This window comes from Candidatus Nitrosacidococcus tergens (assembly GCF_902810445.1).
GTDB classification, from domain to species: Bacteria; Pseudomonadota; Gammaproteobacteria; order Nitrosococcales; family Nitrosococcaceae; genus Nitrosacidococcus; species Nitrosacidococcus tergens.
The window spans coordinates 752,501-810,171 of sequence record NZ_LR778175.1 but is presented as its reverse complement, the minus strand read 5'-3'; the positions used below and the strand labels follow the sequence as shown (position 1 = coordinate 810,171).

Below are 57,671 nucleotides of genomic sequence, written 5' to 3'. Positions count from 1 at the left end.
TGATCATTTTCTAAATATCTATGAATAATCATCATCAGAACCATAATATTGAAGCAGAAGTTCGCCAAGCCTTAGCTGAGGATATAGGCAGTGGCGATATCACCACTTCCTTAATTAAAAATACTGCTACAGTAAAAGCAACTGTAATTAGTCGGGAACCTGGAATTCTTTGTGGCATTCCTTGGTTTTCAGAGGCTTTTCGCCAGCTAGATTCTAACATTATGATTAATTGGATGTTACAGGATGGTGATTCTATTACAGCTAATCAAATTATCTGCACCCTTTTTGGATCTGCTGTTCCTATCTTAACAGGAGAACGGACTGGCTTAAATTTTTTACAAACCCTATCAAGTACTGCAACGATTGCTCATGCCTATGCCACCGCAATTTTAGGATTACCTACTAAGATTTTAGATACCCGTAAAACGATTCCGGGGCTACGTAATGCCCAAAAATATGCGGTACGTTGTGGTGGTTGCCATAATCATCGCTATGGATTGTACGATGGGATTTTAATTAAAGAAAATCATATTTTAGCGGCAGGTTCTATTACCCAAGCTATTCAACAAGCAAAAAGAAATAACCCTAAGAATCTACCAATAGAAACGGAAGTAGAAAATCTTATTGAATTTCAAGAAGCATTAGATGCAGTAGCAGATATTATTTTACTTGATGATTTTCAAATTTCAGATCTTATTAAAGCAGTTGAGCTAAATCAGAAAAGAGCAAAGCTAGAAGCCTCTGGCGGTATTAATTTAGGCAATGTTCGCCAAGTTGCAGAAACTGGCGTGGATTATATCTCTATTGGTGCTTTAACTAAAGATATTAAGGCCATAGATTTATCCATGCGGTTTCAATATACCTAGGCTAGGTTCGATGGATTAAACCACGCAAACTGATCATGAAGTTTGACCACTTCACCAATAATAATTAAGGTAGGTGCCTGAATCTCTTTCTTGGCAATAAGACTAGGCAAGGTAGCTAAAGTACCTGTAAACACCTTTTGATTTGTTGTAGTACCCTGTTGAATGAGTGCAACTGGCATAGCACCTGTCATTCCATGACCTATTAGCTTTTGGCATAATAAAGGAAATCCTGCTAATCCCATGTACACCACAATGGTTTGTTGAGGCTGTACGAGTGCTTGCCAATTTAAATCTAGTTGACCATCTTTTAGTTGACCAGTAATAAAAATACAGCTATGGGCATAATTCCGATGGGTTAGAGGAATTCCACCATAGCAAGCACAACCTGAAGCTGCACTAATACCAGGAACAACTTGAAAAGGAATCTGTTCAATCACTAAATGAGCGATTTCCTCTCCGCCTCTGCCAAAAATAAAGGGATCGCCACCCTTTAACCGCAATACCCGCTTTCCCTCCTTTGCGTAGGTTACTAATAGACCATTAATTTCCTCTTGTCGCAAGCTATGCCAGTTTCTTTTTTTTCCCACGTAAATTCGCTCAGCTTCCCGCCTAACTAAGCCCAAAATTTCTGGGCTAACTAAGCGATCATAGAGTACAATATCGGCTTGTTGCATTAACCGCAAAGCACGAAAAGTAAGTAAATCTGGATCACCGGGTCCTGCCCCTACTAAATATACCTCTCCTTGGCAAAGATCTTGATGAGTAATTAATGCTTGATCTAGTGCATTACTCGCTTCCTGTTCTTGACCAGCTAATACTTTTTCTCCAATGCTTCCTTGGAGTATTTTTTCCCAAAATACTCTTCGTGCTTTAGGATCTGTAATATAGCGTTTTACCTTGCTGCGATAATAAGCTGCAAAATCAGCAAGGCGACTATAACTATGGGGAATTAAAGATTCCAGCTTAGCACGTAATAACCGAGCAAGGATTGGAGATCCTCCCCCGGTAGATAGAGCTATTATTAAAGGCGATCGATCTACAATCGCAGGAAAAATAAAAGTACAAAGTTGAGGACTATCCACTACATTTACCAATATATGACGTGCTTGTGCTAACTGGCTAATTTGCTTATTAAGTTCCTGATTACAAGTAGCGGCAATAACTACATGATAGTCCTTTTGAATATCAGTTTTTTGAAATGGTTTTTGCTGTATTTGGATAGATCCTACTTGTTGGATAAGTATTTGTAATTGCTCGCATATTTCTAAAGCAACAATCGTAACTATTGCTCCTGCCTGATAAAGCAATTCTACTTTTCGAGTAGCTACTGCCCCGCCCCCTACTACTAAGCATTTTTTTCCCTGCAGGCTTAAAAAAATAGGTAAATATTTCAAAAAAATAGAAATTTATAGTAATAAATTAAAATATAGAGCACTTCTTTAGTCTAAATTTTAGATAAAACAAACGAATTCAAAAATATTTTTAATTGAAATAGATATGCTTTTATGAGGTTAAAACATCAATTTATAAAAGTAAATGGTATTAACATACACTATGTTCGCCAAGGGCATGGCAAGAAATTAGTAGTATTATTGCATGGATGGCCTGAATTCTGGTACAGCTGGCGGTATCAATTACCAGAACTAGCTAAAAAATTTACTGTTATAGCCCCAGACTTAAGAGGGTTTAATCTTTCAGATAAGCCTAGTAGAGTAGCATGTTACCAAACTAAATATGTTATACAAGACATCTATGAACTTATAAAACAACTTGGGTTTCATCAAGCTTTTATTGTAGGTCACGATTGGGGGGGAGTAGTTGCTTGGCATTTTGCTACTTGCTTTCCAAAGCTAACTGAAAAGTTAGTTATTCTCAATTGCCCTCACCCTAAATTAATGATGAAAAATCTCCTTGCGAACCCCCGTCAGCTGATAAAAAGTTGGTATATGATTGCCTTTCAGATCCCAATGATTCCAGAGCTAATTCTGAGTAAGACTCTAAAAAAATTTTTTCAATCTAATATGCAAGGCTGGCTCTTTAATAAAGAGCATATTAATGGTAGGGATATTAACCTCTATGTTAATGCTTTTAAGGAAAGAGATTCATTAACCGCTTCTCTAAACTATTATCGTGCTGGGTTTCGCTATGGAGTCAATAGGGATTTACGTAATAAAAAAGTAGAGGTTCCCACAAGAATTATTTGGGGCAAAAACGATAAAGCTTTAACTACTGGCCTTAATAAAAAATTGGATAAAGTAATGAATACCAGGTATGAAGTAATATATTTAGATTCCTGTAGCCATTGGATTCAGGTGGACTGCCCTCAAGCAGTAAACGAGCTATTGTTCACCTTTTTTAATTAAATACCTTTACTCTTCCAATAAAACGACTGCATGGGCAGCAATACCCTCAACTCTACCAATATAACCCATCTTTTCTGTAGTCGTAGCTTTAATATTTAATCGATTAATAGCAATGCCGAGGCTAGGAGCTAATGTTTCTTTCATACTTGGAATATGGGCAGCAAGCTTTGGTTTTTGGGCAACAATGGTAATATCCCCATTACTTAGAGTTAAGTTCTGCTGACGTACTAAATCCATCACATGTTGAAGTAATTTCTGACTATCTGCATTTTCAAAGGCAGGATCTGTATCTGGAAAGTGCTGACCAATATCCCCTAAGGCAGCAGCGCCTAGTAAAGCATCACATAGGGCATGAATCACTACATCTCCATCTGAATGGGCAATGATACCCTGTTCAAAAGGAATTTTTACTCCACCAATAATTAGATCTTTTCCAATGCCAAAGCGATGGACATCAAAACCATGACCTACCCGCATTTTTTTGCTACTCCTATCTATTTAAAAAAAATTCTGCTTGGATAAGATCTTGAGGATGAGTAATTTTAATATTACTTCCATGCCCTTCTACTAAATAAGGAGTATACCCCGCCTGCTCCATAGCACTAGCTTCATCAGTAACGTAGTTACCATGATTAATTGCACTGACTAGTGCATCATAGAGCTTTTTGCATCGAAACATTTGGGGGGTGAGTGCTCGCCATAAATTTTCCCGACTCACAGTAGTTACTACTTCTCTTTGATTGCTACCTCGTTTTAAGGTATCACTTACTGGTAATGCGAGTAATCCACCTACGGAATGGCTATCTAGAGTTTCAATCAATAAATTTAAATCCATTTGTTGCAAGCAAGGTCGGGCTGCATCATGAACTAAAACCCAATCTTCTGGATTTGCTAATGTCTGCAAATACACCAAACTATTAAGTACGGAGTGACAGCGTTCTTTGCCTCCTGCAACCCTTGTAATTTTTGGGTGCTGCTCAGGGAAATACTGTGACCACCAAGAATCTTCATCAGAAGTAGCCACTATAATTCCTTGAATAGCCGGGTAATCCAAAAATACATTGATGGTATGCTCAATTACAGTTTTTCCTAAAAGAGGGAGGTATTGCTTAGGAATTTGGTTACCCATTCGCTTTCCTATTCCTGCAGCAGGAATAACCACCCAATAATTAGGAGAGATCATTTTTCAATAACTTGAAAAAACGTTTCATTTTTTTTAATCATCCCTAGCTCACTTCTTGCCCGTTCTTCTATAGCTTCTAGCCCATTTTTTAAATCTTGCACTTCAGCATTTAGAAATTGATTACGTTCCAAAAGCCCTTGGTTTTCTTCCTGTTGTTGTGCAATAATTCGATTTAGACGCTGCAATTCTTTAAGACCATTAGGCTTTATCCATATACTATATTGAAGTGATATTAATAATCCTAATAAAATAAGTAATACAATAAATCGCACAAGATAATAGAAGAATTCATATGAGCTATGATCTGGTAAATATTTTATGCCTAAGGAAAGTAGCTCTGTTTCCTAAAGCTTCTTCAATACGAATAAGTTGATTATATTTAGCTACCCGATCAGTGCGAGATAAAGAGCCAGTTTTAATTTGACCGCTACAGGTAGCCACAGCTAAGTCTGCGATAAAAGTATCTTCCGTTTCTCCAGAACGATGAGAAATCACTGTAGTATACTTGGCATCTTTTGCCATATGAATAGCGGCTAGAGTTTCAGTCAAAGTGCCAATTTGATTGACTTTAATTAAAATGGAGTTAGCAATATTTTTATCAATCCCTTCTTTTAAGATTTTGGTATTGGTAACAAATAAATCATCTCCCACCAACTGGATCTTCTGACCTAATGCTTGAGTAAGTAAAGCCCAGCCTTCCCAATCATTCTCAGCCATCCCATCTTCAATAGAAACAATAGGATAACGTCCTACCCAAGTTTCAAGTACATGGGTTAACTCCTCACTGGTATGTTCTTTACCATCAAAGATATAATGACCTTGTTTATAAAATTCGGTACTGGCTAAATCCATCGCTAGCCCTAAATCTTGACCAGGTGTATACCCTGCTTTAATAATAGCTTCTAATATTGCTTCAATGGCCGATTCGTTAGAAGGTAAATCAGGAGCAAATCCTCCTTCATCCCCAGCATTGGTATTTAATCCTCGGCTATGGAGTATACTTTTTAGACAGTGAAACACTTCAGCTCCATAACGGACTGCTTCGGTAATGTTTTTTGCCCCAAAGGGTACAATCATAAACTCCTGTATATCTACATTGTTATCTGCATGTACCCCCCCATTGAGGATATTCATCATAGGCACTGGCATTTGAAAAGCACCAGTTTTATTTAGATAATCATATAAAGGCTTTTTTGCTTCTTGAGCAGATGCTCGAACAGTAGCTAGTGAGACTGCTAAAATCGTATTAGCACCTAACCGAGCTTTATTAGGTGTGCCATCTAATTCGATCATCACTTGATCAATCGTCTCTTGTTGGCTAGCTTCTTGCCCTACAATCTTTTGAGCAATTTCTCCATTGATATGAGCAACTGCCTTTTGTACTCCTTTACCACCATAGCGCTTAGGGTCCTGATCCCGCAATTCTATGGCTTCTCGAGAACCAGTAGATGCACCAGAAGGTACTATTGCTTGACCTACCGCCCCTGTTTCAAGAAATACTTCAGCTTCTACTGTAGGATTACCTCGGGAATCGAGAACCTCTCTGCCAAGAACCTTGGTGATTTTACTCATTTAAGCCTATCTCCCTAATATAAAAAATATATAAATACTATTGATTAGTGTTTTTTATTGTTCTATCAATAGCCTGTAAAGTTGTTAATAACACTTCCATCTCTTTTAGAGGCACAGAATTAGGACCATCACTTAGCGCCTTACTGGGGTTTGGGTGAGTTTCCATAAAAATACCTGCAATCCCGACCGCAGCGGCTGCTCGAGCTAGTGGAGGCACAAACTCACTTTGTCCGCCAGAGCTTCCCCCTAATCCTCCTGGCTGCTGTACTGAATGGGTAGCATCAAATATTACTGGGCATCCAGTGTTACGCATAATTACTAAGCTGCGCATATCAGAAATTAAAGTATTATAGCCAAAAGAAACTCCCCGTTCACATACCATAATTTGCTGATTACCTACTGATTTTGCTTTTTCTACTACATATTCCATATCCCAAGGAGCTAAAAATTGACCTTTTTTGATATTAACCGGTAATCCTTGTCGAGCTACATTTTGAATGAAGTTTGTTTGCCTACAAAGAAAAGCTGGCGTTTGTAATACATCGACTACTGAAGCTACTTCCAATAGTGGAGTATCTTCGTGGACATCAGTGAGTACTGGTATTTGTAAATTTTTTTTTATCTTCTCTAAAATGGCTAAACCTTGCTCAAAACCTAATCCTCTAAAACTATTGACTCCAGTCCGATTTGCTTTATCAAAAGAGGATTTATAAATAAAAGAAATGCCCAGTCGAGTAGTTATTTCTTTAAGATTTCCTGCGGTTTCCAACGCAAGTTCTTCACTTTCAACCACACAAGGACCCGCAATAAGAAGTAGTGGATAATCTAATCCTACTTTAAACCCACAAAGATCCATAGTTAAGTAGTTTTCCTATTTTTGAAAGCTGCTGTAATAAAACTCATAAAAAGAGGATGACTATCCCTAGGAGTGGAGATAAATTCAGGATGAAATTGACAGGCGATAAACCAAGGATGATTGGGAATCTCAATGATTTCTACTAAATCTCCTTGAGAAGAAACCCCAGAAATAATCAATCCTGAAGACTCAAGTACCTCACGATAACTATTATTAAACTCATAGCGATGACGGTGTCGCTCTGTAATTACTTCTTTGCCGTACAAAGTAGCGGTTTTTGTATTAGGTAATAATTTACATTGATAGGCACCTAAACGCATGGTGCCCCCAAGATCGGTATTCGTGTTTCTCTGCTCTAAAGTACCATCATCTCTCTGCCATTCGGTTACTAATGCAATCACTGGATTTGAAGTATGCTGATCAAACTCTGTACTATGCGCTTGTGGTAATCCTGCCTTGTTACGAGCAAACTCAATAATGGCAACTTGCATTCCTAAACAAATGCCGAGATAGGGAATATTATGATCTCTAGCATATTTTGCAGTTGCAATTTTACCTTCAATCCCCCGTTTACCAAACCCACCAGGAACTAGAATAGCATCTAATTTAGAGAGACAAGTACCTTGAGCTTCAATATCCTCTGAATCAAAATAAGTAATATGGACACGAGTCTGTGTGTGAATCCCAGCATGGATCAGTGCCTCAGAAAGAGATTTATAGGCCTCTTTATGATCCACGTATTTGCCTATTAAACCAATAGTGACTTCTTTATCTGGATGATCCAAATTATAAAGTACCTGCTGCCACTCAGTAAGTATTGGAGGATTTGAGCTTAAGTGAAGATGATCAACAACAATACTATCTAATCCTTGCTCACATAACTCTATAGGTACTTTATAAATGCTATCTACGGTTGCAGCCGAAATGACTGCCTTATCAGGTACATTAGTAAATAAAGCAATTTTACGTCGCTCCTGAGATGGGAGCAAATGCTCTGATCGGCACACTAAAATATCTGGCTGGATGCCTATGGATCTAAGCTCTTTAACTGAATGCTGCGTAGGTTTTGTTTTTAGTTCTCCTGCAGAAGCAATAAAGGGAATTAAAGTTAAGTGAATATAAAGGGTATTGTGATACCCTAATTCAATACGCATTTGGCGAATTGCTTCTAAAAATGGTAGCGATTCTATATCTCCTACGGTACCACCAATTTCCACTAATGCAATTTCTGAATCTGCTGCACCTTTATGAATACAACGTTTAATTTCATCCGTAATGTGGGGGATTACTTGAACTGTGCTGCCTAAATAATCACCTTTGCGCTCTTTAGCAATCACTCGTTCATAAATTTGCCCGGTGGTATAATTATTATATCGAGTCATTTTAGTACGAACAAAGCGCTCATAATGTCCTAAATCAAGGTCAGTTTCTGTACCATCTTCAGTAACAAATACCTCTCCATGCTGGTAAGGACTCATCGTACCAGGATCTACATTAATGTAGGGATCAAGTTTAATGAGTGTGACCTTAAACCTTCTCGCCTCAAGTAATGCACCTAAGGAAGCTGAGGCAATTCCCTTACCTAAGGAAGAGACAACGCCACCGGTAATAAAAATAAATTTAGTCATAGATTACAAATAAAATTAGTGGGAAAGCCAACGAATAACTACTCCCCTCTCCTGAGGCTTAGGAAGAAAGGTTTGATCTATTCCTATACCAGCAACAAAAACGAGTTTTTCATTGAAAAATACCATAGGTATTCTTGCTCTTTGCCAAGGAGGAATACCCTGCTGTTGAAAGAGTTTTTTAATACTATGATGGTGGTTTTTTAAATATATCTTCTCTCCTCCTTGGCGAAAAGCAACTGTTATTTTATTTTCCTGTAGAAATTCGATTCCTAATCCTTCCCCATAGGTAAATTCCGGAGATAATTTTCCACCAACACTTGAAGGTAGTATAAGTGGGCTTATTCCATCCCAAGAAAGCGTTATTTCTGAATTATGATAAGGCATAGGAGGTTGGGCATAGATCCTATCCCGATAACGTCTCACTTCTACTCCAGTCCATGCTATCAAAGGTTGAGTATCTTCTGTGGCAGGTAGAATTTCATTTAAAATGCGTTGCAAATGAGTATAATCTGGTAGGGGTAAATTTAGTTGCTTTAACCAATATCGTAATACATTACGACAGATGGGTGGAGATAAGGCTTTTAATTTACGAACTGAAAGACCACATTGATTATCTTTAATTTTCTGTAAATGCTTGCTGGCATGATCCTCTAAAATAGTGCTAGCATCCCTTTGATTTAACGCTACCCGAGATAAGGTTTGACCTAATCCAGGCCAGCGTGCCTTTAAAGTTGGGATAATTTGATGGCGTAAATAGTTGCGATCGAAATCAGTGTTTTTGTTGCTAGGATCTTCAATCCAACTTAAATTTTTTTGGTAAGCATAATCTTTTAGATCCTGTTGCGTAAAGTTTAAAAGTGGGCGAATTAAATAGCCCTTACCAAATGATTGGCTGAATACCATTGCAGCTAAACCTGCAGTTCCAGTACCTCGAAATAATTGTAATAATACCGTTTCTACTTGATCGTCTTGGTGTTGTGCAGTAAGCAAACATTCACCTTCTTGTATTTCCTCTTTAAATGCTTGATAACGTGCTTCCCGAGCTACTGCTTCAAGACTTTGTCCTTTAGCAGGTTGCACATTAATTTTTATTATTTTGCAAGGTACTCCAAGATCATTACAAACTTGATGGCAATGCTCTCCCCATACCCTAGAGCGAGGATGTAATCTATGATCAATATATAAAGCAGTTACCGTAATATAAGAAAATTTCTTTTGTAGTTGTGCTAAAGCGTAAAGCAATACATGAGAGTCAAGCCCGCCGCTATAGGCAACCCTATAAATATTAGAGGCTATAGTTTCTTGTAAGATTTTAAACAGCAGATGCGAGGAAAATCTCACAATACTTATCCTTGAAACTGACCGTAATTCCTTAACCGATCCTGCCTTTGAGTAAGTAATTGATCAATGGATAATGTTTTTAATTCGGCTAATTGTTCACTGAGTGTGGTTTTTAAGTGGGCTACCATTGTTTTTATATCCCTATGAGCCCCACCTAAAGGTTCTGGAATAATACAATCAATTAAGTTCAAGTCTTTAAGCCGCTTTGAAGTTACTCCTAAAGTCTCTGCTGCATCTGGAGCTTTTTCTGTACTTTTCCAAAGAATAGAAGCACATCCCTCTGGAGAAATAACAGAATAAATACTATATTCAAGCATACATATACGATCTCCTACTCCAATAGCAAGGGCACCCCCTGAGCCACCTTCTCCGATAATCGTAGCAATAATTGGCGTTTTTAACCCTGCCATGACATATAGATTACGAGCAATGGCTTCGCTTTGTCCCCGCTCTTCTGCATCAATACCAGGATATGCACCTGGAGTATCTATAAAAGTAAGGATAGGTAATTTAAATTGATCCGCTAATTGCATTAAACGCAATGCTTTTCGGTACCCCTCAGGTCTTGGCATAGCAAAATTGCGAGCAATTTTATCCTTGGTATCTCGTCCCTTTTGATGACCTATTACTACGACAGGTTCTCCTTCTAATCGAGCAACCCCACCTACAATAGCTTTATCATCAGAAAAAGTACGGTCCCCATGAAGCTCTTCAAAATCGGTAAAAACATGATGAATATAATCTAAGGTATAAGGACGTTGGGGATGTCTTGCAAGCTGGACAATTTGCCAATCAGTCAGATTACTGAATATGGATTGGGTAAGCTCTATATTTTTATGTTTTAGCTTACTAATTTCCTCAGAGATATTTACTTTATCATCATCAATAAAACTTAACTCTTCGATTTTAGCTTCAAGCTCTGCAATAGGCTGCTCAAAATCTAAAAAGCTTATTTTCATAATATTCTAATAGCTATTTATGGAGTAAATGGAGATTATATCTTTTTTGTAAATTGTAATTAATAATGCACTTTAGTATATTGAATTTCTGAAAGTAAATTGAGATTAGATAATAGATTCTCTGTTGGACGAATATACCATTGCTTGCCGAGAATAATCGGTACAATAATCTGGTTATCATGATAAGAAATACGGATTTGACATCCTTCTTGCTGCTGAAAAGGAGTCAGTATCTGTGCTAACTCTATAATAGATTCTCTTTTCAGTTTAGTACCATCTATATTGATTTCTAACCACTTTGCAAATACTTCACGAGCCTGATCTAACGTATAAATGTGCTCTGCAGTAACCGAAATTTGATCTGTATAAGAATCCCATCCAGATTTTCCTTCAATCACCACAATTTGATCAGGTTGTATCAATTTTTGATTAGAGTTATATACTTCAGCAAATACCTTTACTTCTAGTCTAGCACTTTGATCATTTAAGGTGATAAATCCATTTCGCCCTTTTTGACTTGCTTTGCTAATACGGATTGATTCTATCAATCCACCGATCACAACTTGTTGCCGACCTCGCTTTAAATAGGATTGTCCAATAATATTTCTAAGTGTAGCTGTAGTTATTTCTTTTAATTCAGAAAGGTGACTATCTATAGGATTTCCACTTAAGTAATATCCTAAAGCATTTTTCTCTAAAATAAGTTGTTTTTCTTGATCCCATGGTGCTATCTCTAGGTAGCTGTTAGCTTCTTTTTTATCAGAAATTATATTTAGTCCAAATAGATCATTTTGCCCGACAGCTTTATTATAAGATACTTGTTCTGCTAACGATAAAGCATGGGTTAAAGATGCTTCTAAAGTAGCTCTATTTTTTCCAAAAATATCTAAAGCACCTGCTTGAATTAATACCTCTAATACCCGTCGGTTTGTTTTTCTGAGATCAATCCGAGAGCAAAAATCAAATAAATCCCTATAAACCCCATGCTGCTCTCTATCTTTTATAATTCCTTCTAAAGCAGCTTTGCCTACCCCTTTAATCGCTCCTAAACCGTAGCGAATCTCTGTTTGATTTTGTGCTTCAAAATAATAATAACTAGTATTAATATTAGGCGGAAGAATATTTAATCCCATATTCTTGCTCTCTTCTATGAAGCCAACTACTTTTTCTGTATTATCCATATCAGAGGAAAGCACTGCTGCCATATAGGGTGCTGGATAATGGGCTTTTAAATAAGCGGTTTGATATGCAATAAATGCATAGGCAGCTGAGTGGGATTTATTAAACCCATATTCAGCAAATTTTTCCATTAAATCAAAAATATCTGTTGCAATTTGTTCATCTACATTCTGTGATTTTGCTCCAGTAATAAAAATTTCTCGCTGCTTTGCCATTTCTTCAGGTTTTTTCTTACCCATCGCTCGACGCAGTAAATCTGCATTACCTAGCGTATATCCTGCTAAGACTTGGGCAATCTGCATCACTTGTTCTTGATAAACAATGACTCCATAGGTAGGTTTAAGAATTGGTGCTAAATCTGGGTGGAAGTAACTGACTTTTGCTCGCCCATGCTTACGGTTAATATAATCATCAACCATTCCGGATTGAAGCGGTCCTGGGCGAAATAATGCGACTAATGCAATAATATCTTCAAAACAATCTGGCTGTAACCTTTTAATAAGATCCTTAATGCCCCTAGACTCTAACTGAAAAATAGCTGTGGTTGCACATTTCTTAAGTAAACTATAAGTTTTTTTATCATCCCTAGGTAAGGTAGCAAGATCTAGCAAAGGTAGATTTTCGGCACTTCGTTGCCGATTAATAGCAGTAAGCGCCCAATCAAGGATTGTTAAGGTACGTAGTCCAAGAAAGTCAAATTTTACTAAGCCAATCGCTTCCAGATCATCTTTATCAAACTGGGTAACCCCACCACTTGCTCCCTGTTCACAATAATCGGGTACGTATTCAATGATCTTTTTTGGAGCAATGACTATTCCTCCTGCATGCTTTCCTGCGTTGCGAGTAATGCCTTCTAGTTTCTTAGCTAAATCAATAAGAAAACGGACTTCTTCTTCTGTTTGATAACGAGCTGCCAGTCCTTCAGATTCTTTTAATGCTTTTTCCAAAGTCATCCTTGGATCAAATGGAATCAGTTTTGCAATTTGATCTACAAAGCCGTAGGGGTGGCCAAGCACTCTCCCAACATCCCGTACCACTGCTTTAGCTGCCATACTGCCATAGGTAATGATTTGAGAGACTCGATCTTGACCATAGCGTTGACTTACATAATCAATAACTTTATCTCGCCGTTCCATACAAAAATCAACGTCAAAATCAGGCAAGGAAACCCGCTCTGGATTAAGAAATCGCTCAAAAAGTAGATCAAAGGCTAAAGGATCCAAATCGGTAATTCCTAGGGCATAAGCCACTAAAGATCCTGCCCCTGATCCCCTACCTGGTCCCACAGGAATTTTATTTTCCTTGGCCCAGTGAATAAAATCAGCAACGATTAAAAAGTATCCTGCAAAGCCCATCTGTTCAATCACAGCCAGCTCCTTTGCAAGTCTAGATTCGTAGCGATCTTGATGGACTCTCTGATCTTCTTGCTTGGGATACAGCTGATTAAGCCGCTTTATTAAGCCATTTTTTGCCTCAGATTGGAGAAACAATTCAGTAGTTTCCGCCTCTTCAGGAATAGGAAAATCTGGAAGATAGTTCGCACCTAAAGTGATCTCAAGATTACATCGCTTAGCAATTTCTATCGTATTCTCCAATGCTTCTGGAAGATCAGAAAATAACGCTTCCATCTCTAATGGTGTACGAAAGTATTGCTGATTACTACAGGGGTATGTGCGACGAGGATCATTGAGTGTCCATCCTTCATGAATACAGATCCTCGCTTCGTGAGCTTCAAAATCATCCTGATGCAAAAATCGAACATTATTAGTAGCTACTACAGGAATACCTGAAACTAAAGCAAGATCCACTGCTGCGTGAAGATACTGCTCTTCATTTTCTCTACCAGTGCGATGGAGCTCTAAATAAAAACGATCGGGAAATTGCTTACTCCAATTTGCAAGCAATTGCTTACTTTTATTAGTGTTATTCGATAATAACGCTTGACCTATATTTCCTTCATAACCCCCAGATAATACAATTAACCCTTCATTGTGATCTTTTATCCAATCCCATTGTATATAGGGTGTTCCTTGTACTTGCCTTTCACGATAAGCACGAGAGAGTAAGTAAGATAAGTTTTGGTAACCTACATGATTTTGGCATAATAGCGTAAAGCGACTAAAGTGATTGTTTTCCTCTTGGCTAGCTAATAAGAAATCAGCTCCGATAATAGGTTTTATTCCTGCGGTACATGCTGATCGATAAAATTTGACTATTCCAAATATATTGTTTTGATCAGTGATGGCAAGTGCTGGCATTTTTGCTCTAAGTGCAGCCTGAATTAATGGTTTAATTCGTACCAAGCCATCTACCATAGAGTATTCAGTATGAAGTCGAAGGTGTACAAAAGACATTATTTTTAGTTAACAGATATTTTAAGCAGAGGATTAGGCGAATTTTAAGTCACTTAAATTACCTTATAAAGCATATCTAAGTATACTCATACTATGATTTGCAGATTAAACCACTAATTAATAGCAATGAATTCTACTGACTATAGTAAGGAATTACAGGAAACTATTTATGAAGCATATAATAAAAAAACCCCCCTATGTATTGTAGGTGGAAATACAAAAGAATTTTATGGTCGTCAGCCTTTAGGTATACCACTGAATATTACTAAACATAGAGGTATTATTAGTTATGAGCCTGAAGAATTAGTCATTTCTGCACGAGCTGGAACCTCCCTTTCTGAAATAGAATCACTACTTGCTAAACAAAATCAGATGCTTGGTTTTGAGCCACCGCATTTTGGTAAAGAATCTACTTTAGGTGGGATGGTAGCAGCAGGCCTTTCTGGTCCTCGCCGCCCTTATGGGGGTGCAATTCGAGATTCCATTCTTGGCGTTACTATCCTAAACGGCAAGGGAGAAAAACTCCGATTTGGCGGTCAAGTGGTTAAAAACGTGGCAGGCTATGATGTTTCTAGACTAATGGTAGGAAGTCTTGGCACCCTTGGAGTATTATTAGAAATTTCTTTAAAAGTACTGCCTCGTCCACCTATGGAAATCACCCTGACTCAACAACAAACTCCTCAAGATGCTCTTCATTTATTTAATAGTTGGACAACCGAGCACCTACCTATATCTGGATCTGTTTTTGATGGAGAGAGCATATACGTTCGCTTGGCTGGATTTAAAGAAACTATTCGTGCTGCCCAACAAAAAATAGGTGGTGAGCAGATAGACAATTCTCAAGGCTTTTGGGCGGCAATACGAGATCATACTTATCCTTTCTTTAAAAAAAAACAACAACCCTTATGGCGTTGGTCTGTTCCTATTGTTACTCCACCTATTGATTTGCCGGGTACTTGGTTTGTGGATTGGGCAGGATCACAGCGGTGGTTTCATTCAGATTTAGATCCAGCACTAATGCGAGTTGGGGTAGAGCGCATAGGTGGTCATGCTACTATTTTTCGAGGAGGAGATAGAAATGGGAAAATCTTCCACCCTCTCTCCAATGCTTTGATAAATTTACACTACCGATTAAAGCAAGCATTTGATCCTCGCTTTATTCTAAATCCTAGACGTATGTATGATGAGTTTTAAATAATTATCTTATGCAGACAAAGCTTGCAGACTTTATTAAAGATACTGAGCAGGGAAAAGAAGCACAAAAAATCATAGCAACTTGTGTGCATTGTGGATTTTGCACTGCCACTTGTCCTACATATCAACTTATTGGTGATGAGCTAGATAGTCCAAGAGGAAGAATTTATTTAATAAAAAATGTCCTTGAAGGTAAAAAAATTAGCTATAAAACCCAACAACACTTAGATCGCTGCCTTACTTGCCGTGCCTGTGAAACCACTTGCCCTTCTGGAGTAAATTATGGAAGATTATTAGATATTGGGCGGGAAGTCGTAGAAGGTAGAGTATCCCGATCCTTTTTAGATCGAATACTACGGAAAGGATTATGTTTTATTTTACCCTATTCTCAGCGGTTTAAAATTATGCTTAAAATCAGCCAGATTTTTTCGCCTCTCCTCCCTAAAATACTTAAAGAACAGATACCTATACAAGAAAAAGATAAATCATGGCCTAAAACTAATTATTCCCGAAAAATGCTAATTTTAGATGGATGTGTGCAGTCTGCACTTGCTCCTAATATTAATACCAGTACCGCTTGGGTATTAGATCAATTAGGAGTTAGTTTAGTATCAGCACCTAACAGCGGTTGTTGTGGGGCAATTAATCAACATCTATCGGATCCTCACGGTGCATTACATTTTATTAAAAAAAATATTGATGCTTGGTGGCCCTATATAGAGAGAGGCGCTGAAGCAATAGTTATCACTGCAAGTGGCTGTGGGGTTATGGTTAAAGAATATGGCATTTTACTTAAATCAGATCCTATTTATGCAGATAAAGCAGCTAAAGTAGCAAAAATGACCAAGGATATTAGTGAAATTATTGCTCAAGAAGATATAACTAAACTTACTATTTCCTCTCACATCCCTCGGGATATTGCTTTTCAATCTCCCTGCACGTTACAGCATGGGCAAAAACTTGCAGGTGTAGTAGAAAGAATATTGAAAAAGATAGGATTTAACCTAACAAAAGTAACTGATCCCCATCTTTGTTGTGGCTCTGCAGGCACTTATTCTATTTTGCAAAAAGAGCTTTCTCAAAAGCTTTTGAAAAATAAGTTACACGCACTGGAAAAAGAGCATCCTAAACTCATTGCCACTGCTAATATTGGTTGTTTAACACACCTTCAAAGCCGAGCTTCAGTACCTGTAAGACATTGGATTAGCTTGTTAGACCCTACAAATAACGTGTAAGTACTAATTATTTTAGTTTTTTAACCATGTACTAATTTTTTAAAAAAAGTGAAGGTAGTTATTATTTTATGACAGAATCAATCGTAGATACGGATAAATGGGTTAAAGGGAAAGTTATTTCTAATCACTTCTGGACAGAGAGTCTTTATTCACTACAAGTAGAGGCATCTATTAATCCTTTTGAAGCAGGACAATTTGGTCGTTTAGGACTAGTCATTAATGGAGAGTTTGTTGCTCGATCTTATTCGTTTGTAAATATGCCAGAAGAAAAATATCTAGAATTTTACTCTATCATCGTTTCTGAAGGATTACTCTCTCCCCGCTTAGCTGAATTAAAACCAGGAGATCCTATCTGGGTTTTTCGAAAAGGAGCAGGGTTTTTAACAATGTCTCAAGTCCAAACTGCCCATAATTTATGGATGCTATCAACAGGAACAGCCATTGGTCCTTTTTTAGCGGTATTAAAGACAGATGAGGTATGGAAAAAGTTTTCTAAAATTATATTAGCTCATTCAGTTCGTAGTTTCAAAGAACTCTCTTATAGACCTTTAATTCAGAGTATCCAGGAAAAGCACTCTGATCAATTTATTTATGTTCCTTTAGTAAGCCGGGAAAAACATAAAGATACTGTCCATGGACGAATTACTACGGCAATTGAAGATGGGCGTATGTCTCAATTTACTGGATTAGAAATCAAACCAGAATCATCTCAAGTAATGATTTGCGGTAATCCAGATATGGTCAAAGATACCACTGAGATTCTAAAAAACTATGGGTTAAAGGACAATAAACGACGCATTCCAGGAGAAATCTCCATAGAAAAGTATTGGTAATTATGGTTAGTTTCTTACTAAAATTAAGAAAAATACAAAAAGGACAACTAGCCCAATAGGAAATAAAAATCCTTTCCAATCTTTGTTTTCCATTTGATTTGTATGGTGAAATGCATTTTTAATTCCAGGACTAAACCATAAAATAACAACTAATGCAATAACACCTGCTAAAACCATCTCCCAAATATTATATTCTTCCATAAAGATATAGTTTTTTTTTAATTTTAAAGTTCTATTCTAGAATGGTAGCATAAAAAAAGCGATGATTATTCGTAAATCGATTCCGCTACTAGAGGCCCTAGATATTAAAAAAGGAATTATTTGTCTAGTTGGAACAGCGGAGAAAGATACGCTCATTCACCGACTAGCAACCCTATATTCAGGGAGAATGGGAATTACTTCTATTACACCCATTCCATCTTTCCCTAAAGATATGCCTGCTTATCAAATTATAGCTGATAAGAAACAGCAAGTTATGCTTATTAATACTGCTACTAAAACCTATCGCATTATTGCTTATGCTCAATCTTCAGAAAAAAAGGGAACTTTACTTGGAATACCGTCTGGGTTAATTGAAATCATTCATACTCAAGCCCAATTTAATTTAAGTGTAGTTAGAGCAGATCTCCCTTTTCATCACTTTGATATAAGCAATCCAATAGATAAAAAAATATTTTCTCTGCCTATAGGAACTATCATGATAATACCAATTATTTCTATAGCAGAAATGGAGCAATCCCTTTTAGCAAAAACAATATTACCTATTCGCCAGGGGAAAGGGATGAGATTCATTTCTAAAATAGGGATAGGTAACCCAATAAAACCTATCTATTTAGCAAAGTCTATGGTTGAATTACTAGAAAATATAGAAGGGGGAAATAGTACAAAAATAATCCCCCTAATTAGTATTAATAAAAGCTATTTTACTCAGGAAGAACAAGACGGAATTATTACTGCAGAGCTTGCGTTAAGTATTACCCATCAATTTGATCAGGTAGTTATTGCCTATACTGACCGTAATACACCTTTTGCTACTGTAGTTTCCCGATATTAAATTGTTTATATTTCAATAGGAGTTTCTGGATCATTTCCCCACTCAGACCAAGAACCTACATATCCTTTGACTTTAGGATAGCCCAGCATGTATTTCAACATCATAGAAGTATGAGATGCTCGTAAATATTTTTGGCAGTAACAAATAATTTCTTTATCTGGTGTTACTTTTAACGCTTCTAACATAGCTCGTATTTCTTCCTTAGGTTTAAAGCGTAAATGATGATCCTTATCAAGTGCCTGAGTCCATTCAAAATGAACTGCGCCAGGAATACGCCCTACTCGGTTTGCTCGAGCATCAGTCCCTTGATACTCACCTAAGGTACGGACATCTAAAAAGATTGTATTAGGATTATTGAGGTGATTTAAAACATAGGTTTTATCTACTTCTGCTCTGCCCTCCTGATACTTTCCTTGGAAATTACTTGGCGTAACAGAAAATTCTGATCTTTCTGTTGGTAAATTTTCTGCAAGCCAAGCTTTTAAACCTCCATCGATTAGTAGTGCTCCGCCATGCCCTAATTCAGATAAAACCCAAAGAAGGCGAGCAGCTTGATTATTTCCCACTGAATCATAAGCAACTACTTGTTTTTCAGGAGTGTAGCCAATTTTTGATAAGCTTGTATTTAACTGGGATATTTCAGGCATCAGCCCTTGAGCAGGTAACCGAGCAATAGATATTTCATCATACTCTAAAGGGACTGCTCCAAGTATATGCCCAGAGAGGTAGGATTCCTTACCGCAAAGATCTACGATAAGTAAATTAGGATCACCTAAGCGCTGAGCTAGTTCTTTAGGTTGTACAAGCATAAAACTACTCCATCATTCATTTTACAGCTATTAATGAAAAACATTACTTATTTTTTTAGCTATCTTACCTTGCTGCAGGCCAAAGCTTAAGTAATGTTTGAACCAAGGTTGCTAAGGGGATAGCAAAAAATACTCCCCAAAACCCCCAAAAACTACCAAATACTAAAATAGCAATAATAATCGCTACGGGATGTAAATTGACTACTTCAGAGAATAATAAAGGCACAAGTACATTACCATCTAAAGCATGTATTAGGGCATAGATAGTAAATAGATAAGTAAATTCAGATCCAAATCCCCATTGAGCATAGGCCACAAACGCCACAGGAAAGGTAACAATCAAGGCACCAACATAGGGAATAATCACTGATATTCCTACTAAAAAACTAAGCAGAACAGAGAACTGTAATTCCATTAAATAAAAGGTAATAAATACCACTACCCATACAATTAAAAACTCAAGGAATTTACCTCGAATATAGTTGCTGATTTGAATATCTACATCTTGCCAAACTTGGGTAGCCAGTTGCCTTTTAAGAGGTAGAAATTTTGTAAACCAATGAATAATCAGATTTTTATCTTTTAAAAAAAAGAAAACAAGGATAGGCACAATAATGAGATAGAGAGCAACCGCAGCTAAGCTTGCAACTGAGGCTAGGGAAAAAGAAAGCATTTTTTGTCCTAATTGAGCCATCTCAGATCTAATGACTCTTATTAAGTCCTTAACTTGTTCCTCAGAAAATAAATAAGGGTAGCTGTCAGATAAGCCAAGTAGTTGATTTTGGCCTCGTATAATCATAGAAGGAAGCTGTTTTACAAGTTGGGTAAGCTGCTGGGAAAGTAAAGGCAACAATCCAAAAATTACTGAGAATAAAACAGCTAAAAAAACAGAAAATACTAATGAAACGGCAATCCATCGGGGGATACGAAAGCGTTCCATATGCTTTACACTGCCTTCTAACAAATAGGCAATAACCACGCCTGCGAATACAGGAGTAAGCATATTACCCATAAAAACAATCGTAGCGAACCCAATAATAAGTAGAATAACTAAACCTACCACTTGAGGATCGCTAAAATGACGCTGAAACCAATTACGCATCAGACGCATCATTGTATGTAACCCTATAAGCTTAAACAAGCTAATTGATGGTGCCGAGTGAGGGATTTGAACCCCCGACCTTCGGTTTACAAAACCGCTGCACTACCACTGTGCTAACCCGGCAACTACTATTTTATAAAAATACAACCTCTTAGAGTTAGGCTTCTACAGTTTCAGTACTATGAGCACTTTTATCTTCACAATGATCTGAAGTATCTTCTGACTCATGAGTAACTTTAGTTCTTGTATTTCTAGCCACTTGGGCTAGTCCCCATAGCACTAAGTTAGGCAAATGATCATATTTGTCTAGCAATAGAGGAAGTATTCTAAGCGCATCCCCCCCCGTAATGACTCGCTTAAATTCCCCTTTAATTTCTGATGCCGCATCACTACTTACTCTATCAATAAAAGAGGCAGCAGCGTATAAAGCCCCTCCAGTAACAGCAGTATCTGTAGTATTGGCAAGCAGAGTATCCCCTTTTTTCTCAGATTCACTAATAATACCAATACCATTAGTATGATCTGATAAAATTTGGGACATACTGGTAATACCGGGGATAATTAATCCTCCTAAGTGGTTTCCATCTGCTGCTAGTAGATCAACAGTGATTGCGGTACCACAGTCAACAATGCATATTGCTCCATTTTTCCGAAAGTTACGATAACGTTGACGTACTGCAATTAATCCAAGCCACCGATCGATACCTAAATGTTCAGGAGTTTCATAGGCATTATGAATGCCGTAGCTATTAGCACGGGCAGTTAAGAATTCTGGGGTTACTTGCCAGTAATTTTGGGTACACTCAGTAAGTTGATCCCCAATTCTATCTCCTCCTACATTAGCGACAACTACCCTATTTATATCCTTAAGATCTTTCCAAACTCGGGAAATATCCCGTTTAATACCTGTTTTTCCTCGGGTTATTGAATCAAACTCCGCAGGTCTATTTCCACGTAATTGGGCCCACTTAATTCGACTGTTACCAATATCTACTAATAGAATCATTGAGCTAATCTCAAACTTATTTTGCCACTAGAATAGCACGATCGTTGATTTTTTTCTTCAAATAATAAATTCCCTAAATCATCAATCCCACAAGCAGTACCATAGATGACTCTACCACTAGCGTATAAATATACTTTTTCATTATAGTACAAATCCCATTTCTGCCAATCTTCAAGAAAAGCAGATAATCCCTCTTTTTCAAAGCGAGCTAAAGTAAGTAGTAGATGGTAAATGAGTCGACCTGCTAAATAATCTCTAAAAATAGGTTGATCACCCATCATCTCTGATAAGCTTCCATAAGGCTGATTGATTTCTTTCTGGTAAGAGGCAGACATGTTTATGTTAATTCCAACTCCTATCACTGCGATGATCACATCCCCTTGGGATACGAGTTCAACTAAAATGCCACCTAATTTACGAAAATCTAACAGAATAATATCATTAGGCCATTTAAGTCTTAAAAAGGTTATGCCTTCCTTTTCAAAGGCTCTTAGTATACCCACTCCTATAGCAAGACTTAAACCGGATAATTTAGCAGTATTATGAAAATACCATAATAGAGAGAGATAGATATTTCCTGTTGGAGGTGATATCCAAGTACGGTTATGTTGCCCCTTTCCTGCAGATTGCTTCTCTGCTAGGCATACCGATCCTCTGGACGCTCCTTTCTTGGCTTGGGCTAAAAGATAGTCATTTGTTGAATCTAACTCTGGATAAATCCATAGCTCTGATAGTAAATGTAAACCATCTTTTCCTATGGCATTTTTTATATTCTTAGCATTTAAGATAGGCAACATTTAATAAAGACAATAGATAAAAATTAATATCTTTATTGTGTATTTGCTAAAGAGTAAACTATTTTTGCAAGCCGCTTTCCTAGAGCACGACAAAGAGTAGCTTCCGTATGAGTTAGAGGTAGATCGTTATTTACCCCAGAAAGATGACTAGGACCATAGGGAGTACCTCCTTCTCGAGTAGTAATTAATCCTGATTCTGTATAGGGAAGTCCCACAAGAACCATCCCATGATGGAATAAGGGTGTCATCATGGAAAGCAATGTAGATTCTTGCCCTCCGTGGAGGCTAGCCGTTGAAGTAAACACCGCTGCAGGTTTCCCCACTAAGGATCCAGAGAGCCAAAGACTACTTGTAGTATCAAGAAAGTATTTTAGGGGTGCTGCCATATTACCAAACCGAGTTGGGCTTCCAAGTGCTAGTCCTGCACATTCCTTTAAATCCTCTAGTGAGGCATAAGGATAACCACTTTGAGGAATAGCATCTTCAGTGGCTTCACAAACAGTAGAGACAGGTGGTACGGTACGCAACCGTGCTTGTACTTCCTCTATTTCTTCTATTCCTCTTGCTACTTGTTCTGCCATCGCAGCTACACTACCATGACGGCTATAATAGAGAATAAGAATTTCTATCATAATTTATAAAATCTCAAGGATACTCTCTGGTGGTCTGCCAATTACAGCTCTACCACCTGCTAATACAATAGGTCTTTCAATTAAAATAGGGTAAGCACACATAGCTTCAATTAATTCTTTATCTGAAAGGTTTGGGTTATCTAAACCATGAATTTTATATTCTGGCTCTCCTTGTCGTATTAACTCCCTAGGAGGTTTTCCTAATAAATTAAGGATTTTAACCAACTGATCAAAGGTAGGTGGTGCAGTAAGATATTCAACAATTTCAGGATCGATATCTTGGTCATGAATTAATTGTAAAGCCTGACGTGATTTACTGCATCTAGGGTTATGATAAATCAACACCATGATATTATCCTTCTAATTTTATTTCTCATACTTAATAGGTATTGGAAATGAACGTAGATCAGCATTTTCTCGCTGAATAGTTTTTACTGATTTACGTAATTTTCTATTTTCATACTTATATTTTATCACCGTATTTAAGCTCGCTAAGATACCGAGAATCACTCCTACTAGCAATATAAGGGATAAAAGTAAGGATAAGGGGATAGAAATTGTGCCAAAATAGTAATTAATAGTCACCAGCTCCGCATGGTGATCAGCAAAAATAAGTCCAAGTACAAAAACAATAATGAATATTAAAAAATAAAGAAACCTTTGCATAGATATAATGCCCCTATTATAGGATTAGTTCTATTTAATACATTTCAAATACTTTAAATAAAGAAAATTCTTTAAAATAATACCTATTATAGTTTCATAAAAAAGAATTATTAAAAACTTTTAGGAGGAGCTAACTCATGACATTTGTAGTAACAGAAAACTGTATTAAGTGTAAATATACTGACTGTGTGGAAGTATGCCCAGTGGATTGTTTTCATGAAGGGCCTAATTTTTTAGCAATCGATCCAGATGAGTGTATTGACTGTACTCTTTGTGAATCTGAATGCCCTGCAGAAGCGATTTTCTCTGAGGATGATTTACCTGATGAGCAGAAAAAATATTTAGAAATAAATGCGAAATTGGCTCAAGATTGGCCTGTAATTACTGAGCGAAAAGAGCCGCCAAAAGATGCCGAGCAGTGGGATCGGGTTAAAAATAAAAATGTTGAAGATAAGTTAAAATACCTAGAAGAGTAAAGCTATTAGTACGCACCTTTATATTCAAAATGTTTGAATAATTAGACCAGCTTAAGAGCTGGTCATTTCCCCTATTTTCAAATTACACCTTACCAAAATTTTTTCTTAGCTTTAAGTTTTTCTAAACGAAGTATTTGGTTGAAAAAAACCATACCTTGTGATTTCCCCCACCTCAAAGTGGTGGATTATCTTGAAAGACTATTACCTCACCTTTTACATAAAAAGGTTACATATATGCTTCATTCTAGCTTCTATAGGTGATCTAAGCATATTTTCATTTAATTTTCTATAAGTTGGCACGAAAATAGCATAAAGCCTTAAATAGCACATGCTAGCTGCACATAGGAAAACGGGATGAAAACTACAAGAAGCTATATTTTTTTTATTACATTTATTCTAACGATATTTCATAATGCATCTTTTGCTGAAGGTACACAAGAAGAATTTGGTACTTGGGGTTTTGCTGCCTTTAGTGGATCTGCTAGATTATTTGGTAAAGCTCTAGGGTTGGATGATGAAACAAGCAATAAATTCCACTGGTCTATCATGGGTATGACTCGTAACCGTGATGATTCTTTTCTTAGCGATCCTAATGCAGGAGCCAGTATGAATCCAAGACAAGAACTTTTTTGGAGTTCGTTAGGTTATAGTATTACACCCAACGCTAGCTTTTGGTTTGGTTATAGCCAGTATTGGGATTTAAATCCAAACGGTACTCATGACTCAGTAAGTCGCCCCTATCAGGATTTTCTATTTACTACCAATATAGGTGGAGGATTTACCTTTACTTCTCGTAGTCGTTTAGAAGAATTGTTCACAGTTTCTGGGTTTGATGCCACAGGCGATACATTAGGTGATATCGGTATTCGTTTTCGTCAACTCTTCGGTATTTCCCATGCTATTCCCGGTACAAAAAATATATCTATTTATTTATCAGATGAGCTTTGGGAGTACTTAAATAGTTGGGGAGTCAATGGAGATCGAAATCTTGCGGGATTCAACCAGAATCATTTAGCTCTAGGTTTCAACTTTCGTGTTAATAGTAATGCAAGTGTTACCCTAGGTTATCTAGGAAATTATATTCATAATACAGCACCTAGCAGCCCAGATCTTTTGATCCATAACGTTCAACTTGGATTTCAATATAATTTTAATTAGCCTAGTTTAATATTTAAGGTCTAGTAGCCTCTAATCAATAAATAGAGAAAGAGTGCTTTGAATGAAACAATTAATTAATCGAACTATACAAATTAGGGGATTTATTTTAATTGGAGTACTTATTCTTATTGGTACTGTTTTAGGCAGGATGATGTGGAATAATCTTCATTATATGGAGACTCTTCGCTCAAATATGAATTACTCTCGACAAATTCAACAAACTAGTTTAGAGCTAGAAACTGTACTTTTAGATACCCTATCAGGGGAAAGAGTGGAAATTCGCCGAGATGATCTAAAAAAACTGAGCGATGAAATTAAATATATTACCTCTTTAGGACATCACTCAGATGAGGAAACCCCTAAGAATTTGCGATGGATTAATTTGATACTAACTGATTTTATTAAGAGAAACAATCAGGTTACTCCTCAAATACTTTTTCCTATCTTAAGTTTAATCAACCAGATATTAAATACAGAAATTGCTCATGATGAATTAGTTTTACAAGAAGTGATAAGTAAAATTCGCAATGAATTAATGCTAGCCTCCCTGATTATTATTGCTTCGCTTCTTGCAGTAAAATGGTTCTTTCAAAGCAGAATTTTCAATCCTTTACAAGATTTAGCAGAACTACTCTCTTCATTGACTGAAGAAAAACTCGAACCAATCTCTACATATGGTTTAAATCCCCTACTGCATCCTATTTACAATAGTTATAATGATATGGTGGGTAGATTAAAAACGCTAGAGGAGGAAAAACACCAACATACCCTCTCTTTAGAAAAATCGGTGCAGAATGCTACTCGTACTTTAATGGAACAACAACGCAGTTTAGCCCGTGCTGAACGATTGGCTGCAACAGGAGAGTTAGCTGCTAGTATTGCTCATGAACTGCGAAATCCTCTTGCTGGAATTCAAATTAGTTGTAGTAATCTTAAAAAAGAAATTAATAATCCAGATCAAGCCCAGCGACTTGGGCTAATTAGTAATGAAATAAAAAGATTAACTCGACTTTTGAATGATTTGCTCAACCAAGCAAAACATACCCCAGAGCCATCAACAAATTTAGAGCTAGCCCATGAGGTCGAAGAAATTTTAGCCCTTACTCGCTATCAAATACCTGATAAGCTAGAATTACAATGTAATATTCCCAAAAATCTTCATCATCAGTTCCCAGAAGATGGATTCCATCAAGCTATTCTAAATTTGCTATTAAATGCAGCCCATGCAATGGACAAAATCTCTGGGATTATTAAGATTGATGCTTGGGAGGATAAAGATTCTCTATGCATTGCCGTATGTGATGAGGGACCTGGATTTTCTAAACAAGTACTAGAATATGGTATACGTCCTTTTGCCAGTGGTAACGGACAACAAGGCACTGGATTAGGATTGGCTATGGTACAGCGATTTACTAAAGAATCAGGTGGGTATGTACAGTTAACAAATAAGCAGCCACAGGGAGCTTGTGTTACCCTTATCTTTCCATTAATAAAAAAATTAGCTTAATATATTATTTTGAATTTTTTATTAATAACACGCTACTATGCGGCCTGCATTACTTATTATTGAAGATGAATTATTATTAGGTGCAGAACTCTCTCGTCATTATCAAGATGGGAGCTGGGAAGTAGAATGGGCTAAAGATTTACAGCAAGCACGTAACATTTTGCTTGAATCAGAGTTTAATCCTCTAGTTATCCTTTCTGATATGAGCTTACCTGATGGCAATGCCTTGGATTTAATGGAGGAAATTAAAGGTAAACATGCTCATGCAGAGTGGTTATTACTTACTGGATATGGTAGCGTACCAGACTCAGTACGTGCTTTGCGGCTAGGTGCATATGATTTTTTAGAAAAACCTTGCGAGCTGGATCACTTGGATTTAGTTGTCTCTAGTGCTTCTCGTAGTGCCTCTGCCCATAGACGATTACAATACCAAACCCAGCAGCAACACCAAAAATACTCGCCTAAAGCACTTGTTGGACGTAGTCCAGCGACTCAAAGGGTAAGAAATTTACTCACCAGGCTTACTCAAAGCCATTTTAGCACTCTGATCTTAGGTGGAGAAACAGGAACAGGTAAGGGTTTAGTTGCACGTATCCTTCATTATAGTGGCACCCGTGCCCAACAAGGACCAATGATAGAACTGAATTGTGCTGCATTGCCACGAGATTTATTAGAATCAGAACTCTTTGGTCATGAGATGGGATCCTTTACCGGGGCGAAGTCTCGTCATTTTGGATTTTTAGAGCAAGCTAATGGAGGTACCCTTTTTTTAGATGAGATAGGAGAGATGCCCCTAGATCTTCAAGCTAAACTCCTTAAAGCACTTGAGGATCGTAGAGTACGCCGATTGGGTGGTAATAAAGAAATTACAATTGATGTGCAGATTCTTGCTGCAAGTAATCGTAACTTAGAGCAGATGTCAAAGGAAGGTGGTTTTCGATCTGATCTTTATCATCGTCTTAATGTATTTCAACTTACCCTACCTCCCTTACGAGAAACTAAAGAAGATCTTGAGGATTTAGTCCCCTTATTTATTTCAGAGTTTAGTGCTGAAGCAAGTAAACAAATTAAAACAATACCAGAGAGAGTATGGGCGCAGCTACGTAATCATGACTGGCCAGGAAATATACGGGAATTACGCAATGTAATTGAGCGTTGTGTTTTATTTTCTGAAGGCGAAGTACTCTCAGATCAGTATCTTCAGCTTCCTATCAAAGAATCTCAACCTGTCCATAAGCCCTCTTACTCTCTTAATCATATAGATCAAATTTGTCTTCCTTTAGATGGGAGTATGGCTTTAGAGGATATGGATCGCCATATTATTGAAGTTGCGTTTAAACGGAATAATTACAATATTGCTGCTACAGCTCGTGCTCTTAAGTCTACAAGGGAAACTTTGCGTTATCGGATACAAAAATATAATATTAGATCAGCTGATGAATTAGTTTAGTAGTAGCTAACCCATTTATCAGACCTCTATTTATTCCTGACTCAAAAATTATCTTCTCTTAAATGCTATCTATTTTAGATGTTAAATCTTTAGCCCAAGCTTTACCTAAAAAAGCGGGTGATCACCGCCAATTTGGCCAGATTCATGGCAGTAGTTTTGGACTAATATTAGCAACCTGTATCGAAAATTATTCAAGCTTTATCATAGGAATTGTTCCAGATACTGCTACTGCAGGTAGACTCAGCGAAGAAGTTAAATTCTATCTTAGGAAAAAATCCCTATACCCAGTCATTTTTTTACCAGATTGGGAAACCCTTCCTTATGAAAACCTATCTCCCCATCAAGATATTATTTCTGCACGTTTAGAAGCCCTATATCAGCTTCCACGTTTAACTCAAGGTATTCTGATTGTGCCTATCACTACCTTAATGCAACTGCTTCCTCCCCGAGAATACCTTGAGTCTCATAGTTTGCTTATTAAAACAGGTGATACAGTTTCTAGGGATAGCTGGCGTGATCAATTAATACAGGGGGGATATCGCCATGTAACCCAAGTGATGGAACATAGTGAATTTGCTATTCGTGGCTCTATTATCGATATTTTTCCTACAGGAAGCAAAACACCTTATCGAATAGATTTATTTGATGATACGGTAGATACTTTACGGAGTTTTGATCCAGAAACCCAACGCTCCCTGCAAACAATCGATGAAATCTGTTTACTTCCTGCTAGAGAATTTCCCCTTACTAAAAAAGCTATCCAGCTATTTCAAAAAAACCATGAAGATACTTTTGGCCAATCCCAATATAGTCTAATCTATCAAGAAGTAAGCCAAGGAAATACTCCGCCCGGAGTTGAGTATTACTTTCCCTTTTTCTTTCAGAATACCAATACTCTATTTGATTATCTGCCCCAAAATACCTTAAGTGTTATTTTGGGAGATATTTATGAAATTGCAGATAGTTTTTGGCAAGAAATTAAAGATCGCTATGATCAGTATTCCCACAATATTGAGCGACCTATCCTAAATCCCCAACAGCTTTATCTTCAGCCTAATCAAGTTTTTGCCCAGCTTAAATCCTTACCTAGAGTTAGTCTTCAATCTGAGCCTTTAGAAGAAAAAATAGGCACACAAAATTTTTTCACACAGCCTCTTCCGCAACTAAGCTCAAATACCCACACTGCCCAACCTTTAAAAGATTTAGAGCAATTTATTGCTAGCTATGAAGGTCGAGTATTGTTTATTGCAGAAACTATGGGACGGAGAGAAACTCTTCTAGATCTTTTAAAGGATATTCAAGTTATACCCACTTACTTTACAAACTGGCAACAATTCTTAGAAGCCCAAGACTCTCTAGGAATTACTGTTTCTCCCTTAGATCAGGGATTGTTACTTGCTGAGCCAGTGATTGCCATTATTACTGAATCTCAAATTTTTGGGGATCAGGCAATGCAAAGTCGGCGGAGAAAAAAACAATCTTCTGACAATGAAACAAATACCTTAGTTCGAGATTTAGTCGAACTCACCCTAGGATCTCCAATCGTTCATGAAGAGCACGGAATTGGTCGCTATTTAGGGCTAGAAACTATTCCCCTTGGGAATGTAGCTACTGAATTTATGAGTTTAGAATATGCAGGGGGAGATAAACTCTATGTGCCTATTGCTTCTTTACATTTAATAAATCGTTATATAGGTGCTTCTGCTGAACTTGCTCCACTGCACAAACTAGGATCAGGGCATTGGGAAAAAGCCAAGGGAAAAGCTAAGGAGCAAATTTCAGATATTGCAGTTAAATTGTTGGAGATTTATGCTCAAAGGGCTGCTCAAACCAAAACACCTTTTCCATCTTTAGATTCCCACTATACCGCTTTTGCCAGAGCTTTTCCTTTTGAAGAAACCCCAGATCAAACCCAAGCCATTGAAGCAGTGATTGAGGATTTAACTTCAGATAGACCCATGGATAGACTCATTTGCGGGGATGTAGGCTTTGGTAAAACAGAAGTGGCTATGCGAGCAGCTTTTATTGTAGCTTATGCAGGTAAACAAGTAGCAGTAGTCGTGCCTACTACCCTGCTTGCTCAACAGCATTATCAAAGCTTTAAAGATCGATTTGCCGGTTGGCCCATAAAAATTGAAGTAGTTTCCCGCTTTGCTTCTCGAAAAGAACAAGAACACATTATCCAGCAAGTAGCAGAAGGGAAAATTGATATTATCATAGGTACCCATAAGCTCCTACAAAAAGGAGTTAGCTTTCACAATCTAGGTTTAGTGATCATTGATGAGGAACACCGATTTGGAGTCCAGCAAAAAGAACGAATGAAAGCCCTACGGGCAGAAATAGATATCCTGACTTTAACTGCTACTCCTATTCCCCGTACCCTTCATTTATCTTTATCAGGGATTCGTGATCTTTCTATTATTGCCACACCCCCTGCTCGCCGTTTAGCGGTAAAAACCTTTGTACAAGAATGGAACAATACTCAACTGAGAGAAGCTATCCTTCGAGAAATTAGACGAGGTGGGCAGGTCTATTTTCTACACAATGAGGTAGAAACTATCCATAAAATGGATCAAAAAATCCAAGATCTGCTCCCTGAAGCAAAAACTGGAATTGCTCATGGGCAAATGCCAGAGCGAGAGCTTGAACAGATCATGATCAATTTTTACCATGGTCGCTTTAATGTATTAATATGCACCACTATTATTGAAACTGGTATTGATATTCCTAATGCCAATACTATCATCATTCACCGGGCAGATAAATTTGGTCTTGCTCAACTCTATCAACTACGAGGTCGGGTAGGTCGCTCTCACCATCGAGCTTATGCCTATTTAATTACCCCCCCACGATCTGCGATTACTAAAGATGCGGTAAAACGATTAGATGTTATTGAATCCTTAGAAGAATTAGGTACAGGCTTTACCTTAGCGACCCATGATATGGAAATTCGAGGAGCAGGAGAATTATTAGGTGAAGGACAGAGCGGACAAATTCAAGAAATTGGCTTTAGTATGTATCATGAATTACTAGAAAGAGCCATTCATAGTCTAAAATCCCAAGGTACTTTAGATGTAAATCACATTTCCTTAGATCGTGGTACAGAAATTAATTTACACACTTCTGCTTTAATTCCAGAAGATTTCTTACCGGATGTGCACACCCGTTTAGTGCTTTACAAGCGAATTGCTGCGGCTCACAGCATTGAGAGTTTAAATGAAATTCAAGTAGAAATGATTGATCGCTTTGGGCTACTGCCTCTAGTAACTAAAACTTTATTTGCTATTAATGAACTGCGGTTAAAAGCTAATCGGCTAGGAATCAGCAAAATAGATGCCCATAGCCAAGGAGGACGAATTCATTTCAATTCAAATCCAGCCATTGATCTAGTGGCAATTATTAATTTAATTCAGCAAGATCCAGAACATTACAGACTAGAAGGGCAAGAAAAACTTCGCTTTAAACAAGATCTACCTGACCCCGAGTCTCGTCTTAAAACACTTCATTATTTACTGGATACCTTAACCATTAAAAAAACCTCTTCTATTTCTTCGTCATCTGCTAAAAAATCTAAATCTAAGAAAAGTAAATCTCAACCTGCTTAAATTGCCATCTTAGAAATACTATTACAGTGGGTAAGAGTTCTGTATTCTATTCTTAATTTAATTCAGATAGGCACAATAGATCACCTTTTCTGGAGCGGGTGCAATATGTTGTTTATAGCATAAGGAACGTCATAATCAATTTCTTAATTAGGCTTATCTTTGCTGCCTCAAATTATTAAAAATGTCGTGCAATGCCTTTACCAACCATGATCACCGTGATTACTTGGGCATCTACCAATAAAGAAGCAGGCATCACCTGCCAAGATAAAGCGTGCCTCATGATAGTAATGTTGACTAAGATACGCCAGAGTAATAGGGGAAAAGTTAAAAAAATTATAATGGCATCTTGGGGCTGATCCCCTGGAAAAGGAATGGTGCCTAAAACATATTCTGCAATGACTTCTGTAAGGCTAATCAGGGTACCTACACTAGCCAGCCCAATTAAGGTTTGTTGGATTTTATCCCGCATATCTTTAATGGATAAAGGAGCAACTACCATGAGAGCAAGTAAGAATATATCAAATAAGGCGATAAATAGAGATCCTAAAATAGAGTAATTAAATTGTGCTATCCAAAAACGGCAGAGGGTATAACAGCCTATACTTACCCAAAATATTTTTGAGGAGACGGGTAAATTTTGTGCCCCAGTGTCTCGCTGACAGATAGCGATGAGTTCTTTACTAAAACCAACGATATTTAAGCCCATGTGCGAATCGTACCTATAATCAAGTAAAATAAAATGAATACAATTTGATTTAAGTGAGATCTATGGAAATTCTACTCAATGGTAACCCTCATCAAATTCCCGAAAATTGCTTGCTCTCTGATCTAGTGATACACCTTAACCTTCAGGGAAAACGAATTGCCATAGAAGTCAATCAAGCTATTGTACCCCATAGCCAATATCTTCATTATACTTTGCATGGAGGCGATAAGGTAGAAATAGTACATGCCATTGGTGGTGGTTAGGGTATGTACTATTGGTAATTGTTTAATATTTATTAGTATAAATAAATTTGTGGTGCACCATTATGAGTAACCTTGATACTCCCTTAGTTATTGCAGGAAAGATTTATCAATCTAGGCTATTAGTAGGCACAGGAAAATACAAAGATCTAGCAGAAACGAAAGCAGCTATTGAAACCAGTGGGGCTGAAATTATTACTATTGCAGTACGCCGTAGTAACATTGGGCAAAATAAAGATGAACCTAACCTGTTGGATGTTATTCCCCCTAATACCTATACTTTATTACCTAATACGGCAGGATGCTATAGTGCAGAAGAAGCAGTACGCACCTGCCGATTAGCTCGAGAACTTCTTGATGATCATCGGTTAGTAAAATTAGAAGTACTCGGAGATAAAAACACTCTTTATCCTGATTTAAAAGAAACTTATAAAGCTGCTGAAACTCTCATTAAAGAAGATTTTCAAGTAATGGTTTATACCAACGATGATCCTATTGCAGCAAGATATTTAGAGGCGATGGGTTGTGTAGCGGTGATGCCTTTAGCTGCTCCCATTGGCTCTGGGTTAGGAATTAGAAATCCCTATAATATTTTAGAGATTGTGCAAAATGCCTCAGTGCCTATTTTGGTAGATGCAGGGGTAGGTACTGCTTCAGATGCTGCAATTGCTATGGAAATGGGTTGTGATGGAGTACTGATGAATACGGCGATTGCGGGAGCAAAATCCCCTGTACTGATGGCTTCTGCTATGAAAAAAGCGATAGAAGCAGGTCGGGAGGCTTATCTTGCAGGGAGAGTCCCCAGAAAGCGCTATGCTAATGCCTCTTCTCCTACTGAAGGATTATTTTTTTAGTGAGTTTAGTTATTTGATTAGTCAACTTATTATAGGCGCCAGTGCTACTTTAGAGGGATTGCGTCTAATTCATCGCCCGGGGTTACGACGATACGTATATATTCCTTTTACTATTAACCTTGTTTTCTTTGGTCTTTTTGTTTGGCTAGGAGTCACTTATTTTGGTGATTTAATGAATTCTTTTCTTCCCCAAGAGAGCTGGTTTGCTTGGTTGCATTGGCTACTGTGGCCTTTATTTGCTATTGCGATAGGGCTGGTTTTTTTCTTCTGTTTTTCCATCATTGCCAATCTTATTGGGGCCCCTTTTAATAGCTTGTTGGCTAAAGCCGTTGAACAGCAGCTTACTCATAGGCTTGATAACGAATTAGCTACTCCTTGGCAAGGACTGGCTAAAGAGGGATTTCGGACAATAAAATCAGAAATCAATAAAATGGGTTATTTTATTTCTCGAGCTATTCCTTTACTTATCTTGTTTTTAATTCCGGGGATTAATATTATTGCTCCTTTCCTATGGTTTGCCTTTAATAGCTGGATGTTAGCACTAGAATATCTAGATTACCCTATGGGTAATCATGGGATTTTTTTTACAGCACAACGAGATAGATTACGACAATTTAGAGGATTAGGGTTAGGATTTGGGGCAAGTGTTGTGTTAATGAACAGCATTCCTCTAATTAATTTCCTAGCCATGCCTACTGCGGTTGCCAGTGCAACTTTATTGTGGGTAAAGTATTTGGCGTTTGCTAGCAACCGCAACTAAGTGAAATATATTAAATATTATAACTCTGCTAGGCGAGCTTGAATTTTTTCTGGATGTTCAAAATCATTAATCTCAGCTAGTATTTTACCGTCTTTGATTAAAATCAAAGTACCCAAGTGTTCAATATGGTATTGGTAAAATAATTGATTGTCTTGATCAATCTCTATGTTGAACGGAATTTTATAAAGTTTTTTATAGTCTGCTACATCTTTATCTTCTGTCCATAAGTCTGATACAACACCTAGCCAATTAATATTAGGGTATTCAGTAGCTAGATTATTGACCAGATTTTGAGCTTGAATACAGTGGTTAGATACTTCAGGGCGTGAATCTTTTAAATACCAATCACACCACGTAGCAGTAAAAAATACTCCATAAGTTTTACCATTTTGAGCGTTAATAGAAATATGAGACTGCTTAGTAATAAGTGGGTTTGGACTTATACTTTCCACCGCTCTATTTTGTGATAGTAAAGCCAGTTTATTGTCAAAAGCCTCATCAGCATCATGGCCTATAGCAACAAGCTGCATATTTTTATCAAATAATAATAAATAGGGAGTACCAATAAGGTGGAATTTTTGAGATAAATCATTGTCTCGATCGATGGCAGTATCCATAGTGAGACTAAATTCCTTTATTGTTTTGTTGATCGAATCAATATCATCATCAATGCCTAAATTAATACCAATAAATCTAATTTTATTGCCATATTTTTCATTTTGTTCTTGATAATGAGGCATCTGCGCACGACAAGGCTGGCACCATGTCGCCCAAAATTTAAGAAATACTGGCTTCTCTCCTTTGAAATCAGCAAGACTGGTGGTTTTTCCTGAAATAAGGTGGATAGGAGCATTAAGTAGATTATCGGGTAAATTATCTGCCAGCGTAGTAAATGGTAAGCCCAATATAAATAAGCCGCTCAATAATAATTGATACATAAATTAAACCCTTTAAAAGTCTTAAACTGGATATTTAAGTCTTAAACTGAGTATTTTCCTTCTATGCAGTATTGAGAAAATAAGGTACCGCTATCACCTCCTTTTATCCTGGTTTCTACCCTCCATGTTACAACATTTTCAAAGATAAATTATTTTTAAATAACTCTAGATACTACATTTGTCCTCATCACAACCTTTGTGAGAATTTTCCTCAGAGACACTATGAGTAACATTACCGCTCTGCTTATCGACTTTAGCTTCATGAACTAGAAGTGCAATTTCTGCTCCAACTTGCATGTCTTCATCTCGGCCAAAACTATGTTTGCGGATATAGCCTTGATGATCAATCAATACAAGACTTGGGGTTCCTTGCATATTGTAAGTACGCATCGTATAAGGCAATCCTTGCTTACCATCGGGTTGATCTACGCCAATAGGAAAAGTATAGCGGTATTCATGAATAAAGGCTTCAAGGGCTTCTGGAGTCATTACATTATGGTGCTCAAATACTGTATGTAACCCAATGACTGCTACATCGTTTTCATCGAACAAATTAGCAATTTTCTGAGTTTGAGGTAATCCATGAATCACACAACCGGGGCAGAGCATCTGAAAAGAATGCAAAACGATCACTTTTCCTTTTAGCACTGCAATACTTAAGGGTTGAGGAGTATTAAACCATCGGGATATCTGCCATTCAGGTGCAGGTAAAATTCCGGTTGCACGCATATATTTCTCCAGTGAGCTATACTAAAATTTATTTAGTACCCATTATAATAGGTATTGACATGTAATAAGCTTAAAAATTAGGAGAGATTTATGAATAATCCTTTAGATACAGTAACCGGTACGATTATTTCTGGAATTTTCTTAGCACTGGTACTTGTTGTAGTAATTAAAATGCTGGCTAGTTAACACTTTTATTGGTGAATAATCATGATAGATTTTACATTAGTTTTAGATCGATGGTTGCATTTTCTTGCAGGAATTACTTGGATAGGATTACTTTATTACTTTAATTTAGTACAAACTCAAGCCGTAGCTACAGCAAATAATGATCCACAAGGACCAGGTCCTGCAGCTATTAGTAAATATGTAGCACCTAGGGCGTTATTTTTCTTTAGATGGTCTGCACTTGTGACTTGGCTTTCTGGACTAACCTATTTAGGTACCGCTCCTCAATATAGTATTCATGGTGCTTTTACCCTTGGCGTTGGTGCTCATAATCCTTCTTTAACTACTATTGGCATGGGTGCTTGGTTAGGTACGATTATGCTCTTTAATGTTTGGGTACTCATTTGGCCTAATCAGAAAAAGTTATTAGGTTTTGTAGAAGCAACTCCAGAGAAAAAAAAGAAAGCAGCTAGAGTGGCATTTCTTGCGTCTCGGACTAATACCATGCTTTCTTTACCTATGTTATTATTCATGGGAGGTGCCTCTCATGGGTTATTATTCTAGTCATCTTTGTATTTGTGTTTAGATTTCTACCCGGAATTATCCTTAGTCAAGCAACCGCAGTAATCCTTACGGTTGCTTTTCTAAACAGCCAAGAAATTCCATGGATATGGATGCTTTATGCTGCTTTAGCTTTGATTATTAGCATTTTAGTTGCTTTTTGGTTTAGCTCTATTGCTACGCATCTTAAAAAAGATGCACTCGCTAAAGCAAAAGAGAGGTTATCTCAAGAACGGGAACGAATACTCCTGTCAACCGCAGAAGAGAAAAGCCGAGTATTTGCACAGACTCATCGCCAGATTATGAAAGAGACAGGGCGTGCTCACGCCAAAGCTAATTTTAAGTCAGGTGCAATCATTACCGGTGTGGTCGGTTTAGGGGTAGGACTATTTTCTCTTCAAATGGTTACAGGACTCATCGCTTTACTGGCTACTGGAGGTGCAGCAACTGCTGGCTATATAGTTTATAGAAAAAGAGGAAATCTATTACCCCGCTTTAAAGACAGTCAAGTAAAAGTTATAGAACATGATAGAGCTGCTGGGGATGAGTCACAAAAAATTATTGATTTAGATCCTTCTATAAATAATTCTAAATCAGATTTTAAATCTACTAAATAATACTTTTAACTTGTTTTTTCTTATATTCTAATATCTGTAGTGTAATTAAAGCAGGAATTCCTAAAATAATGTCCCGCAATCGCTTAATAATAGATAAAGCTAGCCCTATTTCAGGAGCAATTCCAAATAAGGAGCTTAAGATCATATATCCTCCTTCCTGAACACCATAAGCGCCGGGTACTATAGCCCCTGCACTCCGAATTGCTTGGCCTAAGCTCTCTAAAATAATCGCTTGAGTAAAATTGATAGGTATTCCAGCAAAATAAAGCATAAACCATATCTCAAAAGATCCTAAGAACCAAGCGATAAAATGTATATAAATACAGGCCAGGAGATCTTTTGGATTACGGTAAAATTCTTGAATATTATTATGTAGCCCTTTAATAGCATTTGAAATTGAGAAACGTTTTGTAATCCAAGAAAAAAAACGTTCTACAGAAAGTAACGCACTACTTCTTTGTATTAAGATAAATATGAATATGCTGAATACAAGCAGTATTGATCCAATTAGAATCCATTTAACAATTTGCCCATGATATCCACTATGTATTAATAATCCTAACCCTAATAAGGTAAATACTATATGGCTTATTGCTTCTGCAGTTAAATCAATAATTGCACTTGCACTGGCATTACTGCTTTTTAACCCCCTTAAGGTCAATAATCGAGCACCAATAACAGTACCGCCAATAGAGGCTACCATGGGTATTAAATTATCCATTGCCTCTCGTATCCACCGGGTATGGATAAATGCAGGTATAGAAGGAGACCAAGAATGACGGAATAAAATTTGCCAAGCTATCCCAGAGAAGATAATTTGAAGAATATGAGTCATAACTACTGCAAAAGTGCCTTTCCATCCTACAGATTGAACTGCTTGGATCACATTATCTAAACCTTGCTGTACGATAAGCCATATTGCTAAGATTATTCCTGCAATAGTAATCAATAGTATGCTTAAACGCATATTGAAATTTTTAAAGAAAATAAAAAAAGCTAGTGAGTAGAAAGATTGCTAAAAGTAATTGTTTTTATTTGCTGTGATTTTAAAGCCTCTTTTATTTCTGAGCTAGTGAGTGCACAAAGCTCTAGAAAACCAGAGCTTGAGTTGCCAGAAGTATTTAAATCTGGATGGGTATAAAGTTCAGATACACCTTCAGGGAGGTTGTTTATGAGTTGTAGAATTTGAGCGGTATTTATTTTTCCTGTATTTTTTAATCCAAAGATAAACTGATTATTTAATATATTATTTTTACGTAATTGACGGGTCATAAAACGTACCCATAATCTAAGAAATATGTTTGAAACTGTGAAAATAGGCTCATAGGGAAGACGAATTGCACGTACTCCAAATTCTTGCCCTACTTTGAGAATAATTTGGAGTACAGTAGGATGCAAATGCATATGATGATGACTATTGACATGGTCAAGAGGTAATCCTGTAGCTGCAAAAGCTTCAAATTGTGCTCTAATTTCATTCTCTAATTGTTTACGCACTTTAGGTAGAAAATAAAAACGAATCCCAGATTTAAATAATTGGTCACGAAAACATCTATTCTCTCCTACTAGATCAGGAATCATCTGTAAGGGTAATACAGGGGTTCCGTCTACTACCGTAATATGTAACCCAATTTTTAGGGTAGATAATCTATAGGCACGATATATCGCATCCTGAGTACCAGCTTCACCCATCATCAAACTTGCGGTGGTAAGTATTCCTTGGCAATGGGCTTGCTCAATTGCTTCATTTACAGATGAGCAAAGACCAAAATCATCTCCAGTGATGATGAGTTGCTTCATGCACTATCTTCTCTTTGACCCAGAAAGCGAAAAAACTCTGCTGCCTCTCTCATACGACGCTTTGTCATTTCCCAACTGTGGAGCATTTCCCAGGTAATTTCTCCAATTTTTTTAGGGCGAAAATAAAAACGTTTGTAAAACTCAGAGAGTCCATTAAAAATTTCTTCGTGGGAAAGATGGGGATATTCTAATGAGCTAATTTGTAGTCCATTATCTGCAACTAACCCTTGGTTATTCTCTCGTAGCCAACCGTTTTCTTTTGCTTGGCGATATAAAAAAGTTCCTGGATAAGCAGCCGCAAGGGATACTTGAATAGTATGAGGATTAATTTCTTGAGCAAAGCGGATAGTCTCTTGAATAGTTTCTCGAGTTTCTCCTGGTAAGCCCACAATAAAGGTACCATGGATTTTGATACCTAGCTTATGGCAATCTGCCGTAAAGCGACGAGCAAATTCTACCTTCATCCCTTTTTTTATGTTTAGTAAAATTTGCTGACTACCCGTTTCGTAACCTACAAGCAATAACCGTAACCCATTATCCTTCATGATTTTTAAGGTTTCATAGGGAACATTCGCTTTTGCATTGCAAGACCAAGTGACCCCTAACTTTCCTAATAGACGTGCAGTTTCTTCAGTACGAGTTTTATCATCGGTGAAAGTATCATCGTCAAAAAATACCTCTTTGACTTGTGGAAAGTAACGCTGAATTTTTGCTACTTCTTCAGCGACTACTTCAGGGCTACGAGTACGATATTTGTGCCCGCCAATAGTCTGAGGCCAAAGACAAAAAGTACAATGAGATTTACAGCCACGACCTGTATAAAAAGAAACATAAGGATGTTCTAGGTAGCCAATAAAATAATCTTCAATCACTAAATCCCGTTTATATACATCAATTACTGAAGGAAGATCATCCATATTTGCAATTAATGCTCGCTCGGGATTATGAATTGCTTTTCCATCAACCTTATAACTAAGACCATTAATAGTTTCCAGTGGATGACCTTGAGCAACTTCTTGAATGGTATAGTCAAACTCATTGCGAGCAATAAAATCAATAGCAGAAGAAGCAAGTACTGAAGGTTCAGGGTTAACGGCTACATGAGCACCTACGAGTCCTATTTTGAGCTTAGGATTAGCCTCTTTTAAAGACTCGGCCACTTTTACATCATTATTAAAAGATGGTGTACTAGTATGTAATATGACTAATTCATAGTCGTTTACTAATGGTAAAATATCTTGCAAAGATAACTCTCTGGCAGGTGCATCTATTAATTTGCTCTCAGGTATAAGTGCTGCAGGTTGTGCAAGCCAAGTAGGATACCAAAAGGATCTAATTTCTCGCCGTGCTTGATATCTTGAACCTGCTCCACCATCAAATCCTTCAAAAGAGGGAGGATTAAGGAATAGAGTCTTCATCATATATTCTGGGTCTCCTTAAATGCTAATTGATTGTTGGCTTTAACTGAAAAAGTACGATGACGCCAAGATACTTCTCGACCAAAGAAACTGATTCCCCATACTACAAAACTAAATATTTCTCGAAAAAATATTAACCAGAAGCGATCAGCATAGCGAGTATTTACCCTAAATTTATGCTGGATAACATAGTGCATTAGTAATCTTAAAATTAAAATAATACTAACTGCAATTAATCCATAGGAAAGAGAAGGGGCAGCAATCAGAAACAATAAGGCTATAGGTATAACATTACTGACTACAGAGAAAAAGTGACCTACTGGCTGAACACTATATATAGTTCTTGCCCAGCGTAGCTCATGGAAAAATAAACTCTTTAAGCTAGACTCCTTAATAATATCTTGTACTAAGTATGGTACTAGATAAACTTGATAACCTAGCTCTGAAACTAACTTCCCTAATATGTAATCATCAGCTAGATAAGAGGAGAGTTTATGGAACCCACCAATTTTCTCTAAAATATCACGGCGAACTCCCATAGTTGGACCAAAGCAGTATCTGATTTTTTGTATAGCATTGGTAGCAAGCACACAAGGCAAAAACCATTCATTAATAAATATAGCACCTAGCTGGGATGCAATTCCCCCAATAGGAACCCCTATATATAAGCAAGTAATTGCCCCAATTTTGGGATTTTTAAAAGGAGAAATTATCTTGCTTAAATAAGTAGGATCAACCCGCATATCACTATCAGCCATGATTAAATAATCATGTTTAGCATAAGGGTACATATTAATCAGGTTACTCACCTTAGGGTTAGTACCATATACTCTGTTATCTATAACTAACTCTAAATCTAAATGAGAAAATTCTTTTAGTAACCTCTCCACAATAGAGATAGCAGGATCTTTTGGATCTGCAACACCAAATATAATTTGATATTCAGGGTAATCTTGATTGCAGAAGGAGCGAAGATTTTCATATAGCTCTACATCAAGACCGCAAATAGGTTTCAATAGTGTAACTGAAGGGTACACATCTAGTGGTGTCCATTTCTGCATTGAAAAAATATTGACCTGATATATCGCAAATAGCAAATAAAATGCAGAAATAACAACACAAGCAAAAGTAAGAATATAAAAAATTGTTATCTTAGCACTCCTAATCTACTAAATAAAATAATAATGCATGACACCTTAAGAATATAGAATATAACTAATTATTTTCTTGAAAAATCTATGATAAACTACTTTTTTTAAAGAGTATTGTTTATTAAAAGAGTTTAGTGAAGTACTTTTCTAATCTAGTTTCATATAGTAGATAAGTTCAGATATTAGTGCTAGGTACTCTTTTATTATGTTAGGATATTTCCTTCCGGTATAGACAAACCAAAGCTAGTGTAATTGATTTTTAAAGTAGGATAAAGTAATGATTCCTAGTAAACTGAAGCAAAAAGCAAATGTTTACCAGCAAATGAGCGGTCGCCAGATATTTTTAGCTAAATATAATGAAATCCAACAAGCTCTAGAAAGTGGATGTACTGCAAAAGAAGTTTGGATGATACTTTATCAACAAGGTATTTTATCTATTCAATACCGTACTTTCATGAGCTATATGAAACTTTCTATAAAAGAAAATGAACAGAGTGCTAGCTATGTTCCCCATGAGATAAAGGCAGTGCAAAAGAGAGTAAAACAGCGAAAGAAAAAACGCTTTGAGTTTAACGCAAGGGGTAAAAGTTTAGAAGAACTTATTTAGAAGAGAATAACATGGCAAAAGCACATTTTACCTTACAGGGAAAAGGTGGAGTTGGTAAGAGCTTAGTATCAGCACTCATAGCACAACACCGACAAGGGAATGGTATTTCTTTAGTATGTATCGATACTGATCCAGTTAATGCTACCTTTACCGGATATAGTGCCTTTCCAGTAGAAAGAGTGGAATTACTTAAAGATAATACGATTGATGAGCGGGAATTTGATCGTCTCATTGAGATCATTACAGAAAATAGAAACTCGGAAATTGTTATAGATAACGGTTCATCAAGTTTTATTCCTCTCTCTTCATATTTAATTGAAAATGAGGCAATAGAGATGCTCCACGAGATGGGTCATGAAATTTTTATTCATCCAGTAATTACTGGTGGGCAATCTCTTATGGATACCCTTTCCGGTTTTGACTCATTAGCCCGCCAATTTCCGGAATCCGCTAAGATTATTGTTTGGCTTAATCAGTACTTCGGCAATATTGAAAAAGAAGATAAAACCTTTGAAAAAATGAAGGTCTATCAAGATCATAAAGATAGAGTCGCAGGGATTATAAATATTCCTCGTAATAGCGGAGCTACTTTTGGGGAAGATATGCAGCAAATGCTAGAAAGCAGGATGACTTTTGAGCAGGCAATAAAATCCGATCAGTTTAAGCTAATGTCTAAGCATCGTCTTAAAATGATGAAGAAAATTCTTTTTGATCAAATGAATCCCGTTTTAGGAGTGACTGCATCTACGACAAATAAATCAGATTCTGGTAACGAACCACCTCCCAGGAGAATAAGAAAAAGAAGCAAGGCTGCTAGTGAATAGTGGTAATGAGTCTAAATCAAGATGAAATTATTCAGATAGTTGCTAAAGAGTTCGATATTCTCTTAACTAAGGACGATCCTATACTCGCAGTATTGGCTGTACATGATGTAGTGCTTAAAAGCTATACTACTGAGGTTACTAAAAATATAGAGCAAACTAGAAATCGGCTGGAGTTGTTTACTAGTGACTACCAAAACCAAATAAAATCCTTAACTCAAGATTTAATTAAGGAAGGATATACTTTACAAGAAAAAATTAAAGATTTATTAGAACAAGATCGCCAAAATAGCCAGATAAAAAATAGAAGGATAAACATTGCTTTTTGGATAGCAATAACACTTACCAGTGTTGCTTCTATAGCTGCAGTTGTTGCTATCGTTTTAATTAAAATTCTAGGAATCTGTAGCTAGATTTCTAAGTACATAGTGTAATATTCCTCCATTTCGGAAATAATCCCATTCCTTAGGAGTATCAATACGTACTAAGGTATTGAATGTAATTTCCTTATTTTGAATATCGTCAAAAACAGTGACCTTAACTGTTTTGCTTTCTTTTGTAGGTATTGCTATTGAAAATTTTTCCTTACCGGTTAACCCTAAAGCGGCAGCATTTTCTCCTGACTCAAACTGCAGAGGTAGCACTCCAAATCCTACAAGATTGGAGCGGTGTATTCGCTCAAAACTCTCTGCGATGACTGCTTTTATTCCTAGCAAATAAACACCTTTTGCTGCCCAATCACGGCTAGATCCGGTACCATACTCTTTTCCAGCGATCACAATAAGTGGTACTTTTTCCGCACAATATTTTTCAGCTGCATCAAAAATACTCATTACTTGATTTGAGGGTATATAGGTGGTCCATCCCCCTTCGGTATTTGGAGCAAGCTGATTTTTTAATCTTACATTAGCAAACGTACCACGAATCATTACGTGGTGATTACCTCTACGAGCACCATAAGAATTAAACTCTTCAGGAGTTACTCCTTGATGCAGTAGATATTGACCTGCTGGACTATTTACTGGAATAGATCCGGCAGGAGAAATATGATCAGTAGTCACTGAATTTCCTACCATTACTAAACAGCGTGCATCTACAACCCTGGATATATCTGGTACTTCCATGCCCATATGCTCAAAATAGGGTGGATGAGCAATATAACTAGAGGGATTCCAATGGTAATTTTTATCCTCAGCAATTTTTATTTGCTGCCAGCGATCAGCACCTTTGAATACATTAGAATATTCCTGATGAAATAACGTATTCTTTACACTCAGTTGGGTAACTTGGATAATCTCCTGTCTGGTAGGCCAAATATCCTTTAAATATACATCATGACCCCTTCTATCTTTTCCTAAAGGTTCCGAGGTTAAATCAATAGTAATATAGCCAGCAAGTGCATAAGCAATGACTAAGGGAGGAGAAGTTAGCCAATTGGTTTGAATCTCTGCATGAATTCTCCCTTCGAAATTCCTATTCCCTGATAAGATAGATGCTACTGTTAATTGATTATCTTTAATCGCTTTACTTATAATTTCTGGTAGAGGCCCAGAATTACCAATACAGGTAGTACAACCAAACCCTACAATATTAAATCCTAGCTTATTAAAAAACTCCATTAATCCTGCTTCTTCTAGGTAAGCTGGCACTACTTGAGATCCTGGAGCAAAAGAAGTTTTTACCCAAGGTTGCGCCTTTAAACCAAGATCATAAGCTTTTTTTGCAAGTAATCCTGCGGCAATGAGTAAATCAGGGTTAGAGGTATTAGTGCAGCTTGTAATTGCTGCAATAACAATGGCTCCATCTTTAAGAGAAATACTTTCTCCATGTAACAGAACCTTACCTTCTCTAGGTTTATCTAAAGTAGCGGAGGGAAAAGCTACTTTAGTATTTTTTATGGAGACTCGATCTTGGGGGCGTTTTGGTCCAGCGACACAAGGCTCAATAGAGCCCATATCTAATTCGATGATTTCTGTATAATCTGCAGGTCGTTTACCTTCCTGATACCACAACCCTTGTTCTTGAGCATAGGATTCTACTAAAGCAATAGTTTCATTTGGGCGCCCTGTCAGCTTTAGATAATTTATAGTTTCATAGTCAATCGGAAAAACACTACAAGTAGCTCCATACTCAGGGGCCATATTAGAAATAGTTGCCCGATCAGCTAAAGAAAGATTATTTAACCCATTACCAAAAAATTCAACAAATCTTCCTACTACTCCTTTTCTCCTTAGTAGCTCAGTAATAGTAAGTACTAGGTCTGTTGCGGTAGATCCCTCGGGGATTTTTCCGGATAATTTAATACCAATCACTTGAGGAATAAGCAAAGAGAGAGGCTGACCAAGCATTGCAGCTTCTGCTTCTATTCCACCCACACCCCAACCTAATACCCCTAAACCATTAATCATGGTAGTATGGGAATCCGTGCCTACTAAAGAATCTGGATAAGCTTGAAATATTCCGTCTTTATTATGAGTAAAAACTATAGTAGCTAAATACTCAAGGTTAACTTGATGAATGATCCCAGTTCCGGGAGGTACAACTCGGAAGTTAGAAAAAGCGTATTGCCCCCAGCGTAGAAACTCATAGCGCTCTTGGTTGCGGGCATACTCTTTTTCTATATTTTGAATTAAAGCACTCTGATTACCAAAGTAATCCACCATGACGGAATGATCAATGACTAAATCCACAGGGGATAAAGGATTAATCCGGTTTGGGTTTCCACCCAGACTTTTCATTGCATCCCGCATGGCAGCCAAATCTACCACCGCAGGTACTCCGGTAAAATCTTGCATTAATACCCGAGCAGGAGTAAAACAAACCTCCGTATTAGATTCTACTTTGGGGTTCCAATTTAATAGAGCTTCAATATTACTCTGGGTGGTATTAATACCATCTTCGGTACGAAGAAGGTTTTCTAGCAGAATTTTTAAAGTATAAGGGAACCGATCTATATCGTATCCCTGTTGTTTTAGAGGGTTTAGAGAAAAAATCCTATAGGACTTATCCCCTACTTTTAAAAAAGATTGGGTATCAAAACTATTAGACATTCTGCTTTGTTCTTCTTCGTATTTTAGTGAATGCTATATAATAAAATTACCTTTATGAATTATCCCATATCAGTAAGGAATTCTATGCTCTCGATAAATGCTTCTGCTTCTCCTTGAGTATCTTTGGTATTCATTTGGAAGCTAAAGCTACTAATAAATGGCACCCGACCTTTCTTAAATTGTTCTTTAAACGCTTCATCAAGATTAAACATAGTAGTTACTGTTTTTTCAGTAGTACCACCACTTAAAGCACAGAAATAACGTCCTCCTTTTTGATAATATTTTCCTGTATAGGCATATTCTTCTTGATCTTTCTCTCCAAGAAACAAACCAATAAAATAAGGAGAATTAGGTAAAACTACTGAACCACTATCTACTTTCTGCTTTCCGAAAGAAACCATAACTGCAATAGGTACTCGATAAATTCCATCATCCCAACTTGCTCCTTCAGGATATTTATCTACACCCCACTTTATCTTAATGTATTTTGCATTTTTTACATTGATTTCTTTAATGAAAAGCCCTGCTTCTTCATTACTAGTACTAATTACTAATTTATGATTTTCAAATCTAGGATTTAGCTTTTTAGCTCCTAGCTGAAATTCGAACCCATGCTTCTCTAACCAAGGTATTGCATCACCATCGGGTTGCTGAGTAAAATCCATTTGATAAACTACTTCTGCAGATACAGTCTTTCCTAACAGGGCGAAAGGTAGTATTACGATTAAGAAGTAAGCGAGTAGTAAAAAATTTATCTTTTGGTATTTTTTCAATAAAGCATTCATGCATTAAGTATCCTCTAAATCTAATATAATTAGATAAATCTCTCTATTTCTAGTTTAAGAGTTAAATTATCTTTTAGTAAGCAATGTACTATAAATGGATTACCTATCTTCAAATAGGTTCATTGCGGAGCAGATTTCTTTTGTTTTTTGAACAAATATTTTCTTGGTGGAGTAATGTACGTTTGCGATCTATTCCCCAACGATAACCAGATAAATTTCCATTACTACGAACCACACGATGACAAGGAATAGCAATCGCTATTTTATTTGCTGCACAAGCCCCCGCAACGGCTCTTGCAGATTTAGCGGGTAATCCAAGATGCGTTGCAACCTTAGTGTAACTCCAAGTTTCCCCTAATGGTATGTGACATAGGGTATGCCAAACGCGTTGTTGAAATTCAGTACCTTGTATATCTAAAGGAATATTAAGCTGAACTGTAGGATCTTCAATTGAGGCTATTATTTTTTTAAACACTTCATCAAATACAGCCGCATTATTAACTAGCTGAGCAGCTGGAAAATAAGTTTGAAGATCGACAATAAGCTTATCTTGGGTTTCTCCAAATAAAACGGCACAAACACCTTTCTTTCCTGTACGTTGAGCAGCTAAAACCCAACCCAATGAAGATTTTTGCACTCCAAAAACAATTTTTACTACCCTATTTTTGTTTGATAATAAATAATCCCTTGGATTACATCGTTTACATGGACGAAATCCAGCCCGCTCTGCTTCCTTATAGTTTCGATAGAAACTAACATTTTCTGGACTAGAAATAGGGGATGGGCAAGAGGGTAAACAGTAGACTTTAGTTGTTTTTACAGAATAAACAAAGCTTCCATCAGCATTTGAGTCCCTTATAGTGAGTGAGAACCAACGGGGATCTTGGGTAATTTGATTTCTTGTTTCCACTATTGACTCCATCAAATTGAAAATCTAGTTTAAACAGAAAAATGGCGGAAGAGATGGGATTTGAACCCATGAATGGTTTTACCCATTGCCGGTTTTCAAGACCGGTGCCTTCAACCACTCGGCCACTCTTCCTCTTTAAACCTTAAAAGTATTATACGGAAAAAGACTGTAATTTACGATACGCATCACTCTAAATATACCTAAAGATCAAAGCTATATTTAATACATTTATTTCTTGATATACTTAATTTCAAGCAATTTAAGAACTAATGTACTTACTTCAATGTCTGAGTAGTATATTTCATAGATATATATAGTGATTTGAGAGGATTCTTAATAAGTATGAATGATAATCAAATGAATCAAATGGCTACGCAAGCAGTGATGCCCTCAGTATTAGCAACTAATAAAATGTTGCGTAATACTTATATGCTCCTCGCTACTACATTATTGTTTAGTGGAGTTACTGCTGGGATCGCTATGATAACTCAGGCTCCGCCAATGCATTGGGCAATTACAATGATAGGTTATTTTGGTCTATTATTTTTAACTAATGCGTTACGTAACAGTGTATGGGGGCTAGCAGCAATTTTTGCTCTCACAGGCTTTATGGGTTATACCCTAGGACCTATTATCAGTTTTTATCTCCATTTACCTAATGGACATGAAACTGTAATGTTTGCCCTTGGCGGGACTGGTCTAATATTTTTAGGTTTATCAGCCTACGCGGTAACTACTAAGAAAGATTTTAGCTTTATTGGTGGATTTTTAATGGTAGGCATGCTAGTTGCCTTTCTCGCAGGATTAGGTGCTATGTTTTTCCATATACCAGCTTTATCTTTAGGCGTTTCAGCTATGTTTATCCTACTTATGTCAGGTTACATTTTATTTCAAACAAGTCTGATGGTTAATGGAGGAGAAACTAATTATATTATGGCTACAGTCACCCTATATGTAGCAATTTATAATTTATTTCTTAGTTTATTGCAAATTCTAAGTGCACTAAGCGGTAATAGACAGTAGCTTTAATTTTTAATTTAGTTGAAAAGCCCCGATAAATCGGGGCTTTTTGGTTAAGGGTTCAGCCTGCATTTACGTAAGCTTCAATTACGAATGAGTATTTTCTTAAAATTTTCTATCTCTCGTTTTAGCACTAAAATAAATTTATTTATTTGATCTAAGGTATTACCTGCACCAATACTTACTCGAATTGCACCTTGAGCTAGAGTAGGATCAACTCCCATAGCCAAAAGTACGTGGCTTGGTTGATGTCCGTTACTATCGCAGGCAGAGCCGCTAGAAACGGCGATACCTACTTTATCTAGAGCCATTAGTAAAGTTTCTCCCTCAATACCAGGAAAGGAAAAAAATATAGTATTAGGTAACCTCTCTACTTTTTCGCTAAAAATAATAATATCCGGCAATTCTCTTCGTAGCTCATATTCTAGATACGATCTTAAGGAATACCAAGTATCCATTCGTTGGGTTAGCTCTTCATTTGCAATTTCTGCCGCTTTCCCAAACCCTACAATAGCTGCTACATTTTCTGTGCCACTACGCAACCCTCTCTCTTGTCCTCCACCAAATAAAATAGAATCAATATCTAAAGCACTATCAATAACTAGTGCCCCCACTCCTTTAGGTCCACCCATTTTATGGGCAGAGATACTCATTAAATGAATATTATTTTCAGAAAAATTAATAGGTATTTTTCCAATAGCCTGTACCGCATCTGTATGAAATATTCCATGACAAGATTGAACATATTGGCTCAATTGAGGAATGTCTTGCAATACGCCTGTTTCATTACTTGCCCAAAGTATAGATACAAGTTGATTAGCTTTGCATTCCATACCCTTTAAACTATCAAGTGTGATTTTTCCGTCACAATTTGGTTTAATTTCAGCAGCTTCAAGCCCCTGTATTTGTAGAGAATAAGTAGGCTCTAAAATAGAAGAATGCTCTATTCCACTTACAATTAAACGATCGCATGAATTAAATTTAACTGTTCCAAATAAAGCTAAATTATTCGCTTCAGTGCCGCCACTTGTGAAGATAATTTGAGAAGGCTCTGCATGAATTAAATTAGCTATCTGTATACGAGCATGTTCTATAGCCTCTTTAGCAATACGACCATATCTATGTACACTAGAGGGATTACCTTGCTGCTCTTTAAGGTAAGGCAGCATTGCCTCTAAAACCCGCTTATCTAGTGGTGCTCCCGCATTGTGATCAAGATAAATTGCTGCCATATTGCTATCTTCTTTCCTGTTTTTTTAAGTTATTTTTATCAATATTACTTTCTGCTAGATCAATAAAACCTAAATATTCTTCAGGAATAAGTTTATTTAGTCTTTGAATTATTGTTGCCATTTGTTCAATGCGATTGTCTAGACTATGGATATGAGCGATTAAGTCATTAATTGTGCGCTCTAGAGGATCTGGACTATTAGGTATTGCACCATAAGCTTCAAAACCTATGTGTTTCATAGCTATCTGTTGCTTTATTTTTTGATGCTCTTTTGAGTTCAAAATATGCCCAGGAATACCTATTACTGTAGCATTTTCTGGGACACTCTTAACTACTACGGTATTAGAACCTATTCGTACTCCATTGCCAATATCAATTGGTCCTAATACTTGGGCGCCTGCTCCTACAATGACATTATTTCCTAAAGTAGGATGACGTTTTCCTTTTTGCCAGCTTGTCCCTCCTAAAGTAACACCATGATAAAGAGTGCAATCATCACCAATTTCAGCAGTTTCTCCAATGACTACCCCCATACCATGGTCAATAAAAAATCTCCGTCCAATTCTTGCTCCGGGATGAATTTCAATCCCTGTTAACCAACGACTGAATGTAGAAATAAATCGAGCAAGCCATCGTATATTTAAATTCCACAAACGATGGCTGATCCTATGCCATAAATTTGCATGGAATCCTGGGTAAGTAGTAATAACTTCGAAAATGCTTCGTGCAGCCGGATCTCGATCAAAAATACAATTTATTTCTTCACGAATTCGAGTAAACATGTATTTAATATAAATCAATTAACTATTTTAAGCGATCATTTTTTCAATAGCAGTCAAAATTCCCCTTAAAATATTAACTTCTCTAGAATCTAGGGCTATTCGAAGGAATAGCCGACGTAGGCGACGCATTAAAAACTTAGGTTTATTAGGATCTAAGAAATGGAGTGCGATTAGTACTTTTTCTAGGTGATGAAAAAGATTTTCTAAATCGCTTACTGTGCTCAAAGGAGAATCGGTATGAAAAGTATCGATTTCATTAACGCTTAAGTAGTGTGCCATATGGATTTCGTAAGCTATAACTTGCACTGCAGCTGCTAAATTAAGAGAGCTATAGTATAGATTGCTTGGGATTTGAACTAAGTAGTTACAATAGTCTAATTCTCTATTTTCTAACCCTATTCGCTCACTACCAAATACAATAGCTATTTTTTTTCCTTGTGTTATCTCAGTAGCTACTTGGATTCCGCAGGCTCTAGAATCCATGCTTGGATAGAGCATATTTCTTGTTCTAGCACTTAATCCATACACTACTTGACAGTCTGAAATAGCTTCTATTAAATTAGGAAATACTTTAGCTTGTTCTAGCAAATGGTTAGCACCTGAAGATCGAGCAGTAGCAACATCTGAAGGAAAATTTTTTGGAATAACTAGATACAATTGGGATAATCCCATGGTATGCATAGCCCGAGCAGCTGCACCAATATTGCCTGGATGGGTAGTAGAAACTAAAACGATACGAATCTGATCAAGTAGCATAAGTTAAAATATATATGCTACATATCGGCAATAAACATTGCATCACCGTAGCTAAAAAAGCGATAGCGACTCTTTATTGCATGTTGGTAAGCAGAAAATACTTGCTCATGACCTGCAAAGGCACACACCAGCATAAGTAGTGTACTTTTAGGTAGATGAAAGTTAGTTACGATACCATCTACACAGCGAAACTTATAGCTTGGAAAAATAAAGATATTAGTTTCTCCTTCATAAGGTGTTATGGTACCTAACGCAGCAGCACTTTCTAAGGCTCGCACAGTAGTGGTACCTACTGCTATGACTCGCCCTCCTCGTTTTTTAGTATTTTGGATTTGTGTACACACTTGATCTGAAACCTGAATATACTCTGAGTGCATTTGATGTTTCGTAATATGCTCTGCTCGTACTGGCTGAAATGTGCCCGAACCAACATGGAGCGTAATATATCCTAGATTAACTCCTTTACTTTTAAGTCGATCTAATAAGATATGGTCAAAATGAAGACCTGCAGTAGGTGCAGCAATTGCACCTAGGTGAGTAGCATAAACTGTCTGATAACGATCTTTATCTATTTTCTCTACTTCTCTTTGAATATAAGGAGGGAGAGGGATACGCCCTGATATTTCTAGCATTTCAGAAATAGGTTGGGCATTCAAAAAATGTAATTTAAACAAATCATCTTTCTTTTCTATAACGATTGCCTCTATCCATTTTTCCAGTAATAAACGCTTTCCTATTTTTAATGGTTTATTGGAACGAATGTGAGCTAGTACACTATGATCATCTAAAATACGTTCAATAACTACTTCAATTTTTCCTCCGCTATCCTTCACCCCGAGAAAGCGAGCAGGAATGACTTTGGTATCGTTAAGAACGAGTAAATCTCTTTCAGTAAGCAAATCAAACAGATCAGTAAACCAACGATCTTCTATCTTTCCAGATCGATTATTTAAAAATAACAATCGACTTTGGCCTCTCTGATAAGATGGATAGTTAGCAATAAGCTCTTTTGGAAGATCATAGGAAAAATCATCAAGCTGCATGCATTCGCTAAAATTCATATTTTAGTTTTAGAAATTTTTTTCTTAAATTAGTATAAATTTAGCTATAATGTAGCTGAAGCCGGGGTGGCGAAATTGGTAGACGCGCCAGACTCAAAATCTGGTAGTGGTGACACTGTGCGAGTTCGAGTCTCGCCCTCGGCACCAAACTTATTAAGGACTACACTACGCTTAAGCTAGGTAATAGATCATTGCTATTTTTAAGATTATCAAAGTGAGTTACCTCAATAATTGAACCATTATCAACCATATACACTTTATCTACTTGTCTTATTATATTTAGACGGTGAGTAATAATAATCGTGGTACGTCCACTTAAAAACTTAAATAGAGCTTGATATAACTTTCCTTCTGTTTCCATATCTAAAGCAGAAGTTGCTTCATCTAAAATCACTACTTTAGGGTTGGCTACAACCATTCGTGCAATAGCTAAACGCTGTTTTTGCCCACCAGATAATTTAGTTCCTTGTCGTCCCACTAAGGTATCTAACCCATGATCCATATTAATTATAGTTTCCCTTAATTGGGCAATAGTTAGTGCTTGCCAAAGCTGGTCATCTGGTATATCCCTACCTAGAGCAAGGTTAGCACGAACTGTATCATTAAATAATGCGGGGTGTTGTAGTACCGCAGCTACATTATTACGAGTTATCTCCAAACCAATTTTTGCAATCGAAATTCCATCAAAAAGTACCTCTCCTGATTGGGGATAATATAGCCCTAGTAAAATTTGAGTAAGCGTACTTTTACCTTCACCGCTCATACCAATAAGAGCGATTTTTTCTCCAGCGTTAATGTTTAAATTAGCATGATTAAATATTTGAGAACTACTAGTAGGGTATGAAAAACATAAATTTTTCAAAGCTATACTAACTGTTTTTTTATCTATAAATATATCTTTAGTACATGGGTGATATGGATCATTTTTTAGAGTTAAAAGCTTATTAATTCTTGTTAAAGCACCTGTAGCACTGGCAAATGCATAACGAATATTTACTATTTCTTGCACTGGGGCCATCATAAACCATAAATAACTAAATATAGCAAACATTTGCCCAATACTAAGATCGGAGAATACAACTAAAATCATTGCAGTTGCTCGAAATATCTCTACACTACATAAAAAAATTAAAAAAGATAAGCGATTAGACATTTCATTTTTCCATGTATAAGCAGTAGAGTAGTTTCGTATATCATTAGCTAAATTTATCAATGCTTGGACATAATACTTCTCCCGATTAGCTGCTCTAATCTGTTGAATAGAATCTAGAGTTTCAGTAAGTGCATTCTGAAAAACTTCATAAGCAGTATTCTCTTTTATCTTCCAGTGTTTTACTTTTTTACTAAAAATTACGGTGAAATAAATTACTAATGGATTCATAAATAAAATAAATAATCCAAGCCACCAATTAATCCATAGCAGAATAAAAGCAACTCCTATAATAGTAAGCAGAGCAACTGTAAACTTACTAATTGTAGTATTTATAAATTGATCTACTGTTTCTAAATCAACAGTAAAATGAGAGGCAACAGTACCACTGCCCAAGGTATCATACTCACTTAATGAAACCTGTTGTAAATGAGTTAATAACTTTAAACGCATATGGTAAATGATATTTTTAGAAATATAAGTAAACTGTCGTACTTGCCATATATTGAGCAGTAAAGAGCCTATTCGCAGCAGGAGTACAAGAGCAGTAATAAATGTAATATAAAGGATAGGACTATGCCATTGAGAAGGGGAAATATAGTTAATCGTACTAACAACTACTCCCTCCTTTTCTAGAAGTACTTCATCAACCAGGGTAGGCATGAGCAGAGGGATAGGAGCTGAGAGAAGAGCAGAACATAGAGCGATAAGCTGAGCAAAGAAAAAAGAGGATCGATGATAAGAGAAAATAAAAGTAAGAAGATTTCGCCAACAAAAAGGAGAAATTAGATTTCCAGGAATGTTAGGATAGCTATCAGATACCATAAAAGCAGGCAAAAAAAATCCCTTAACATAAATTATATCGATATGCTAAGGGAGTTGCATAAAAAATAAATGCCTGGCAGTGACCTACTTTCACATGGGTAACCCCACACTATCATCGGCGCTAAGCAGTTTCACTTCCGAGTTCGAGATGGGATCGGGTGGGACCTACTTGCCATGGCCACCAGGCAAAAACTAAAAAACTATAAAATCGAGAAAACTTAAGAAATTAGAAACCTTAATCAATATACCAAACTTGCTTGGGTGTTATATAGTCAAGCCTCACGGGCGATTAGTATGGGTTAGCTTCATACATTACTGCACTTCCACACCCCACCTATCAACGTTGTCGTCTTCAACGGCCCTTTAGGAACCTTTAAGGTTCAGGGAGATCTCATCTTGAGGCAGGCTTCCCGCTTAGATGCTTTCAGCGGTTATCCCTTCCGAACATAGCTACCCGGCAATGCCACTGGCGTGACAACCGGAACACCAGAGGTTCGTCCACTCCGGTCCTCTCGTACTAGGAGCAGCCCCTCTCAAATCTCCAACGCCTACGGCAGATAGGGACCGAACTGTCTCACGACGTTCTAAACCCAGCTCGCGTACCACTTTAAATGGCGAACAGCCATACCCTTGGGACCGGCTACAGCCCCAGGATGTGATGAGCCGACATCGAGGTGCCAAACACCGCCGTCGATATGAACTCTTGGGCGGTATCAGCCTGTTATCCCCGGAGTACCTTTTATTCGTTGAGCGATGGCCCTTCCACACAGAACCACCGGATCACTAAGACCGTCTTTCGACCCTGCTCGACCTGTCCGTCTCGCAGTCAAGCACCCTTTTGCCTTTGCACGCACCACGCGATTTCCGACCGCGCTGAGGGTACCTTCGTGCTCCTCCGTTACTCTTTGGGAGGAGACCGCCCCAGTCAAACTACCCACCATACACTGTCCCCAATCCGGATCACGGACCTAGGTTAGAACTTCGAATATTCCAGGGTGGTATTTCAAGGACAACTCCACTAGAACTAGCGCCCTAGTTTCTCAGTCTCCCACCTATCCTACACAAGAAGATTCAAAATCCAGTGTAAAGCTATAGTAAAGGTTCACGGGGTCTTTCCGTCTTGCCGCAGGTATACTGCATCTTCACAGCAAATTCAATTTCACTGAGTCTCGGGTGGAGACAGTGTAGCCATCGTTACGCCATTCGTGCAGGTCGGAACTTACCCGACAAGGAATTTCGCTACCTTAGGACCGTTATAGTTACGGCCGCCGTTTACCGGGGCTTCAATCAAGAGCTTCGCCTTGCAGCTAACCCCATCATTTAACCTTCCGGCACCGGGCAGGCGTCACACCCTATACTTCCTCTTTCGAGTTTGCAGAGTGCTGTGTTTTTAGTAAACAGTCGCAGCTACCTGGTCACTGCAACCCCTCTCCGCTCCAAGCGTATAGCCCTTCACGTACCAGGGGCACACCTTCTCCCGAAGTTACGGTGCCAATTTGCCGAGTTCCTTCACCCGAGTTCTCTCAAGCGCCTTAGGATTCTCACCCTACCCACCTGTGTCGGTTTAGAGTACGGTCTCATATAACCTATCGCTTAGAGGCTTTTCTTGGAAGCAGGGCATCAACTACTTCACTCTCTTAACAGAGAGCTCGTCATCATGCCTCAGAATTATATACTCCCGGATTTTCCTAAGAGTACTTCCTACACACTTAAACTAGGATATCCAACACCTAGCTAGCCTAGCCTTCTCCGTCACCCCATCGCAGTTATATCAGGTACCGGAATATTAACCGGTTTCCCATCGACTACGCTTTTCAGCCTCGCCTTAGGGGCCGACTCACCCTGCGTCGATTAGCGTTGCGCAGGAACCCTTGGGTTTTCGGCGAGGGGGTTTCTCACCCCCTTTATCGTTACTTATGTCAGCATTCGCACTTCCGATACCTCCAGCATGCCTTTCAGCACACCTTCAACAGCCTACGGAACGCTCCTCTACCGTATAAACAATTAAGTCTATACCCGCAGCTTCGGTATATTACTTTAGCCCCGTTACATCTTCCGCGCAGGCCGACTCGACCAGTGAGCTATTACGCTTTCTTTAAAGGATGGCTGCTTCTAAGCCAACCTCCTGGCTGTCTATGCCTTCCCACATCGTTTTCCACTAAGCAATAACTTTGGGACCTTAGCTGGCGGTCTGGGCTGTTTCCCTCTCCACAACGGACCTTTTCACCCGCTGTGTGTCTCCTATGATCGCACTTCTTGGTATTCGGAGTTTATATCGGTTTGGTAAGGCGGGATGCCCCCCTAGCCGAAATAGTGCTCTACCCCCAAGAGTGATTCATAAGGCACTACCTAAATAGTTTTCGAGGAGAACCAGCTATCTCCGAGCTTGATTAGCCTTTCACTCCTAGCCACAGCTCATCCCCTACCTTTTCAACGGGAGTGGGTTCGGGCCTCCAGTGAGAGTTACCTCACCTTCACCCTGGCCATGGCTAGATCGCCCGGTTTCGGGTCTATTCCCAGCGACTATACGCCCTATTCAGACTCGGTTTCCCTTCGGCTCCCTTATGCAGTTAACCTCGCCACTGAAAATAACTCGCTGACCCATTATACAAAAGGTACGCAGTCACACAATAATTGTGCTCCCACAGCTTGTATGCATATAGTTTCAGATTCTATTTCACTCCCTTAATTAGGGTTCTTTTCACCTTTCCCTCACGGTACTTGTTCACTATCGGTCGGTAGGTAGTATTTAGCCTTGGAGGGTGGTCCCCCCATCTTCAAACAGGATACCTCGTGTCCCGCTCTACTCATTATTCACTAATAAAGCCTTTTCGTGTACCGGGCTATCACCGTCTATGGCTGGATTTTCCAATCCATTCTACTAAAACT

54 protein-coding genes, 3 tRNA genes and 2 rRNA genes (2 of these 59 running past the window's edge) are annotated in these 57,671 nt (G+C 37.5%); 21 read left to right on the top strand and 38 right to left on the bottom strand.

Annotated elements, in window-relative coordinates:
* Positions 1-7: the 5' end (the start) of a 1,6-anhydro-N-acetylmuramyl-L-alanine amidase AmpD gene (gene ampD, locus NSCAC_RS03935; protein WP_197745108.1), read on the bottom strand. The gene continues 575 nt to the left of window position 1, outside the view; 7 of the gene's 582 nt are visible here — the first part of the coding sequence; the start codon lies at positions 5-7; its stop codon lies beyond the left edge, outside the window.
* A gap of 13 nt (positions 8-20) precedes the next feature.
* Between ampD and nadC the strand changes: the two genes are divergently transcribed.
* Complete coding sequence (gene nadC, locus NSCAC_RS03930; protein WP_197745107.1) at positions 21-866, top strand: carboxylating nicotinate-nucleotide diphosphorylase; 846 nt, start codon at positions 21-23, stop codon at positions 864-866.
* Here the strand turns inward: nadC and cysG are convergent.
* Complete coding sequence (gene cysG, locus NSCAC_RS03925) at positions 863-2,260, bottom strand: siroheme synthase CysG (protein WP_197745106.1); 1,398 nt, start codon at positions 2,258-2,260, stop codon at positions 863-865. The two genes, nadC and cysG, sit on opposite strands and share 4 nt — an antisense overlap.
* 111 nt (positions 2,261-2,371) lie before the next feature.
* Here cysG and NSCAC_RS03920 point away from each other — a divergent pair, with 111 nt between their 5' ends.
* Complete coding sequence (locus NSCAC_RS03920) at positions 2,372-3,229, top strand: alpha/beta fold hydrolase (protein ID WP_197745105.1); 858 nt, start codon at positions 2,372-2,374, stop codon at positions 3,227-3,229.
* A gap of 6 nt (positions 3,230-3,235) precedes the next feature.
* On the opposite strand, the gene ispF is transcribed toward NSCAC_RS03920, so the two are convergent.
* Genes ispF through dnaE form a run of 9 tightly spaced genes read right to left on the bottom strand, consistent with a single transcriptional unit; the run spans position 3,236 to position 14,301 of the window.
* Complete coding sequence (ispF, locus tag NSCAC_RS03915; RefSeq protein ID WP_197745104.1) at positions 3,236-3,706, bottom strand: 2-C-methyl-D-erythritol 2,4-cyclodiphosphate synthase; 471 nt, start codon at positions 3,704-3,706, stop codon at positions 3,236-3,238.
* A 13-nt stretch (positions 3,707-3,719) separates the two neighbouring features.
* The gene (gene ispD, locus NSCAC_RS03910; protein WP_197745297.1) at positions 3,720-4,409 is read right to left on the bottom strand and encodes a 2-C-methyl-D-erythritol 4-phosphate cytidylyltransferase; all 690 of its coding nucleotides are present in this window, start codon (positions 4,407-4,409) and stop codon (positions 3,720-3,722) included.
* The gene (gene ftsB / locus NSCAC_RS03905; protein ID WP_197745103.1) at positions 4,409-4,684 is read right to left on the bottom strand and encodes a cell division protein FtsB; all 276 of its coding nucleotides are present in this window, start codon (positions 4,682-4,684) and stop codon (positions 4,409-4,411) included. Before ftsB ends, ispD begins: the two co-directional genes overlap by 1 nt.
* Before the next feature lie 25 nt (positions 4,685-4,709).
* Positions 4,710-5,984: a phosphopyruvate hydratase gene (gene eno, locus NSCAC_RS03900; protein ID WP_197745102.1), complete on the bottom strand. Its 1,275-nt coding sequence runs from the start codon at positions 5,982-5,984 to the stop codon at positions 4,710-4,712.
* A 37-nt stretch (positions 5,985-6,021) separates the two neighbouring features.
* A complete protein-coding gene (kdsA, locus tag NSCAC_RS03895) occupies positions 6,022-6,840 on the bottom strand; it encodes a 3-deoxy-8-phosphooctulonate synthase (protein ID WP_197745101.1) in 819 nt (272 codons plus the stop codon).
* Between the two features lie 2 nt (positions 6,841-6,842).
* Positions 6,843-8,468: a CTP synthase gene (locus tag NSCAC_RS03890; RefSeq protein ID WP_197745100.1), complete on the bottom strand. Its 1,626-nt coding sequence runs from the start codon at positions 8,466-8,468 to the stop codon at positions 6,843-6,845.
* Positions 8,469-8,483: 15 nt separating this feature from the next.
* Positions 8,484-9,809 carry a tRNA lysidine(34) synthetase TilS gene (gene tilS, locus NSCAC_RS03885; RefSeq protein WP_197745099.1) on the bottom strand — a complete coding sequence of 442 codons (1,326 nt, stop codon included), beginning with the start codon at positions 9,807-9,809 and terminating at the stop codon, positions 8,484-8,486.
* Positions 9,810-9,814: 5 nt separating this feature from the next.
* Positions 9,815-10,768, bottom strand: a complete 954-nt coding sequence (locus tag NSCAC_RS03880; protein WP_197745098.1) for an acetyl-CoA carboxylase carboxyltransferase subunit alpha — start codon at positions 10,766-10,768, stop codon at positions 9,815-9,817.
* 59 nt (positions 10,769-10,827) lie between these two features.
* Positions 10,828-14,301, bottom strand: coding sequence for a DNA polymerase III subunit alpha (gene dnaE / locus NSCAC_RS03875; protein WP_197745097.1), 3,474 nt, complete (start codon positions 14,299-14,301; stop codon positions 10,828-10,830).
* 126 nt (positions 14,302-14,427) lie between these two features.
* Between dnaE and glcE the strand changes: the two genes are divergently transcribed.
* From glcE to NSCAC_RS03860, 3 genes are all read left to right on the top strand, one after another.
* Positions 14,428-15,495, top strand: a complete 1,068-nt coding sequence (gene glcE / locus NSCAC_RS03870) for a glycolate oxidase subunit GlcE (RefSeq protein WP_197745096.1) — start codon at positions 14,428-14,430, stop codon at positions 15,493-15,495.
* 11 nt (positions 15,496-15,506) lie between these two features.
* Positions 15,507-16,730 carry a glycolate oxidase subunit GlcF gene (gene glcF / locus NSCAC_RS03865; RefSeq protein ID WP_197745095.1) on the top strand — a complete coding sequence of 408 codons (1,224 nt, stop codon included), beginning with the start codon at positions 15,507-15,509 and terminating at the stop codon, positions 16,728-16,730.
* Between the two features lie 68 nt (positions 16,731-16,798).
* Positions 16,799-17,563, top strand: a complete 765-nt coding sequence (locus NSCAC_RS03860) for a ferredoxin--NADP reductase (RefSeq protein ID WP_197745094.1) — start codon at positions 16,799-16,801, stop codon at positions 17,561-17,563.
* A gap of 6 nt (positions 17,564-17,569) precedes the next feature.
* On the opposite strand, the gene NSCAC_RS03855 is transcribed toward NSCAC_RS03860, so the two are convergent.
* On the bottom strand, positions 17,570-17,764 hold the full coding sequence (locus NSCAC_RS03855) for a hypothetical protein (RefSeq protein WP_197745093.1): 195 nt from the start codon (positions 17,762-17,764) through the stop codon (positions 17,570-17,572).
* Positions 17,765-17,825: 61 nt separating this feature from the next.
* On the opposite strand from NSCAC_RS03855, the gene NSCAC_RS03850 reads away from it, so the two are divergent.
* Positions 17,826-18,617 (top strand): hypothetical protein, encoded by a 792-nt coding sequence (locus tag NSCAC_RS03850; protein WP_197745092.1) that lies wholly within the window; start codon positions 17,826-17,828, stop codon positions 18,615-18,617.
* A gap of 5 nt (positions 18,618-18,622) precedes the next feature.
* Here the strand turns inward: NSCAC_RS03850 and NSCAC_RS03845 are convergent, their stop codons facing one another.
* The 8 genes from NSCAC_RS03845 to NSCAC_RS03810 form a co-directional block, all read right to left on the bottom strand.
* Complete coding sequence (locus NSCAC_RS03845) at positions 18,623-19,426, bottom strand: sulfurtransferase (protein ID WP_197745091.1); 804 nt, start codon at positions 19,424-19,426, stop codon at positions 18,623-18,625.
* A 64-nt stretch (positions 19,427-19,490) separates the two neighbouring features.
* A complete protein-coding gene (locus tag NSCAC_RS03840; protein WP_408609565.1) occupies positions 19,491-20,567 on the bottom strand; it encodes an AI-2E family transporter in 1,077 nt (358 codons plus the stop codon).
* A 9-nt stretch (positions 20,568-20,576) separates the two neighbouring features.
* Positions 20,577-20,651: transfer RNA gene (locus NSCAC_RS03835), tRNA-Thr, on the bottom strand.
* Positions 20,652-20,685: 34 nt separating this feature from the next.
* A complete protein-coding gene (locus NSCAC_RS03830; RefSeq protein WP_197745090.1) occupies positions 20,686-21,534 on the bottom strand; it encodes a type III pantothenate kinase in 849 nt (282 codons plus the stop codon).
* Positions 21,531-22,331: a biotin--[acetyl-CoA-carboxylase] ligase gene (locus NSCAC_RS03825; RefSeq protein WP_197745089.1), complete on the bottom strand. Its 801-nt coding sequence runs from the start codon at positions 22,329-22,331 to the stop codon at positions 21,531-21,533. Before NSCAC_RS03825 ends, NSCAC_RS03830 begins: the two co-directional genes overlap by 4 nt.
* A gap of 32 nt (positions 22,332-22,363) precedes the next feature.
* Positions 22,364-22,963, bottom strand: coding sequence for an NAD(P)H:quinone oxidoreductase (gene wrbA / locus NSCAC_RS03820; protein ID WP_197745088.1), 600 nt, complete (start codon positions 22,961-22,963; stop codon positions 22,364-22,366).
* Between the two features lie 3 nt (positions 22,964-22,966).
* On the bottom strand, positions 22,967-23,311 hold the full coding sequence (gene arsC, locus NSCAC_RS03815; RefSeq protein WP_197745087.1) for an arsenate reductase (glutaredoxin): 345 nt from the start codon (positions 23,309-23,311) through the stop codon (positions 22,967-22,969).
* Positions 23,312-23,329: 18 nt separating this feature from the next.
* On the bottom strand, positions 23,330-23,629 hold the full coding sequence (locus NSCAC_RS03810) for a LapA family protein (protein WP_197745086.1): 300 nt from the start codon (positions 23,627-23,629) through the stop codon (positions 23,330-23,332).
* 137 nt (positions 23,630-23,766) lie between these two features.
* On the opposite strand from NSCAC_RS03810, the gene fdxA reads away from it, so the two are divergent.
* The 5 genes from fdxA to mfd all read left to right on the top strand — a co-directional run bounded on the left by fdxA (position 23,767) and on the right by mfd (position 31,825).
* Positions 23,767-24,105, top strand: a complete 339-nt coding sequence (gene fdxA, locus NSCAC_RS03805; RefSeq protein WP_197745085.1) for a ferredoxin FdxA — start codon at positions 23,767-23,769, stop codon at positions 24,103-24,105.
* A 354-nt stretch (positions 24,106-24,459) separates the two neighbouring features.
* Positions 24,460-25,263, top strand: a complete 804-nt coding sequence (locus tag NSCAC_RS03800; protein WP_197745084.1) for a DUF2490 domain-containing protein — start codon at positions 24,460-24,462, stop codon at positions 25,261-25,263.
* Positions 25,264-25,324: 61 nt separating this feature from the next.
* On the top strand, positions 25,325-26,770 hold the full coding sequence (locus NSCAC_RS03795; RefSeq protein WP_197745083.1) for a sensor histidine kinase: 1,446 nt from the start codon (positions 25,325-25,327) through the stop codon (positions 26,768-26,770).
* A 37-nt stretch (positions 26,771-26,807) separates the two neighbouring features.
* On the top strand, positions 26,808-28,220 hold the full coding sequence (locus NSCAC_RS03790) for a sigma-54-dependent transcriptional regulator (RefSeq protein ID WP_197745082.1): 1,413 nt from the start codon (positions 26,808-26,810) through the stop codon (positions 28,218-28,220).
* Positions 28,221-28,282: 62 nt separating this feature from the next.
* Complete coding sequence (gene mfd / locus NSCAC_RS03785) at positions 28,283-31,825, top strand: transcription-repair coupling factor (protein WP_197745081.1); 3,543 nt, start codon at positions 28,283-28,285, stop codon at positions 31,823-31,825.
* Between the two features lie 175 nt (positions 31,826-32,000).
* Here the strand turns inward: mfd and NSCAC_RS03780 are convergent, their stop codons facing one another.
* Positions 32,001-32,531, bottom strand: coding sequence for a hypothetical protein (locus NSCAC_RS03780; RefSeq protein ID WP_197745080.1), 531 nt, complete (start codon positions 32,529-32,531; stop codon positions 32,001-32,003).
* 62 nt (positions 32,532-32,593) lie between these two features.
* Here NSCAC_RS03780 and thiS point away from each other — a divergent pair, with 62 nt between their 5' ends.
* The 3 genes from thiS (at position 32,594) to cysZ (ending at position 34,405) form a co-directional block, all read left to right on the top strand.
* Entirely contained in the window at positions 32,594-32,794 is a 201-nt protein-coding gene (gene thiS, locus NSCAC_RS03775) for a sulfur carrier protein ThiS (RefSeq protein WP_197745079.1), read from the top strand.
* 62 nt (positions 32,795-32,856) lie between these two features.
* Positions 32,857-33,645: a thiazole synthase gene (locus NSCAC_RS03770; protein ID WP_197745078.1), complete on the top strand. Its 789-nt coding sequence runs from the start codon at positions 32,857-32,859 to the stop codon at positions 33,643-33,645.
* Between the two features lie 13 nt (positions 33,646-33,658).
* Complete coding sequence (cysZ, locus tag NSCAC_RS03765) at positions 33,659-34,405, top strand: sulfate transporter CysZ (protein WP_197745077.1); 747 nt, start codon at positions 33,659-33,661, stop codon at positions 34,403-34,405.
* A gap of 17 nt (positions 34,406-34,422) precedes the next feature.
* On the opposite strand, the gene NSCAC_RS03760 is transcribed toward cysZ, so the two are convergent.
* Both NSCAC_RS03760 and NSCAC_RS03755 read right to left on the bottom strand, forming a co-directional pair.
* Positions 34,423-35,343: a TlpA family protein disulfide reductase gene (locus tag NSCAC_RS03760; RefSeq protein ID WP_197745076.1), complete on the bottom strand. Its 921-nt coding sequence runs from the start codon at positions 35,341-35,343 to the stop codon at positions 34,423-34,425.
* 165 nt (positions 35,344-35,508) lie between these two features.
* Positions 35,509-36,072, bottom strand: a complete 564-nt coding sequence (locus NSCAC_RS03755) for a peroxiredoxin family protein (protein ID WP_197745075.1) — start codon at positions 36,070-36,072, stop codon at positions 35,509-35,511.
* Positions 36,073-36,279: 207 nt separating this feature from the next.
* Here NSCAC_RS03755 and NSCAC_RS03750 point away from each other — a divergent pair, with 207 nt between their 5' ends.
* Positions 36,280-36,801, top strand: coding sequence for a urate hydroxylase PuuD (locus NSCAC_RS03750; protein ID WP_197745074.1), 522 nt, complete (start codon positions 36,280-36,282; stop codon positions 36,799-36,801).
* 14 nt (positions 36,802-36,815) lie between these two features.
* Positions 36,816-37,415: a hypothetical protein gene (locus tag NSCAC_RS03745; RefSeq protein WP_197745073.1), complete on the top strand. Its 600-nt coding sequence runs from the start codon at positions 36,816-36,818 to the stop codon at positions 37,413-37,415.
* Here NSCAC_RS03745 and NSCAC_RS03740 read toward each other — a convergent pair.
* The 4 genes from NSCAC_RS03740 to hpnI are packed head-to-tail and all read right to left on the bottom strand — an operon-like array spanning position 37,408 to position 41,769.
* Positions 37,408-38,382, bottom strand: coding sequence for a flippase-like domain-containing protein (locus NSCAC_RS03740; protein WP_197745072.1), 975 nt, complete (start codon positions 38,380-38,382; stop codon positions 37,408-37,410). The genes NSCAC_RS03745 and NSCAC_RS03740 overlap by 8 nt on opposite strands.
* 29 nt (positions 38,383-38,411) lie before the next feature.
* Positions 38,412-39,215 carry a hopanoid biosynthesis-associated protein HpnK gene (gene hpnK, locus NSCAC_RS03735; protein ID WP_197745071.1) on the bottom strand — a complete coding sequence of 268 codons (804 nt, stop codon included), beginning with the start codon at positions 39,213-39,215 and terminating at the stop codon, positions 38,412-38,414.
* Complete coding sequence (gene hpnJ / locus NSCAC_RS03730) at positions 39,212-40,636, bottom strand: hopanoid biosynthesis associated radical SAM protein HpnJ (RefSeq protein WP_197745070.1); 1,425 nt, start codon at positions 40,634-40,636, stop codon at positions 39,212-39,214. Before hpnJ ends, hpnK begins: the two co-directional genes overlap by 4 nt.
* Positions 40,633-41,769, bottom strand: a complete 1,137-nt coding sequence (hpnI, locus tag NSCAC_RS03725; RefSeq protein WP_456298414.1) for a bacteriohopanetetrol glucosamine biosynthesis glycosyltransferase HpnI — start codon at positions 41,767-41,769, stop codon at positions 40,633-40,635. The genes hpnJ and hpnI overlap by 4 nt, the downstream gene beginning before the upstream one ends.
* 292 nt (positions 41,770-42,061) lie before the next feature.
* On the opposite strand from hpnI, the gene NSCAC_RS03720 reads away from it, so the two are divergent.
* The 3 genes from NSCAC_RS03720 to NSCAC_RS03710 are packed head-to-tail and all read left to right on the top strand — an operon-like array spanning position 42,062 to position 43,625.
* Positions 42,062-42,391 (top strand): TraK family protein, encoded by a 330-nt coding sequence (locus NSCAC_RS03720; RefSeq protein ID WP_197745069.1) that lies wholly within the window; start codon positions 42,062-42,064, stop codon positions 42,389-42,391.
* 11 nt (positions 42,392-42,402) lie between these two features.
* Positions 42,403-43,215, top strand: a complete 813-nt coding sequence (locus NSCAC_RS03715; protein WP_232085986.1) for a nucleotide-binding protein — start codon at positions 42,403-42,405, stop codon at positions 43,213-43,215.
* A 5-nt stretch (positions 43,216-43,220) separates the two neighbouring features.
* Positions 43,221-43,625: a hypothetical protein gene (locus tag NSCAC_RS03710; protein ID WP_197745068.1), complete on the top strand. Its 405-nt coding sequence runs from the start codon at positions 43,221-43,223 to the stop codon at positions 43,623-43,625.
* Here the strand turns inward: NSCAC_RS03710 and acnA are convergent.
* The 4 genes from acnA to NSCAC_RS03690 form a co-directional block, all read right to left on the bottom strand.
* The gene (gene acnA, locus NSCAC_RS03705; RefSeq protein WP_197745067.1) at positions 43,608-46,262 is read right to left on the bottom strand and encodes an aconitate hydratase AcnA; all 2,655 of its coding nucleotides are present in this window, start codon (positions 46,260-46,262) and stop codon (positions 43,608-43,610) included. The genes NSCAC_RS03710 and acnA overlap by 18 nt on opposite strands.
* 59 nt (positions 46,263-46,321) lie before the next feature.
* Positions 46,322-47,047, bottom strand: a complete 726-nt coding sequence (locus NSCAC_RS03700; RefSeq protein WP_197745066.1) for a hypothetical protein — start codon at positions 47,045-47,047, stop codon at positions 46,322-46,324.
* A gap of 109 nt (positions 47,048-47,156) precedes the next feature.
* A complete protein-coding gene (locus NSCAC_RS03695) occupies positions 47,157-47,957 on the bottom strand; it encodes a methylated-DNA--[protein]-cysteine S-methyltransferase (RefSeq protein ID WP_197745065.1) in 801 nt (266 codons plus the stop codon).
* A 42-nt stretch (positions 47,958-47,999) separates the two neighbouring features.
* A tRNA-Ser gene (locus NSCAC_RS03690) sits at positions 48,000-48,089 on the bottom strand.
* A 210-nt stretch (positions 48,090-48,299) separates the two neighbouring features.
* On the opposite strand from NSCAC_RS03690, the gene NSCAC_RS03685 reads away from it, so the two are divergent.
* Positions 48,300-48,980, top strand: a complete 681-nt coding sequence (locus tag NSCAC_RS03685; protein ID WP_197745064.1) for a Bax inhibitor-1/YccA family protein — start codon at positions 48,300-48,302, stop codon at positions 48,978-48,980.
* A gap of 80 nt (positions 48,981-49,060) precedes the next feature.
* On the opposite strand, the gene NSCAC_RS03680 is transcribed toward NSCAC_RS03685, so the two are convergent.
* Genes NSCAC_RS03680 through queA form a run of 4 tightly spaced genes read right to left on the bottom strand, consistent with a single transcriptional unit; the run spans position 49,061 to position 52,789 of the window.
* Positions 49,061-50,209, bottom strand: coding sequence for a cysteine desulfurase family protein (locus tag NSCAC_RS03680; RefSeq protein WP_197745063.1), 1,149 nt, complete (start codon positions 50,207-50,209; stop codon positions 49,061-49,063).
* Positions 50,210-50,213: 4 nt separating this feature from the next.
* Positions 50,214-50,990 carry a serine O-acetyltransferase gene (gene cysE, locus NSCAC_RS03675; RefSeq protein ID WP_197745294.1) on the bottom strand — a complete coding sequence of 259 codons (777 nt, stop codon included), beginning with the start codon at positions 50,988-50,990 and terminating at the stop codon, positions 50,214-50,216.
* A 27-nt stretch (positions 50,991-51,017) separates the two neighbouring features.
* Positions 51,018-51,746: an RNA methyltransferase gene (locus NSCAC_RS03670; RefSeq protein ID WP_197745062.1), complete on the bottom strand. Its 729-nt coding sequence runs from the start codon at positions 51,744-51,746 to the stop codon at positions 51,018-51,020.
* Between the two features lie 17 nt (positions 51,747-51,763).
* Positions 51,764-52,789 carry a tRNA preQ1(34) S-adenosylmethionine ribosyltransferase-isomerase QueA gene (queA, locus tag NSCAC_RS03665; RefSeq protein ID WP_197745293.1) on the bottom strand — a complete coding sequence of 342 codons (1,026 nt, stop codon included), beginning with the start codon at positions 52,787-52,789 and terminating at the stop codon, positions 51,764-51,766.
* 78 nt (positions 52,790-52,867) lie between these two features.
* Here queA and NSCAC_RS03660 point away from each other — a divergent pair.
* Positions 52,868-52,954 (top strand) — tRNA-Leu (locus NSCAC_RS03660).
* Between the two features lie 13 nt (positions 52,955-52,967).
* On the opposite strand, the gene NSCAC_RS03655 is transcribed toward NSCAC_RS03660, so the two are convergent.
* The 3 genes from NSCAC_RS03655 to NSCAC_RS03645 all read right to left on the bottom strand — a co-directional run.
* Positions 52,968-54,782 (bottom strand): ABC transporter ATP-binding protein, encoded by a 1,815-nt coding sequence (locus tag NSCAC_RS03655; protein WP_197745061.1) that lies wholly within the window; start codon positions 54,780-54,782, stop codon positions 52,968-52,970.
* Positions 54,783-54,853: 71 nt separating this feature from the next.
* A 5S ribosomal RNA gene (rrf, locus tag NSCAC_RS03650) occupies positions 54,854-54,968 on the bottom strand.
* A gap of 82 nt (positions 54,969-55,050) precedes the next feature.
* A 23S ribosomal RNA gene (locus NSCAC_RS03645) occupies positions 55,051-57,671 on the bottom strand; it runs 280 nt beyond the window's last position.

What these genes read in the sequence shown, in the direction of transcription:
- nadC (WP_197745107.1), top strand. Translation starts at nt 21, where the DNA reads ATGAATAATCATCATCAGAACCATAATATTGAAGCAGAAGTTCGCCAA.
- NSCAC_RS03920 (WP_197745105.1), top strand. Translation starts at nt 2,372, where the DNA reads ATGAGGTTAAAACATCAATTTATAAAAGTAAATGGTATTAACATACAC.
- ispF (WP_197745104.1), bottom strand. Translation starts at nt 3,706, where the DNA reads ATGCGGGTAGGTCATGGTTTTGATGTCCATCGCTTTGGCATTGGAAAA.
- eno (WP_197745102.1), bottom strand. Translation starts at nt 5,984, where the DNA reads ATGAGTAAAATCACCAAGGTTCTTGGCAGAGAGGTTCTCGATTCCCGA.
- kdsA (WP_197745101.1), bottom strand. Translation starts at nt 6,840, where the DNA reads ATGGATCTTTGTGGGTTTAAAGTAGGATTAGATTATCCACTACTTCTT.
- NSCAC_RS03890 (WP_197745100.1), bottom strand. Translation starts at nt 8,468, where the DNA reads ATGACTAAATTTATTTTTATTACCGGTGGCGTTGTCTCTTCCTTAGGT.
- NSCAC_RS03880 (WP_197745098.1), bottom strand. Translation starts at nt 10,768, where the DNA reads ATGAAAATAAGCTTTTTAGATTTTGAGCAGCCTATTGCAGAGCTTGAA.
- dnaE (WP_197745097.1), bottom strand. Translation starts at nt 14,301, where the DNA reads ATGTCTTTTGTACACCTTCGACTTCATACTGAATACTCTATGGTAGAT.
- glcE (WP_197745096.1), top strand. Translation starts at nt 14,428, where the DNA reads ATGAATTCTACTGACTATAGTAAGGAATTACAGGAAACTATTTATGAA.
- glcF (WP_197745095.1), top strand. Translation starts at nt 15,507, where the DNA reads ATGCAGACAAAGCTTGCAGACTTTATTAAAGATACTGAGCAGGGAAAA.
- NSCAC_RS03860 (WP_197745094.1), top strand. Translation starts at nt 16,799, where the DNA reads ATGACAGAATCAATCGTAGATACGGATAAATGGGTTAAAGGGAAAGTT.
- NSCAC_RS03855 (WP_197745093.1), bottom strand. Translation starts at nt 17,764, where the DNA reads ATGGAAGAATATAATATTTGGGAGATGGTTTTAGCAGGTGTTATTGCA.
- NSCAC_RS03850 (WP_197745092.1), top strand. Translation starts at nt 17,826, where the DNA reads ATGATTATTCGTAAATCGATTCCGCTACTAGAGGCCCTAGATATTAAA.
- NSCAC_RS03845 (WP_197745091.1), bottom strand. Translation starts at nt 19,426, where the DNA reads ATGCTTGTACAACCTAAAGAACTAGCTCAGCGCTTAGGTGATCCTAAT.
- NSCAC_RS03830 (WP_197745090.1), bottom strand. Translation starts at nt 21,534, where the DNA reads ATGATTCTATTAGTAGATATTGGTAACAGTCGAATTAAGTGGGCCCAA.
- NSCAC_RS03825 (WP_197745089.1), bottom strand. Translation starts at nt 22,331, where the DNA reads ATGTTGCCTATCTTAAATGCTAAGAATATAAAAAATGCCATAGGAAAA.
- wrbA (WP_197745088.1), bottom strand. Translation starts at nt 22,963, where the DNA reads ATGATAGAAATTCTTATTCTCTATTATAGCCGTCATGGTAGTGTAGCT.
- arsC (WP_197745087.1), bottom strand. Translation starts at nt 23,311, where the DNA reads ATGGTGTTGATTTATCATAACCCTAGATGCAGTAAATCACGTCAGGCT.
- NSCAC_RS03810 (WP_197745086.1), bottom strand. Translation starts at nt 23,629, where the DNA reads ATGCAAAGGTTTCTTTATTTTTTAATATTCATTATTGTTTTTGTACTT.
- fdxA (WP_197745085.1), top strand. Translation starts at nt 23,767, where the DNA reads ATGACATTTGTAGTAACAGAAAACTGTATTAAGTGTAAATATACTGAC.
- NSCAC_RS03800 (WP_197745084.1), top strand. Translation starts at nt 24,460, where the DNA reads ATGAAAACTACAAGAAGCTATATTTTTTTTATTACATTTATTCTAACG.
- NSCAC_RS03795 (WP_197745083.1), top strand. Translation starts at nt 25,325, where the DNA reads ATGAAACAATTAATTAATCGAACTATACAAATTAGGGGATTTATTTTA.
- NSCAC_RS03790 (WP_197745082.1), top strand. Translation starts at nt 26,808, where the DNA reads ATGCGGCCTGCATTACTTATTATTGAAGATGAATTATTATTAGGTGCA.
- mfd (WP_197745081.1), top strand. Translation starts at nt 28,283, where the DNA reads ATGCTATCTATTTTAGATGTTAAATCTTTAGCCCAAGCTTTACCTAAA.
- NSCAC_RS03780 (WP_197745080.1), bottom strand. Translation starts at nt 32,531, where the DNA reads ATGGGCTTAAATATCGTTGGTTTTAGTAAAGAACTCATCGCTATCTGT.
- thiS (WP_197745079.1), top strand. Translation starts at nt 32,594, where the DNA reads ATGGAAATTCTACTCAATGGTAACCCTCATCAAATTCCCGAAAATTGC.
- NSCAC_RS03770 (WP_197745078.1), top strand. Translation starts at nt 32,857, where the DNA reads ATGAGTAACCTTGATACTCCCTTAGTTATTGCAGGAAAGATTTATCAA.
- NSCAC_RS03760 (WP_197745076.1), bottom strand. Translation starts at nt 35,343, where the DNA reads ATGTATCAATTATTATTGAGCGGCTTATTTATATTGGGCTTACCATTT.
- NSCAC_RS03755 (WP_197745075.1), bottom strand. Translation starts at nt 36,072, where the DNA reads ATGCGTGCAACCGGAATTTTACCTGCACCTGAATGGCAGATATCCCGA.
- NSCAC_RS03750 (WP_197745074.1), top strand. Translation starts at nt 36,280, where the DNA reads ATGATAGATTTTACATTAGTTTTAGATCGATGGTTGCATTTTCTTGCA.
- NSCAC_RS03740 (WP_197745072.1), bottom strand. Translation starts at nt 38,382, where the DNA reads ATGCGTTTAAGCATACTATTGATTACTATTGCAGGAATAATCTTAGCA.
- hpnK (WP_197745071.1), bottom strand. Translation starts at nt 39,215, where the DNA reads ATGAAGCAACTCATCATCACTGGAGATGATTTTGGTCTTTGCTCATCT.
- hpnJ (WP_197745070.1), bottom strand. Translation starts at nt 40,636, where the DNA reads ATGATGAAGACTCTATTCCTTAATCCTCCCTCTTTTGAAGGATTTGAT.
- NSCAC_RS03720 (WP_197745069.1), top strand. Translation starts at nt 42,062, where the DNA reads ATGATTCCTAGTAAACTGAAGCAAAAAGCAAATGTTTACCAGCAAATG.
- NSCAC_RS03715 (WP_232085986.1), top strand. Translation starts at nt 42,403, where the DNA reads ATGGCAAAAGCACATTTTACCTTACAGGGAAAAGGTGGAGTTGGTAAG.
- NSCAC_RS03710 (WP_197745068.1), top strand. Translation starts at nt 43,221, where the DNA reads ATGAGTCTAAATCAAGATGAAATTATTCAGATAGTTGCTAAAGAGTTC.
- acnA (WP_197745067.1), bottom strand. Translation starts at nt 46,262, where the DNA reads ATGTCTAATAGTTTTGATACCCAATCTTTTTTAAAAGTAGGGGATAAG.
- NSCAC_RS03700 (WP_197745066.1), bottom strand. Translation starts at nt 47,047, where the DNA reads ATGAATGCTTTATTGAAAAAATACCAAAAGATAAATTTTTTACTACTC.
- NSCAC_RS03685 (WP_197745064.1), top strand. Translation starts at nt 48,300, where the DNA reads ATGAATGATAATCAAATGAATCAAATGGCTACGCAAGCAGTGATGCCC.
- NSCAC_RS03680 (WP_197745063.1), bottom strand. Translation starts at nt 50,209, where the DNA reads ATGGCAGCAATTTATCTTGATCACAATGCGGGAGCACCACTAGATAAG.
- cysE (WP_197745294.1), bottom strand. Translation starts at nt 50,990, where the DNA reads ATGTTTACTCGAATTCGTGAAGAAATAAATTGTATTTTTGATCGAGAT.
- NSCAC_RS03670 (WP_197745062.1), bottom strand. Translation starts at nt 51,746, where the DNA reads ATGCTACTTGATCAGATTCGTATCGTTTTAGTTTCTACTACCCATCCA.
- queA (WP_197745293.1), bottom strand. Translation starts at nt 52,789, where the DNA reads ATGCAGCTTGATGATTTTTCCTATGATCTTCCAAAAGAGCTTATTGCT.
- NSCAC_RS03655 (WP_197745061.1), bottom strand. Translation starts at nt 54,782, where the DNA reads ATGGTATCTGATAGCTATCCTAACATTCCTGGAAATCTAATTTCTCCT.